This window comes from candidate division KSB1 bacterium (genome assembly GCA_034506255.1).
Lineage (GTDB): Bacteria > Zhuqueibacterota > Zhuqueibacteria > Zhuqueibacterales > Zhuqueibacteraceae > Coneutiohabitans > Coneutiohabitans thermophilus.
Map to the genome: position 1 here is coordinate 115,344 of JAPDPX010000002.1, position 57,671 is coordinate 173,014.

Sequence of the window (57,671 nt, forward strand, 5' to 3'; positions counted from 1 at the left end):
ACTACGGTCGCCTGCTGCAGAATTACCGCGGGGTGTTGCGTTCGTTTCAGAGCAGCGATCCGCAACGCCTGGAGGAGGTCGAACGCCGGCTGCTGGAGCCGATGCGCCGCTTTGAAGCGGAACTGGCGGGCCGGCTGGCGACGCTGCAACTGCGCGAGCGCCTGCTCACCATTCGCGATGAGCGCGTGCCGCCGCAATACCGCCGGATGGTGGAAGAGTATTTTCGCAAGCTCGCCAAAGGCGGGCAGTGAGTGCCGTCACACGCAGCTTCACGAAGCTGGTCTACAAACCGCAACTCTGCCGTCAGACTGATCATGTTCGATTTCCTGTTCAAATACAGCCCCGTGGTTTATGAACAGGGCCGCTGGCTGCTGCGCGGGCAGCCTTCACTCTTGGCGCTGCTGTTGGGGGTTGCGCTCCTGCTGGTCCTGGTGTGGCTGGCCTACCGTCGCACCACTGCACCCTTGTTGCCGCGCTGGCGCGCCGGCCTGATGCTTTTGCGCCTCGCCGCGCTCGCGCTGCTGGCGTTTTGCCTGCTGGAGCCGGCACTCTCGGTGACCACGGTGGTTTCGCAAAAGAGCAGCGTTTTGCTGTTGCTCGACAATTCGCAAAGCATGGCGATCGCGGACGGCAGTGGCGGCCGGCGTCGTATCGATCAAATCGCCGCCTGGCTGGGCGAGGCCTCGCAGGCGAACAGCATGCGTGCGCGCCTGCAGCAAAATTTTCGCCTGGAGGTGCGGCAGTTCAGCAGCGCGGTGGCCCCGCTGCCGGACGCCGGGCAACTGCAGGCCGGCGGCGCCAGCACCAACCTGGCGCATGCGCTGGAATATGCCGGCCGCCAGGCACAACTGGGCACGCTCTCGGGCGTGGTGCTGGTCAGTGATGGTGCGGCTTCGGCGGGTGCGGATCCGCTGTCAGCCGCCCGGGCGCTGGTTGCCGCAAAAGTGCCGCTCTTCACTGTTGGCGTGGGCACCAAAATCAGCAAGGATGTGCAAATTGCCAAAGTTGACGCGGCGCGCTTGGTGCTGGAAAATGCCATGGTGGAAGTCAACACCCTGATCCAGGCGCGGGGATATGCCGGCCGGCAGGTGGAGGTGGAATTGCGCGAAGGCGATACAGTCATCAAGCGCCAGCCGCTGGTGCTGCAGGAACGCAGCACGCGTGCCACGCTGCAATTCGCACCCCCCCAGCCGGGTTTCGCACATTACCGCGTCAGCCTGCCGCAATTGCCCGGCGAGCTGGTGACGGCCAACAATCACAAGAGCTTTTTGCTCGACAGCCGAAACCGCCTCGGCCGCGTGCTCTATGTCGAAGAACTGCATCCCTGGGAATACAAATTCATCGCCCGCGCCGTGGCAGGTGACCCCGCGCTGCAATTGACCTCGCTGCTGAAAACCGGCACGGACAAATTTCTGCGGCTGGGACTGCGGCACGGCGGCGAGCTGGCCGGCGGTTTTCCCAAAAGCCGCAGCGAGCTGTTCGGCTATCAGGCGGTGGTGCTGGGCAGCATGCCGGCCTCCTTTTTTTCCACCGAACAACTGCAACTGCTGACCGCCTTTGTTGCCGAGCGCGGCGGGGGTTTTTTGATGCTCGGCGGCCGCCATGCCTTTGGCCAGGGGGAGTATCAGCGCACGCCGGTGGCAGATTTGTTGCCCGTGGAGCTGCCGCCGTTTTCTGCCGCCGATGGCCGCGCCATTGCCCCGCAACTGCATGAAGAATTCCGTTTCACGCCCACCGCGGAATATCTCACCAGGCCGCTGCTGCAGTTGGATGCCGATCCGGTGAAGAACGCCCAGATGTGGGAGAAGCTGCCATTGTTGCAGGGCTACAATCCTCTCGGCCCGGCCAAACCGGGCGCCACGGTGCTGGCGGTGCATCCGCTGCACCGTCCCGAATCGCCGCGCATCCTGCTCGCCACCCAGCGCTATGGCCGGGGCCGCACCGCCGTGCTCGCCACCAGCAGCACCTGGCGCTGGCAAATGCACCTGGATCATCGCGATCAAACCCACGAACGTTTCTGGCGCCAGCTTCTTCACTGGCTCAGCCTGCAGTCCCCTGATCCGGTGACTGTGGAGTTGGATCGCGAAAGTTTTTCCCCGGGGGAAGATTTGACCCTGCACATCGAAGTGCGCGACAGCGCGTATGTGCCGGTTGCAGAAGCCGGGGTGTCCGTGAAAATCACCGCGCCCGACGGCGAGGTGGTGACGCTGAACGCCAGCCCCGATCTCTCCGCCGGCGGCGCCCGATATGCCGCCCGCTATCAAACCACACGGGAGGGCCTGCACACGGTCGAGGTCTTCGCCTACCACCACGCCGGACAATTTCTCGGCAGGGCCGAGACCGCGTTTTTGGTCGAGCCGTCACAGGCCGAGCTGGCCAACGCGGATTTGCAAACCGCCCTGCTGCAGCGTCTGGCAGAAATCACCGGCGGACGCTATTTTCACATCGACCAGTCACAAGACCTGCCCGACGCCATCACGGTGGCGCGCAGTTCTTTTGCGAAACTGACGGAGCACGACATTTGGGATGCCCCCATCTTTTTCCTGCTGCTTGTCGCCCTGCTTGCCAGCGAGTGGTTCCTGCGCCGCAGCCGGGGTTTGTCGTGAATCTGACAACGCCACCCTCCCGCGGCCGCCACGGCAGCCTTGTTTGCGGGCGCGGGCTCGCGCTGCTGGCAATGGCGCTGCTGGCGCTGGCCAGTGCCACAACCGCCGTCGCGGAAACGCGCGTGGTCATCATTGCCGGCAAGGGCGGCAGCGAGAAACACACCGAGCGATTCAGCCGCCTGGCGCTGCAGTTGCATGACGCCTTGATCACACAACATGGCTTTGCCCCGCGGCAAATCATCCTCTTCGCGGAACCCGAGGTGCGCCTGCCCGCCACCACGCAACCCTGTCGCGCGCAGGAGATTGAAAAAGCCCTTGCCGATCTGTCCGCGACTCTGCAACGGGATGATTTGCTGGCCGTCGTGCTCTTCGGCCACGGCAGTGATGACGGCACCTTCGCGAAATTCAACCTCGCCGGCCCGGATTTGCGTGATCTTGATTTCGACCGCTTGCTCAGCCGCCTGCCGTGCCAGCGGCAGATTGTGGTGAATACCACCGCGAGCAGCGCCGGCTTTCTGGCCAAACTCAGCCGCAACGACCGCATTCTGATCACCGCCACCCGCAGCGCCGAGGAAAAATACCTCACCGTTTTCCCGGAATTTTTCGTCGCCGCCTTCGTCACCCCCGCGGAAGCCGATCTTGACAAAGATCAAAAGCTTTCTTTATTGGAAGCATTCGACTATGCCCGTGACCGGGTGGTGCGTTTCTATGAGGAAACCAACCGCCTGCGTCCCGAGCATGCGCTGCTGGATGACAATGGCGATGGCGTGGGCAGTGAAATGCCGGGTTTGCATGCCGGCGCCGCCATGTCGATGCCCGATGGACAACTGGCGACACAGACATTCCTGCTGCCGGAAACTCTCACCCCTGGACCGCGGCTGATCACCGAAGCTGCGGCCGGCGGCCCGCTGGCGCTTGCCAAACAAAAATTGCTCGCGGAGATTGCCGCGCTCAAAGCCCGCAAGGAAACACTGCCCGCGGCGGAGTATGAGCGCCAAATCGAAGCGCTGTTCATTCAGCTCGCGAAGCTGAATCGCGAAATTCGGGCGGGGAAGTGACGCCTGCACAACCCGATGAGACCGCTGGCAGCGGGGATGATCTGCGAATCACTCCCGGCGGGGGGAGTATTCTGCTGAAAATAATGCCCCCGGTTACGGGTGGGCACGCAGCGCAGCCCAAGGGTCTGCGCCACATTTCCTGAAAATGCCGCGAAGATCTTGGGGGAACACTGATTTTTCCGAATCGTCACCGCATGAACGATCTGTGTAAATCAATATCAATCTCCGTCCGATAAACTTGTTGGCGCCATGATCCGGAAAAAACACCAGGCGCGAAAATTTTGTCGTGCAGGTTTCCTGCCTGCCTGGTTTGCCGCGTGAAAGTTTGCATTACGGATTCCATTCAAGGACTCGACGGACTCATGAAACCAAAACTTTGTTACCGACTCCACCGCGCGGCCCGCACGGTTTTTTTATGCCTGTTCGTGGCATCGGGCGGGACGCTTGCCCAACACGTGCGTCTGCCGTTTCTCCCTTTGCAGCCTTATGAGGGCAACCCCATACTGCGGCCGCTCGGCACGACCTGGGAGGCCGCAGCGGCCACGAATCCCGCCGCGGTGGTGAAAGACACCACCATCTATCTCTTCTACCAAGCCAAAGACCGCAGCGGGGCCGGCCGCTGGCATGGCACCTCGCGCATCGGCCTGGCCACCAGCGTGAACGGCCTGCAGTTCACGCGGGAATCGCAGCCGGTGATGGTGCCGACCCACGACTATGAAACCCCCGGTGGCTGTGAAAATCCGCATCTGGTGGAGATCGAGGGGGTTTACTATCTCACCTATGATGCCTTCGACAGTGTGACCAGAAGACTGGCGCTGGCTTCTTCGCGCGATTTGCGGCACTGGATCAAACACGGCCTGGTTTTCCCGGAGGAAAAGGAGAGCAGCCACGGCGTGATCGCACCGCAAAAGAGCAATGGTCGCTATTTCATGTATTTCAGCGATGGCAAAAACCTGCGCCTCGCCTATTCGGAAAACCTGCTGGTGTGGCAGGCCGAGGCCACGCCGGTGATGCAGCCGCGGCCCGGCAAATTCGATGAACTTGCCGTCGCGCCGGCGTTTTCACCGGTGCTCATCGGGTCCGAGATGGTGTTGTTTTACAACGGGCTTGATCCGGCGCGGCGTTCGCAACCCGGCCAGGCGGTGTTTGCACTGGCCAATCCGGGGCAAGTCCTGCTGCGCAGCGAACGGCCGTATCTGAGCCCATTGCCATGGCATGCCGATGAGTCGGCGGTCAGGCTTTCCGCGCTGGTGCGGCTGAAGGAGGAATATTTTCTTTACTTCGGAATCAATGAAGAAACGGTGGGCGTGGCGGTGAGCCAGGAGCTGGCGGCGGCCATTCGTGCACAGAAATAGTTCGACGATCTCGGGTCAAAAGAAGCCGCTTCTGAGGCTGATGGTTTTTCAACTCATCCACACCATGAAGCTTCTTTCTCTCTTTCTTTTCAAGAGATGAGGTGGGGCGGGTCTGTGGGCTTTCACAAAACTCAAGGTTTCGACATCAGACAAAAAATCCTCCCACGAAAACGAAGTCCCGTTAGTGGGTCAGGCGCCGCGTGAAGCCCTCGCAAGACGGCAGGCACGCGCTTCACCACCAGCGCCGCAAGCCCGCCAGCAGCCGGCGCCACGGACTTGCGGCGGTCTCCTCGGAATGCCGGTCAAATACGGTTTCAATTTCAACCACCAGGGCCGCGGCCTTTTTCTGCTCGAGCCGGATATTTTCCTGGCCGGCGGCCTCCACCAGGAGATAATCGCACGCCTCGCTGTCCGCCCCGCGAAAGCAGCCCGCCAAATCGCGCACCGGATCCACCACCAGCGCGACATGATAGTCCTGGCCATAAAACAACCGCTGGTTGGCGCGATCGGTCTCCGACATGAACACGCCGAAATTGGGATGGGAATGATACCAGCCGATTTTGCGCGTCGTGCCGCGGCTGTCCTTCCAAATCCGGTCAACCTCCTCATTCAAGCGGTGAAACTCGCGGATGGAAACTTCGACGCTGGCCAGGCTGGCGTGGGTGTCCTGTGCCGGCACCGCCTCCTGCAGATGGATCCACAAGAGTTGCCGGGCCGGATCAACATAGGCATTGCCCAGCAGCAAACCGAAGCACTCCCGGGTGGGATCACGCCGGGCATGCTGCCTCACCTTTTCGAAGGTATGCTGCTCGATGTAAACCTGCGGGCTGCTGCCTGCCGCCGGTTGCGGCCATTCGGCGGGAATGCTGCGCGGCTGTGGCTGGTAGGAGCGGCGTTCCTTGACGCGGAAGTGGCCGGGCGAGTGCTGTGCACGACGCAGCCAGAAACGCAGCCGCCGGCGCAGATGGCGAAGCAGATGCCGCTTCATGGCGTCACTTCCGTTGCCGCCGGCCGCGGCTGGCAGCCGTGAGCGGTGCGAGCTCCCGGCGCTGCCTGGGTGACCGGGAAGATGGTGCGGGAGAGGACGGGGTGCGGTTGGAACTGCAGGCAACGAAGGTCGCGAAGCATGGGATGATCAAAACTTGCTGGAAGCCGGTTTCGCGTGAAAGAGTTTGGTCTCCGCCAGATCCGGCAGACTGCTGTGATCCACCGGCACGGCCTGACGGTTTTGTTGGAACCACTCCAGCGCCTCGCGATTGGCGGGGCTGCGGGGATCGATCAGCTCCGGCCGGAACTGAATGTATTTCGCCAGCCGCAAACAAAACGCCGCCAGCCCCTCCTCCGGCGAGTATTGCCCGATGCAAACGTTGCCGTTTTTGAAAACGTGCGGATGAAACAGCACCGGCCGCGAGACGAATTTCGCCAGCGGCGGCTTGTCGGGATATTCCGCCAGCAGCTTGATCACCACGGTGTGTCCCTTCTGCGTGGTTGCCGGGCCGATCATGCCGACCAGATCGAATTCGACGACATAGCGCTCCGGCGGCCAGCGATGGTCGCCCTCCTGCCAGCGAATAAGCGAGCCGCGCAGGGTTTGCATGGTGTAGTAGTCGTTTTGCAGCCGCACCAGCCGGGAAATCATGATCGTGCCTCCGCAGTCAAAATCGGTTTGGGAGAGGCGCCGTGCCGCCACGCTGCACCACGGCGATGCGAATCCGGTCACCGGCCTGCACGCCCAAATCGGCCAGGGTCTGCCCCTCCCCCAGCTCTCCTTTGCCCTTGATGGTCAGGCCGTATTCTTCGTTTTCATTTGACAGCGGCGGAATGAATTCGACCTGAATCAAATTTTCAACCAGCTCCTCGCGCGTCATGTCGGCGGAGACCTCGACGTCCATTTCCGAGTCGTCACTCACGTTGATGAAGGTGAGATTGATGGTTTCGGCCATTCCTTAGCTCCTGAGCATCTGCTGAATCATGAAAGTCGTCTCGCAAGATCGGGCAACGCTTCGTGAAGGTCATCGGCAAGCTCGAAATAGTGCCAGCCGCCCCGGCAGTCCTGCACGTCATAAACATGCAGGCTGGGAAAGCCCAATTGTTCGAGGGGGAGGTCTTGCAGAGGGGGTTGGTCGCCGGTGGCATCTGCTTCCAACACCTCCAGGCTGTCGCCCAAGTAGTGCAAGTGCAGCCCCTCGCGGTCGCCCGGCCTGCGGCACCAGTGGCACTGCAGCTCCTCGTTGTGCAGGCGGTACAGCGGCCGGCGGATGGGACTGTACCGGCCGCAGCGCAGGCACTCAACGCCCGCCACAAAGCTGCCGGGAAATTTGACCGTGGCCCCCTCCAGGCCGGCAGCCTGCAGGCGTGCCAGCAGGCCACGCAGTGTACAGGTGCGGCGGCTGCCGGCGAGCGTGGCAATGTCCGGCAGGGGCCGCAGCGCTTCACACTCGCAATGCGGCCTGCGGAAGACCGTGGTGGTGTCGAAATAAGGCCGGCTGCCACTGCCGTCGTACTGCAGGCGCACGCCGTTGAGTGGCAGGCGCTGGTGCAGCCACTTGAGCGCCAGCTCGCATTGCAACGCGGCAATCAGCGCCGAGCTCACCTGCACCGTGGCGAGCCGGCCCTGGGCATGGCTGCGGCGCAGCGTCTGAAAGCAGGAATCGTAGCGCGCCCGGGCTGCGGCGCGCTCGCGCCTGGTGGTGGCGCAACTGAAGCAGGAGGGGAAGGGCGGTTGAAACACGTAAACGCTGCCCGCCAGCTCGCGGATGCCGCCGTCGATCAAAGGCCGGCCGGTAAGCAGGCAGGCCCGGTTCACTGCCAGCCGTGCTTCGAGGTTGTCCAGGCAGCCGAGCACCACATCGACACGGCGATAGAGCCCCAGCCCGACTTCCCACACCAGGTCGGCGTCGAGCGCTTCGAGGCAGGCGGAAGGTTCGACGTTGAGCGCGTTGCCGCGTTGCGCCGCCACCACTGCCTTGCGCCTGCCGAGATCCTCCCGGCGAAACAAGGCGGTGCGGCTGAGATTGGAGATTTCAATGGTGTCGCAATCGACCACCACCATGTAGCCGATTCCCACCAGCGCCAGGTTTTTGATGACTTCATTGCCGAGCGCGCCGGCGCCCACAATCATCACCCGCGCCTGGCGCAACTTGTCCTGGCTCCACCAACTGATTCTCTCCTGGCGGTCGGTGACACTCTCCACCGGACGCGCACTGGTTCTCACATGAAAGGCCATGCCGCTTCGCGTCTTTGTTTGCAAGGGCGTGAATCAGGCGACGTGATGGGCGCGATTGGAGTGGCAGCGAAAACAGCGTTGCGTGCCGCTGCGATGGTGCCAGCAATTGGCATGATAAAGCTGGCCACACCGCCGGTTGCTGCACCGCACCCAGCCCGGCAGGACGATCCGTTTCTGCCGGGCTTCATTGTGCGCCAGTCGCTGCGGGGCGAAGAGGCGCAAGACGGCAGCGGACCAGCGCAGCATATGCAACCGCAAGAGTTGTGCCCAATAGCGCTCACCATGCGAATAGGGATCCTCGGTGATCAAGTGGCGGCAGTAGGAGCAAATCTTCTGGTCACGCAGTCGCTGCACACGCGCCGGCAGTTTGGGAATGCTTTCCTTTGCGCGCAGCGGGCCGGTCACCCGCACGGCGGTGCGGCTCGGCCGCGCAATTGGCCTGAAAATACGCCTCTCCTGCACGATGCTTCCATAAGGCCGGCGCGGCAAACCGCCCGCCGGCGGATTGTTCAACCCTGTCATGCCCGCCAGACATTTCATGACCTCGAATACTACGCACCATGTTTGCCAGTTGCAGAGGGCCTCCTGCCGGCGGGTGCAGATTCCAGCTTCTGCACCCGTCATGGCATGAGGGTACATCCCCGGCACATTTTTCCTTCGACTCGATTTCATCGCTGCCCAGGGAAGGGCCGGCAAAGAAGCCTCTGTGATATGAACACTGTCCGCTTTGCCTTGCAGCAGACTTCTCCTGTGCGATTGACCATCTACAATGCGCTTGGCAACGAAGTGCGATTGGTTCTTTCCGGCTACCTGCCGCCGGGTGAGCATCTGGCGCAGTGGGACGGTACCGACAATCATGGTCGGGCTGCGGATCAGGGTGTCTATTTCTACCGTCTCGACGGCCCGGATTTTCACGCCGTGCGCAAGCTCATCCACAAGTGACCGCCGGCGCCTCCGCTCATTCTTCCTGCTTGTCCCTACCCGGCTGCTTGCCGGTGCCCACCCTGCCATTCCGCACGCAGTCTGTGGCGTGCGCGTTTCGGGAAAGGAACCATGGCGCAACGCCTTGCCATCACGGTTTGGGGATTTGTGCAGTCATGTACCGTTCGCTTCAGCTTTTGCGGGAGCACCCCTTCCTGGCGGTGCCGGATCCGCGTTATTTTTATGCCGCCAGCTCGCATCGTCTGGCGTTGCAGCGACTGCTCGATACGATCGAGCTCCGGCGGCGCCTGCTGGTGCTCACCGGCGATGCCGGCGCCGGCAAGACTCTGTTGATTCATGCCCTGCGCCGCCGGCTGCCGGCCGGCCTCGCCACCGTGCTGCTGCTGCAAACCCGCTTCGGAGAGAAGAAGCTGTTCCGCCGCATCGCCACAGCCTGTGGGCTGCCGGCACTGCCGCATGCCACACCGGCCGACGAGCTGCGGCAGTTGCATGATTTTCTGCGCAGCCCGCGCTCCGGCCTCACCGTCACCGCCATGCCCGCCGCCGCGCTCGTCATTATTGACGAGGCACATCATCTGCCGCAACCCACCCTTCATGACCTCGCCGGACTGATCGAGCTGGCCAAAAGACACAACAAACCGTTGCAATTCATCCTGGCCGGCGCACCGACTTTGCTCCAGGCTTTTCCCTGGGTGGCGGCCCGGCCGGATCACGCCACCCTGGCTTGCAGCTCGCACCTGCTCAGCCTCAGCCATGCGGAAACCACGGCTTATATTGCCCACCGCCTGCGCATCGCGGGTTATTATGACGGCGAGCAGCTCTTCACCATCGCCGCTCTGCGCACGATTCATGAGCACAGTGAAGGCAATCCGCGGCGCATCAATGCGCTCTGCCGCCGGGCGCTGGACCTGGCCTGCCGCGAGGGTTTAACCAGCATCACGCGCGAGTTGGTGCAGGAGGCTGCGTGTATGGAAAAGCAGGAGGGAAGATTCGAGGAAAGCGAAATTGGCTGGGCGCAACAGCGTTTCGGGAGAGGGCAGCCGGGGGCAGCGTCAACGCTGACGGCTGACCTTTGTGCGCCGGCGGCAGGCGGGCATACAGCGGAATACCACAGCCGCCAGGCAGGCGGCAGGAAGGCCCAAGCTTGGGGACAGGCGCTGCCGGCAATGAACGAGCAAGCGGCGATCCCGGCTGCGCCTGTAAGACCACTACCGGAGGTGATGCGCGGCTGGCGGGTTTGGCAGGCACTGGCAACCGTCGGGCAACACGGGCAACAGCAGGCCTTGCGCAAATGGTTGGCGCCTCAACGGCACCAGTCCCGACAACTGGCACTGCTGCTGGCAGCGGCTTTGAATCTGCTCATGCTTGTTTTGATTCTGCAGCGCTTGCTCTAACGCTGCTCATCCCACCAAAGCCATGCCTGTTTGTGCGCAGGCAATGCCCAACAATGCGCCTGCCAAAACATCCGTCGGATAATGCACGCCGTTGTACACCCGCGAGAAAGCGATGACCCCCGCCCACAGACAACTCACCATGGCACCCGCGGGATAGTAAGCCGAGATCAACGTCGCCATCAGGCCGGCGCCCGCCGTGTGTCCGGAGGGGAAACTGAAGCGATCCGGTGGCGCAATCAGATGCTGCAGCCCGGGGATTTGCTCAAACGGTCGGGGGCGTTTCACTTTGCGTTTCACCAGCAGGTAGAGCGGCACCTGCAGCGCAAACGCCAGCAGACCGGCGGGCAGAAAACGGCGCGCCATTTCATGATCTGTCACGCCCACCACCAATCCGAGAATGGCATAGAACTGGCCGTCACCGCTGCGCGACGCCACATACATCAGGCGGTCGACGGCTCTTTTGCCGTTCCACGCAACGACTCTGCGACACAGCCATGCCTCCCGCTGGCTGAGATTTTGAACGAAAGCTTGCAGCATGATGGCCTCCTTGTTTGCAACAGTCACCGCGGGTCCGGTTGGCAATTCCCGCGGCAGTGCGATGCTGCGGCATGGTTTTTTACCGCTTTAAAATAGGGCGGCAAGGTCAAGCAGGTATGAAGTGAACGTTGTCAGTGTTTGAATCTTGCCGCCCGGCGGGCACACCCCGGGGAATGGCGGTCATTTTGCCATTGCACTTTGGTTTTGAATTTGGCATCATAGCCAACCCCGCGACGCACGAGGAGCTGGACCGCGGGAGGAAGTTGCCCCAAGCCTATCTCACCAGCCAGGGAGGCTCTGCTCATGCGCGTGAAGAATCCGTTGCGCACGCTGGCGCGCACGCTGCTGTTCAATGCGCCGATTCAGGCGCAGTTGATCGTGACCCGGCGCTGCAATTTGAGCTGCGGCTATTGCACCGAATACGACAAGTATTCCCCGCCCATCCCTTTTGAGACGCTCAAAGCCCGGATTGACGCGCTGCACCGCCTGAAGGTCATCAACATCACGCTGTTGGGCGGCGAGCCGCTGCTGCATCCCCAAATCGCGGAGCTCGTGGCCCATGCCAACCACGAAGCGCAGGTTTCGATCACCACCAACGGTTTTCTGCTCACCGACAAAATCATTGCGGCACTGAACGATGCGGGACTGAGCAACATGCAGGTGAGCATCGATGCGCTCATGCCCGACACGAACCGCTATATCCAAAAATCGATGAAATCCATCCTGCCCAAGCTCGAGCGTCTGCGCCGGCTGGCCAGGTTCGACGTGCACGTCAATCTTGTGCTGTGCGAAAATTCCAAAGACCACTTCCGGGAAACGCTGGCCGGGCTGCGGCGCCTGGGTTTCTTTGTCACCGTCAATCCCATTCACGATCACCGGGGCACCATTGCCACCGGCGGGGAAGAGTATGTCGCGCTCTGGGAGTATCATTATCAACACAGCAATCCCTGCTCCTTCATCGAATATGATTATGGCAAACGCCTGCTGCGGGGCGAGCAGCCGGACTGGCACTGCCGTGCCGGTGCGCGCTCGCTCTATGTCGATGAGTTCGGCAACGTGCAGTTTTGCCATGCCCAGCGCGGCCGCCTGAACAAACCCATTCTGGATTACACCCGCAGCGACCTGGCGGCACATTACCACACTCCCAAAGGCTGCGAAAAAGGCTGCGCGATCCTGTGTGTTTACCGCGATTCCTATTTGGACAACGCGCCGTTCGGCATGATCAAAGCGACCTACCGTCTGCTGCGCCGCGGGGGTGTCTCGCGGCCCAAGAGGGGCGAGGCCCGGCTGCTGCCGGAACCGGAGGCGAGTCCCGCCCCCACCGGTGCGCTGGCCACCGTGGGTGATTGAGTCGGCGGACTTGCCGCCCGCGGCGCGTTCGCGCGGCGTTGCCGCTCTCTGGGTGGCACGTCGTCTGATCGATGTTGTTGTTGCCGTCGTCCTGCGCCGGCACGCTTTGCTGTGTTTGCCTGTCTGGTTGTGACGGTTTTTTGCCGAGCTTCCCGCCCCGGCGCCGGAAACGATGCCATGCATCCTCATTTGCTGGAGAGTAAAGACACGCATGCTGAATGTTCTCCGCGTGGTGACTTGGTTGTCCGTTTTTTTCCTCGCGCTGCCGCTTGTCCGGGCACATTCCGGGGCCAGCCGCGAGAGTTTGATCCAACGCAGCCTGGAGCAGTTGCATTGCGAGCAGTTTGACAGCGCACTGGCCATTTGTGCGGAGTTGCGCCGTTCCTGGCCGGATCATCCGGCCGGCTTTCTGCTCGCCGCCGGCGTTTATCAGACGATGATGCGCGACTATCGCGTGCGCCTGTTTGAAGCGCGTTTTGACAGCCTGCTCCAAAATGCAGTCGCGCTGGCCGAGCAGCAGGTGCGGGCCGAGGCCAGCGCCGAGCATTTTTTCCTGCTCGGCACCGGCCGCGGCTATCGCGGTCTGCACCGCTTTCGCTGCGGGGAATGGGCCGCCGGCTTTCGCGATGCGGTGCTGGCGCTCAACGCCATGGAGCGTGCCCTGCAGCGAGATGCGGCGCTGGTGGATCCCCATTTGGCATTGGGCGTGTACGAGTATTGGAAAAGCGCCAACCTCAATTTTGCCGGCGGCTTGTTTGCCGGCAAACGTGAGCAGGCCATTGCCGCGCTCGAAAGCGTGCGCCAGCGCGGCCGCTACGTTGCGATCGAGGCCGCCTATTCCCTGCAAACCATTTACATTCACGAAAAAAATTATCTCAAGGCGCTGGAGATCAACGACTGGTTGATCATGCGCTTTCCGCTCAACATCAGCGCGCTCTATCATCGCGGCCTGCTGCTCGACAAACTCGATCGTGTGGAAGATGCCCTGGCGGTGTGGGAGAAAGTCATCGCCCGCATTCGCGCTTTCCGGCAGGCCAGTGATGGTTACCTCGCTGAGTGTCACTGGCATCGTGCCCGGCTCTATGAACGTCTGCCCGCTCCGGCCCCAGCGCCTTCGGCCAAACAACTCGTCATTTCCGCCCTGCAGCAGGCACGCATGCACGCCCGGCAGCGGGTTGCCGAAAAAGAACTGGAGGGCCCGCTCACCAGTTTCCGCGAGATCAACAAAGCCATCGATGAAATGGTGAAAAAGTATGACTCCCAAGGCGGGGACTTCCGCAACTGAGCTTCGCCGACAGCGGACAAACACACGTGAAGCCCGTGCACGGCCTGTACACGGGCTTCACAGTTTTGGGGCCATCAGTTTCCACCCGGCATTATCTCTTCTCTCTCCAACCGGTTCAAGTTGCAGCGCTTCGGTTGATCGCGCCGCGGCAGAGCAGCGGGCGGCATGCGGCTTGCATGAGGGCATGATGAACCTTCATGAAAGGAGGAAATCATCATGCCATTCCGATCAATGAAATCGCTGGTGATCGCCGTCGCAGTGACGATCGCCGCGCTGGCGCTTGCGACCTTCGCGCTCTCTCAAACCACTGAGCCGGCCAGCATTCGCTGCAGCGTCTGCCAATTCGAAAACACCTGGACCTACAAATTCTGCGTGAACTGCGGCAGTTCGCTCGCGGCCGCCAAACAAGCCAAACTCCAGGAGTTGCAGCGCGAGCAGGAACTCGTGCGGCAGGCAGCGCGCCGCCAGTTCGTGGAAGATTCGCTCGCGCAGGCGCGCGCGGCAGAGAGCCTTCGCGTGGAACAGCAGCGGCAAGCCGCCGCGCGCCCGGTTGCACCTGCGTCACCCGAAACCTCCGCCTCTCTCATCCCCTCACCCGCGTCGGTGGCGTCGGCCAAGTCTGACCGGCCCAAACCGCAGCGTTGGTATCAAACCCTGCTCACGACGCCGGCCGTGCTGCCGCGTTTGTTCAATGTGCCCACTGCGGAAGTGCTCAACTCCCTCGACATTTATTTTAACGGCGGCGGCGCCTTCGGCATCGAGAAGGAGCGTAATTTTCTCGGCCATGCTGGTTTGGGGCTGGGCGACATCGCCGAGGTCGAGTTTGCGACGCAGGCGGTGATCAACTCCCTGCAGCAAGGTTCATCGAGCGTGTCGACTTCAGCGTTCAAAATGCTGGTGCTGCGCGAGCAGGACCGTCTCCCTGCGATTGCCGTCTCGCTGCGCGGCACCACGAGCTGGCACCATTTTCAAGGCCAGGACGCCAGTGTCTCCTTTGAAACCCGCCTGACCAAGCTCTATCTCGTAGCCACCAAACATCGCGGCAAGGTGATGGCGCATTTCGGCGTGGGCTTGACGGACGTGCGCGTGCGCAGCCCGCAGGGCTGGCGCTTCCGCGAGGCCGGCCGGGAGATGCAACGCAATCTCATCGCGCCGTTTGGCGGGCTGACGATTCAAGCGAATCCCAAGGCGCAGGTCATGCTGGAAGTCGAAGGGCTGCCTTCTTATGATTTCACTGCCGGCGAGGTGCACGACGGCAGTGCGATCAAGAACATCTGGGCGGGCGTTGTCGGCGTGCGATTTTACTTCACCAACTGGCTGGCGGCGGATACCGGCGTGCGCTATCGCAGCGACTTCGACGGCATCGCCGACGCCAACATTCAGGCGAATGTCAACATGCTGTTCCCGCTCGGCCGGTTGCGCAGCAAGCAATAAGCGCCGGCAATCGTGATTTCGTTGCATACCATAACGCATCTGCCATTGAGGTGATCTACCATGAAACGTTTCTTCTCTTTTCTTTTCGCCCTGCTGATGATCTTGGCAGCGACGTGGGCAGCGCCGGCGAGCTACGCCCGGCAAGTGCAAGTGGAAGCGGGCACTCATTGCCCGTTCTGCGGCGTTTCGAATCAGCCCACGGCCAGATTTTGTAGTGCCTGCAGTTCGAGCCTGCCCCAGGCCGGCGCGCCGGTCGCAACGGCTGCAAGTGAACCGCCAACGGAACAGGCGCTGGCCGCGCTTGCACCGGCCAGCGCCGAATCTGACCGCGAGGCCGAAGCGCTGAATTTTTACAAAGCCGGCTTTAATTTTCTCGACCAAGGCGCCTACGGGCCGGCAGCTACTTCCTTCCGGCGCGTCGTCGCCTTGTATCCGGCTTCACCGCATGCGCGCGAAAGCGAGCTGCTTGCCCGCGCCTGTGATGAGTTGGTGATGGCCAGGTTCAAATCTCCGCAGCCGGCCGCGAAGTCCGGCGGCTCAGCCGCAGCGGCCTTTGGCGGCGCCTTCATCGGCGGCGCGCTCGGCACGCTGGGCGGCGTCATGCTGCTGTTCTTGATGGCCGGTGGCAGTTGAAACGCCTTTTCGCAGAGCACGCAAATGGCGAGGCAATGTGCATCCGCCATTGGCACAGAAGCACGTCAATGAGGATGCAATGTGCATCCGCCGATGGCGCAGAGCACGCAGGTGAGGACTTGAAATGGAATTGCGGGTGGGGCAGAAACATGCAAGTGAAGATTCATAGGCGTTCCTCTGCGATCTCTGCCGCCGGAGACAAACTCATTGCCGTCCGGAATCCCAGCCGGTTTATCGCAGCATTCCGACAGCGGCTAGGCCGTTGTATATGAACCCCCGGCGTTTTCACGGTGCTCGAAGTCTCTGAAACCTTGGCCGAGCCACGGGCGGAACATTTGCGGACGGACTTTGATTCACCCAACTCGGGTAAACCGCAACCCCAAGGAAATCGTCAACGGATTGAAGCAACCAAGCGGATAAAAATGTCTGCTGGGTTGCTGAAATCCGTGGGAAAGATCTCCTGCCTTTAAGGCAGCGAGTTTACTTTACAAAAGTCAACCTCCCCCTTTCCAACGTGATTCACGACAACCGCGCCGGCTGTTTCATCCCGCGGCCGACTTTCATGTTGTGCTTGACTCCGGCGCGTGCCATCATATCACGCAGCCGGAATTGGCACTCCTCTCACGGTTTCATGCCGTGGAGTTGTCGTGAAATTGGCAGCGTGCCAGGTTGAATGAAAACACTGAGAATTCAGCAAAGGTGACAAAATGAAACGACAGTTTTTGCGAGTGAGCAGCGCCATGCTTCTGCTTGCGGCAGCAGTGAGTGCGCAGAAGAGCGGCTGGACGCCGCAGCCGCTGCATCCAGTGCTCGGCGAGGTGATCGACGCGAACGAAAACAGCCGCTATCGGATCTTTGGCGAGATTGCCGGCTTCACCGCAGCGCGCTATTATCACCACAGCATCGATTGGCAACAGCTTCACCTGCTGCGCAATCACGACGGCCGTGGCCAACACCTTGTGCTTCGCCTCACGGTTGCTGAGATCAACCAGATTCGCAACGGCCTGGCGCAGCGGGTCCAGGCACTGGCCGCCGGTGACACCATTCCTGCCCGGCCGCTGTATGCCATCGCCGAGTCGCGCTGGCCCGCGCCTGCCGAGTTGACCAAAATCACTCTGCGCGACGGCACGGTGATCAACTGCCGGCTGCTGGCAGCGCAGAACGATACCCTGCTGGTGCAAACGCCCGGTGGGCTGCACATCGCCGTTCCCGATTTGCAGATCGTGAGTCTCGGCAGTCTGGCAGGTGTGATGCGCGATGCCGAGTTTCAGCGCAGTGATCCCAATCACGCGCGGCTCTTGCTGGCGCCCACCGGCCGCGGCCTGCCGGCGGGGCAGGGCTATTTTGCGGACTATTATCTCTTCTTTCCAACGCTGGCCTATGGTGTGACGGATTTTCTCTCCGTCAGCGGCGGCATCTCGATCTTGCCCGGCGCGAGCTCGCAGCTAGGCTATGCGGGCTTCAAGCTCACTTGGCCGGCCTCTTCACAGGTGGAACTGGCTGCCGGGCTGACACATCTCATGATGCCGGAGGATGTGCGAGACGCCACGCTGGCCTACAGCGTGGCCACCTTCGGCAGTTCGCGCAGCGCTGTCACATTGGGCGCCGGCTTGCCCTTCACCCGGGATGAGATTGCCGAGCCGGTGTTGCTGCTGGGCGCCGAAACCCAGCTTTCCAACAGCATGAAGCTGCTGACGGAGAACTGGATTTTCACCGGCACGGATGAGCCGCGGGTGCTGTTTTCCGGCGGCGTGCGTTTCTTTGGAGAAAGGCTGGCCGTGGATTTGGCGTTGTTCAGTTCGGAAGAATTTTTTGAAGAGGACATCGGATTCCCCTTCGTGCCGTGGGTGGATTTTTCGGTGTTCTTCGGGAAGTGAGGAGGAAGACAGCGTTATTCCAAAAACTCAGCCAGGCTTTGCACCACCTCGCGCAGATCGGGCGGCACTTCCTCTTCTGCAAGCGCCGCGACGATGTCACGGTCGTTCAGGCGCAGCCCGTATTGGCTCTGAATGTGTTCGCGCAAACGCGGCAGCACAATCTCTTTTGCGTCACACCACTCATATCGAACCACGCCCTGCCACGTCTGCTGCAGGAAGGCCTCCGCCTGCTCGAGCACAGTTGCGGGCTGCCAGCCCAGCTTTTGATCACGAGCATGTTTGCCGATCATATTGACCAGACGTCTTCTCACGGCATCGCGCGAGGCTTCCACGGCCTCTTCCACGAGCCGCAACAGCTCTTCTTCCGCCGGCGGCTCTTTAAAAAGAGGAAGATCCGGATAAAGATTTTGTTGGGCGGATGCCCTCACTGCCCGCGCAATGGCAGTGGGAACAATGAGGTAATTCTCGATTTCCATACGCTGCCAAATTTTCCAACGCTGCTGGGGAGCAAAGGGGGGCCGCTGTATTTCCTCAGTTCCTCCTGTCGTTGCTCATCGGGCATATAATCCCGATCCGCAATGACAAAAGCCTTCACCTGCAAATCGCGCTCATGATGAAAGGCCTGTTTCAGGGTGTTCAGCATGATTCGGACGGACTCGCCGCTCGGCCGTTTATGTTGATGAAGAAAGATAAGCCGGCGATGCAGACGGGCATAATCATCGCCGTTGAGCAGGCGGCGCAGAAAAAGTTGCAGCGGTTTCTCATCCGATTTGTTTTCCAACACCACGACTTTTTGACAGGAGTCGATCAACAACAATTCGAGATTGGCCAGGCCGCCGAGGGACTGAACAGCGTTCAAAACTTCGATGTGCACATTGAGCCGTTGCGGTCCCCTCTCACTGAAAGTGATAATCTGGCAAGGATCGGCAGCCGCGATCAGTTCCACCGAATGGGTGGCAGCAATGATTTGAATCCCTTTCCGCGTCAGACCGGCCAGCACGGCGTAAAGATCGGCAATGAGCCGGCTGAACAAATGCGCATCCGGCTCGTCGAGCAGGACGGTGCTCACCGGCTCGATGAGGATGCCGGAGAGTATCTGCAGAAATTGATGGGAACCGCTGCCGCCGGAAATGATGTCCAGTTCCCCCCTGCGCTGCCGGTGGTCACCTTCCGTCGCCAGCCCGGTTTCCTGGTAAGTCGCATGAATGTAGCGATCAACTTCTTCATCTAATTGGGGATGGCGCAGCTCGATTTGCGGGAAAATCGATTCCAACAGAAGAACGAATTGCTGCCAGCGTGTCTCCTCCTCCTTTGAGATCGAGCAGGACATTACGGATAATTGTGCCGTGCTGGCCGAGGGCACGCAATTCGCGCCGTACGGCGATGGTCCGGCGTTCTTCACGCGGAATGAAACCGCTGTATCCCGGAATGAGTGTGATATTCAGGCCACCGGAATCAGGCAAAGGAGGAACTTTTGATTTGTTTTGCACGCTGAAGCGATTGAAGCGCAAAGTTACTTCGAACTCGTATTCCCCCCCGCCCGCCAGCCCGCCGATGACACGGATCGGAATCGGACTATTGCCTTTTTGTACCTTGCGGTCTTTCCACAAATCCCTGGGTTCTGCGGCGGGGATAATGACGAATTCATCGGTGCCGAATGTCCGGTTCTGAAACGTCAACCCGCCATTTTTCTTTTCCAGGCAGGCCTGATAACAAAAGTTGAAAACGGCACATGCTTGCAACGCGGTGGATTTGCCGCTGTTGTTTGGACCAACCAGCAAGTTGAAACCCCGCAGCTCCAAGTCGAGCACTTCGAACTGCTTGAAGTTTTCGATGTGAAGCCGCTTGAGTCATTTGGTAGTGGCAGGCATCTCTTCGTCTCTCACGGGGGGGTGTAAAACGGTATTTAAATGCCGAAAAGTATGCTATCGCGCTCCAAATTACAAGACAGAATTCCGATTCCACAGAATTTTCTCCCTCCCCCTGAACCCCGCCAGCGGCCCGATGGTTTTGCGCATCAGGATTTCCGCATGGCCCGCCACCACGTAGTCCTTCAGCTCGCCGATCACTTCATACCCCAGCCGGCGGTAGAGCTTCTGCGCGCCGGTGTTGAACGACGACACGCACAGGAAGACGTTGGGTGCCTCCTGGAAAATCCGCTTTTCAGCGAAGCGGATCAGCTCGCTGCCAATCCCGCGGCCGCGCCAGGCCGGCATGACGCACACGGTTTGAAGGTAGCCGCGGAACGCGCCCTGCATGTTGATGATGATGCATCCCGCCGGCTCCTCCTGCGCCACCGCAACATAAACTTCCTTGCCGGCCTCGCTCAACAGGGCGGCGCACTCTTCATAGCCGCGCCCCAAAGTCAACCACGGCTCGGAAGTCGACATGGCATGGGCGCAGGCATGAATTTCTGCGGCGCCCGACAGAGGACGGATGGTGATCATTGGCGAGGTCCCGCGTATTCATGTTCGAAACGATGACAGGCTTCGCGCAGGTTGTCTTCGGCATTCAGGCCCAGGCCGCGGCCGAAGGCCACCAGGCGGAACAGCAGATCGCCATAAAGCTCCGGCAGGGGCCGATGGTCGCTTGGCAGGCCGTCTTTTGCGCCCGCGGCGGCCGCGCGAAAAGTTTGCCAGGTGGCTTCAACCTCGTCAACACTCGCGGCGGCCGCACCGGCCTTTTGCTGCAACCGGGCGGCACGCTGCAGCGCCGGCAGGGCGTGCGGCACGCCGGCAAGCGCGTTTTTTTTGCCCTCCTGCTGTTTTATTTGCTCCCACAGGTGTGTCAGCTCGGCAGCAGAATCCACCCTGGCGTCGCCGAAAACATGCGGATGCCGCCGAATCATTTTGGCGCTGATCGCTGCGATCACCGCGCCGATGTCGAAGCGGCCCGCCTCGGCGGCAATTTGTGCGTGATAGACCACCTGCAGCAACAGATCGCCCAGCTCATGGCACAGCTCTTCATCATCGCCGGCGTCGAGAGCGTGGAGAACTTCATACGTCTCCTCGAGCAGATACCGCCGCAAGGAAGCGTGGGTCTGTGCACGATCCCACGGACAGCCCTGCGGGCCGCGCAAGCGTGCCATGATCTCGACCAATTCCGTGAATTTTTCACTGCCGTGCATGTTTTCTCCGCTTTGTGGTTTTTGGGGTGCCGGCTGCCCTCACGTGCTTTAAATCCTCCGCGGACATGATTTCGCGTTCGCCGACTGGCGGCGGAGGTGCCATGGCCGCGCAGGTTTTGTCGTGCAGGCATCCTGCCGGCATTGGTTTGTTTGCAGTCAAGACGCCGGCGTTCTGCTCAGCGCGGCCGGCTGACCACCATACAGCAGGAGATAAGCAGATTCGAGGAGATTGTAAAGACCCGAATTTTGCACCCAGATTGATCCCCTCCGCGAGAAAAGCCGATTTGATCGCGACGCCCTGTTCATGGCAAGACAGAGATTGAACCCTCGATGTCAAGATCCCCCCAAAATCCTCCCACGAGAGTACAGCGCGGTCATAACCGCAACCAAATCTGTTAACTGCGAAGCCGCAAAACGCGCGAAGGATTTCCTTGCGTTCTGCATGCTTGTGCGTGCAATCATGCGTTGCGATTATTCCTCATTCCCGGTATGCCTTCTTTCATTGGTTTGGCGTTCCAGTTCAGTAAAAAACCAGGGCGGCAGTCGCGTAATTTCAGGCAGGTCGGTAGTTGGGCCTCGTGAGTTGGTGGCAGTTTTTGATACAACTTTCGAGGAGCCTGTCAATGCGGTCGCCGGCCTCAATCTGCCGGTTGTCATATAGGATCGGTGGCGATACTTCGCAATCCACTTGCAAACCGTGCTCGCACAGTTTTTAAGCAGAACACTGTTGGCCGGCTGACCCCCCACACGTGAAGCCAGCCATGCCACTCTCTTTGCGTTCTCGTTGCTCGTGGGGTTCAAAAAATCTTCGCGATTGTGATAAGTTTGCCGGGATAATAAACTCCCACGGGAAAAGCCATTTCTCGGGAGTTCATTTTCGCGGAAGAGAAAACATGATGCCTTCACCAAACTGGCGAATTTTGCAGCCAGGGCTGCTCCATATGCCGAATTCAGGAAAGACATGTTGCGCGCTGCCCGCCGCGACTGCCGCGCAAGCGGGCAAACATCGGGAGCTTGTCCTTGACTTTCAAATGAAAAATCGGTAAATAGCGGCCACAAAAATCAATCCTGATGAGAGCGCATGCCCGATTTGCACTTCCCCCCGCCCGGTGATTGGCTGATCTTCGCCCTCTTTCTGCTTGGGTTGTCCGGTTTGATCGGCTTCGCCAATTGGATGCAGCGGGTGCATGCGGTATCGGCGGAACGCACGCGCAAGTTGGTGCATGTGCTCAGCGGGGTTGCCGTTCTCCTTTCTCCTTTCCTCTTTGCAACGCCCGTGCTGTTGCTGGTGCTGGCGGCGTTGTTCGTGTTGCTGAATGCCCTGGCGCTGCGAACCGGCCGCTTTGCGGGTATTCACGCCACCGGCCGCAAAACCTACGGCACCGTTTTTTATCCTCTCTCTTTTTTTCTGCTGACTCTGCTGTTTTGGCAGCGCGAGATGACGGCCTTGTGGGTGGGGATGAGCCTGCTCGGCATCGCGGATTTTTGTGCGGCGCTCGCCGGCGGGGCGGCGGTTCAACCGATTGTGCTGCCGCTTCGGAGCGACCGCAAGACCTTGCAGGGATCGCTGACGATGTGGCTCAGCTCCCTGCTGTTGGTGTGGGCCGGGTTCGAATGGATCGCGCCGCTGCTTGGCCCCACGCCGGAGCCAATGCGCTCCCTGCTCGCTGCCGTGGGTATCAGTCTGCTGGCCACGGCCGCGGAGGCCCTGTCCTGGCGCGGTTCGGATAACCTTACTGTGCCCGTGTTGGGCGCGGTGATGGCTTATTTTTATCTGCATGCGTCCCAGGCTGCCATCACGCAGTTTTTCACCGGTGAGATTTTGGCGCTGGCGGTGGCCGCCGTCTCCTATCGTGTGCGCTTTTTGGATCTGAGCGGCGCGCTCGCAACGTTCATGCTCGGTGCGGTGGTGTTCGGCCTGGGAGGGTGGGTTTTCAGTGTGCCGCTGCTGGCGTTTTTCGTGTTGTCGAGCCTGCTCTCGCGTTTCGGCGCCCGGCGCAAGCGCGCGGCCAGCCGTGCTTTTCAAAAAGGCCATCGCCGCGATTTCGGCCAGGTGGTGGCCAACGGCGGCGTGCCCGGCCTGGTGGTGATTCTTTGGTATATTGATCCGCAGCCGCTGTGGTACGCGCTGTTTCTGGGCGCAGTCGCGGCAGTCACGGCGGATACCTGGGCCACTGAGATCGGCCTGCTCTCGCGCCGGCCGCCGCGCTTGATCACCACGCTGCAAACCGTGACCGCCGGCACTTCGGGCGCCATTTCCGGCTTGGGGCTGTTCGGTGCCGGCCTCGGCGCCTTCATCATTGCCCTGCTCGGCGCCGCGTTGCAGTTCGGCGGACCCGGGCAGCGGTTTGGAGTCACCGGGATTGCTTTCATCACGCTGGCGGGCGTGCTGGCGCATCTTTTCGACAGCTTGCTGGGCGCAACGATACAAGCGCAGCGCATCTGCCCCACCTGCCGCCGAATCAGCGAGAAGAAGGGTGAATGCTGCGGCAGCGAACGCCAGCCGCATTCGGGATGGCATTGGGTGGATAATGACGTGGTCAACGGCATCTGTGCGGTGAGCGGCGTGCTGGCGGTGTTGCTGGCCCTGCCGGTGTTGCAGTAACTGCAAAGCGGACGGTGCGCTTTCCGCGACGAAGATGATTTTTTTGTCGTTTTTTCTTGCCGCCGGGCCGCCCCCTTCGCCGGTTCACCTCCCAAGCATCACGCGAACGACGTGGAATTGGCAGAGTGCGAGTGCGCGGAATTCACCGTCGCGGCCGTGTGGCAATGCTGCCCTGCCGCGTCAGAACGGAATGCTGTTGCTGAATGAGTGTTGGTCCGCAATCGCAAACTCGGGGGAAACGGCTCACGCCGCAGCCTGGCCGTTGTCTCAAAAAACGGCCCAGCCGGGGTTGGAACGTTCGCGGACGGACACGAAGTCAAACCCCTTCGAATGTGGTGAGTGAACATGACCTCCCGCTTTTCCACCAAAGCTTCCGGCCACCGCCTCAAACTGTGGCGCAAAGCCTTCTGGCTCATCTGTGCGGTTTTGCTTTACCTGGCTTACACGTATTTCGGCGGCAGCTCCGGACTGATTCAACTTTGGCGGCTGAAACAGCGCCACAGCGACCTGCAGCAGGACATCACCATGCTGCAGGCCACCCAGGACAGCCTCAAGCAGGTGATTCACCGGTTGCAACACGACACCACCTATATCGAAAAAGTCGCGCGTGAGCGTTTTCAGATGGGCAGACCGGGAGAGACCATTTACACCATCGTGAAACAGCCGGCGGCCGGGGAGGACAAGAAGCAGCCATGACCGCCTCGTTGCTGTCCTCGCCCGAGCACAAGTTTGCCGCCCGCGTGCGTGGGTATTTTCTCGCCGGCCTGCTGGTGCTGGTGCCGATCAGTCTGACGGTTTACATCATTTTCGAGCTGTTCAAGGCGATCGACGGCATTCTCAAGGATGAAATCTTCGTCATTTTGCGCCGCACCTTCGGCGTGACGGTCACCTTCCCCGGGGTGGGGGCGATTACGCTGCTGCTGTTGATTTTGGGGACCGGCATGGCGGCGCGCAGTTACTTCGGCAACAAGCTGGTGGAATTCGGCAATCGTGCCGTTACCCGCATTCCCATCATCCGCCGCATCTACGGCACGGTGCAGCAGCTCAGCCAGGCGCTCTTCGGCGAGCAGCACCAGTCCTTCAAGAAGACCGTGCTGGTGCCCTATCCCGGGCCCAATACCTGGCGGCTGGGCTTCTACATTCGCGAGATTCGCGGGGAAATTCAGGAGGCGCTGCAGCGCGAGATTGTGTGCGTGTTCATTCCCAACCCTCCCAACCCCACCGGCGGCTTCCTGATGTTTTATCCCAAAAGCGATGTCATCGAGCTGGAGATGCCGGTGGAGGATGCCATCCACATGTTGATCTCCTACGGCACAGTGGCACCCAAGGCGCGGGCCCCCAAGCACATGATGCTGACGCGCGATCATCTGCAATCCCTCACGCCCAAGCCGGACTGAGTTGGCACCTATCCGCCACATGCGGCGAAAGCGATCGTCTCGCGGCCGTTTCTTCCGGCAGCCGGCTCAGGCAGCCGGGAGGCGCGGCACAGCAGCCGGGTTTTGCGGGCAAGCAACTGGAATTGGCAGGCGATGATTGTGATTCGCCCCTTCAAAAGTCTCTGTCCAGCAATGAACCCGGAGTCCGCGTGCCCGGCCCCGCCGCCTGTGCCAGCCGGATGGCAGCGTCATCGGCGGGCGATGAAATGCCGGCGCGGCACTCTGTTGCAACGGGCACGCAACAATGTCCTTCTCCGCATGGCGCTGCTGGCTGGCGGCCTGTTGTTGGGCAGCCGCGGGTATGGCCAGGATTGGCCGGACGCGGCGACGCCCACACAACCGGATTCCGCCGGCACACAATTTCCACGGCTGGCGCCCACCACGACGCGGCCATTCACCACGCTGACGCAGTTCGGGCACGATATCGAAATCTACACCTGGCAGGCGCAGCTCAACTTTCAGAAGACGCTGGCCTCGCGCTGGCAGCTCACGCTTTTTGAACATTTCAATTCCACGCTGCAACAGCAGGGGCGCGGAGACATTTGGAAGGATGATCAATTCGCCGGCGTGCGGCTGTCGCGGCTGCTGTTGCCGGTCTGGCGGCTGGAGGTTGAAACCGACTCGCGCGTCTTCCGCGATGATTTCACCAATCGCGCCGCCACCTCCCGCAACAATGACTTCAGCCTGCACCGCCTGACCGTGCGCCACGAGGTGACGCTGGCGCAACGCCTGCGTCTGACGCCCGGGGTGGGCTACCGCTGGGAGGATTTGCTCAACCGCCGCGAATACGGCCCGCATGTCGAAGCCCGCATCTCGCTGGCCCCGGTTGCCTGGGACGAGTATGTGCATCAATTCGAAGCCGGCGGCCAGCGCGCCGACACGCCCGACCGCCGCAACGAGGATGGGCATCTCACCTACAGCGTGTCGCGCCAGTTCGAGGGCCAGGCCGCCGATTCCCTGTTCGTGCGCTTCAGCCATTTGCGGCGTGAAAATTATTTCGCCGACACCACGCTGCAGGTTGACGGCCTGGACCGCAACCGCCGCAGCCTGGAGAATCGCCTGCAGTACCGCTTTGCCAGCGGTCTGCTGCAGTTGCGCACGGAATTGAGCGAAACCGAGCTCACCGGCACGCGGCGCAGGGTGACGCCGGTGACACTGGCCGGCCGCCTCAGCGGCCGCTTTCACGAGCGCAATTTCGAGTCTTCGCATCAGGGCTTGCTGTTGTGGCAGGGTGACGGCTTTGCCAGCGAGCTCACCTTTGCCTATGCCTCGCGCAACCGCACCTTCGCGATCCCGGATTCACTGCGGGCCAGCCCGTTTCTGCGGCGCTTTCCGCGCCAGGGCTTCGATGCCGAGGATTGGGATCTCGCGCTCGGCCACCGGCTGCTGTGGCGGCTCAGCCGCCGCGACTCGCTGCGCTGGTCTGGGCGCGCCACCCGCACCGCGCACAACACCGCCAATCTCGAAAATCCCGATGACTATGACCGCGTGCAGGTGCAGGCGAATGTGCTGTATGAGCGCCGTTTGCATGCCGGCCTGCGCCTGCGCTGGGAGCTGCGCAGTTATCTCGAACATCAGGTTTATCTCAAGCGCAATCTCTCGGCGGACAACCGCTGGATTCGCATTCTGCAACTGCTGCCGCAACTCGTGATCACGCCGGGGGAGGGCATGACCCTGCACCAGGGCTTTGGCGTGCGCGCCACCTACATCGACTACGACTTTCCGGAGACCGTGGCGCGGCGCCGCAGCCTGGTGTTTCGGGACTTCGTCATCACGGATTCGCTCACCGCCCGCCTCACGCGCGCCACCCAGCTCGGGTTGCAATACAAATTCACCCTGGAAGAACGCGGCATGCTGGACTGGGAGCGCTGGCTGCAAACGCCGCAAACGAGCTTGCATCGGCACTTTGCCTTGCTTACTTTCCGGCACGAGCTGGCGCCGGGCTTTGTCTTCACGCCGAGCGCGAGTTACTACCGAGAAGACGCCTGGACGTTCCGGCGGCGCCGCCCGGGCAGCGGCTATCAACAACAATTCAGCCATGCCCAGGTTATCGTCACGCCGGGCGTGGTGATCAGTTACTGGCGGCCGCCACACACGCTCCTGTTGCTCACCGCCCGCCGGCAGATCAGCCGGCGTCTGCGCGCCAGCCAGCCGCCGGCGCCGGATCAGCACATCGACACGTTCAACCTGACGCTGCAATGGGCCTTGTGAGGCGCAACGCCGGCACAACGTGAGACCGATTCCTCTGCCAAACCCGCGGGCCAGGGATGGCCGTTCGCCATCGCCAGGGAAGGTGCCTGTTTCACGGCGGCCTCGGCGCCGCCTGCGCAACCATGGGATGACGAGAAAGCGACGTTCCCGGGAAACAGTGCAACACAGCCGTTTGCCTTGAACCTCAATCTGGATCACAAACATGGCGCACGCAAAAAGCACCACCTACAACCTGGTGGCCACCAGTGACCAACCGGATTTGATTCATGAGATCGAACGGCTTGCCGACAAGGCCTCGCGGCTCGCCGGTTTTTCCGAGGAGGAGCGTGACAGCCTGGCGATTGCGGTGACGGAGATCGGCAACAATGCCATCAATCATGGCAACAAACGCGATCCCCGCAAGCGGGTGTTCGTCGACATCACCGCGCGCGTTGGTGAAGTGCGGGTGGTGATCCGGGACGAAGGGCCGGGCTTCAATCCCGATCTCCTGAGCAATCCGCTGGACCCCGAGAACCTGCTGCGCGAAAGCGGCCGCGGCGTGTTTATCGTGCGTTCGCTGATGGATGAGGTTTATTTCGATTTCTCACGCGGCGGCACCGAGACCACCCTGATCAAACGCCGCAAAACATGACACCCGGTTGGATAGGCGCGCATGACTCTCTCCTTTTTCGCCCAGCTCATCTATCTGATGTGCGGCGCGGTCTTGTTCCTGCTGGGCTTTCTCATTTTTCGCGAAGACAGCACGCGGCGGCTCAACCGGATCACCGCCATCATGTTGTTTCTCGCCGGCCTGGGCCCGATCCTGGGCGCCTTCGGTTTGCTGCTGCAGCAAGCCGGCTCGCCCGCCGAGGTGGATTTCACTTTTCTTCAGCGCCTGTACATTCTCTGGGAATTCTTCTTCCCCCAGCTCGTCCTGTTCAGCCTGGTGTTTCCGCTCGCACATCCGGTGCTCACTTCCCATCCGCGCCTGCCGGTGTGGTTGTTCGTGCCGCATGCCTTTCATCTGCTGCTGTCGTTTGCGCTGCCCGATCCCTCCCGGCTGCCGGCCCTGCGCCAACTGCTGGGGTTGACGCCGGGCTGGCCGGCGTTGCTGCAGCCGCTCGAGATGCTGCTGGAGGGCATGCTCAGCCTGCTGGCGTGTGCCGCAGCGCATCACGAAACGCATTTCGCCGCGCTCAACATTCTCTATGTGCTGGCCGCCGTCGCCTTCATGCAGCATAGCTACCAGCGCCTGAAAAATCCGCGCGTGCGCGCGCAAACCCGCTGGGTGATGTGGGGCATCCTTGCCAGTCTGGCGCTCTATGCCATCGCCTTCCTGCTGCCCAAGATCTTTCCCTTCCGCGTGGCACCCGAACTGGCCTATGTGCTGGCGATTGCCTGCCTGCTCATCGGCGCCGGGGCCCTGGCCTGGGCCATCATTCGCTATCAATTTCTCGATGTCCGTTTCCTCATTCGCCGCAGCTTCGTCTATTCCGCCACCTCCGGCCTGCTGGTCGGCGCCTATTTGCTGATTTACAACAAAGCCCGCAGCGCGGTGAATTCGGTGCTGGGGCTGAATCTGCCGCTCGTCGAAGTCATTTTCCTGCTGATCGCGATCATCGCTTTTCAACCGCTGCTCAGTCTGATCGAGAGCCTGGTGGAACGCTGGCTGTTCAGCGCCACCCCCGATTATCAGCATTTCCTGCAGCGCCTCAGCCGCGATTTGCTGAGCGTGATGAATCCCGGACAGTTGCAGGAGAAAATCACGCACGCGCTGCGCCAGGCGCTGGGCGCGGAGAGTGTCCACCTTCTTCTGGAGGATGAACAGCAGCAGGCCTTCACCACCATCATTGCCACCAACGGCCGGTCGGAGGAAACGCACAGCGAGGTCAGCCCCACCGAAGTGCGTTTCCACAGAGAGGGCCAGTTCGTGCCGCTGCTGGCGCGCATGGAATCGCCGGTTTATGCCGACGACCTGCAGCCGCAGATCAGCGACGCGCACGAAAAAGAGGCACTCACCCGGCTGCGCTCCCGGCTGCTGCTGCCGCTCGTGCGGCATGGCGAACTGGTGGGCATCCTCTCGGTGGGCGCCAAGCCCTCGCGGCAGCCGTTTTCGTATGAAGACATGACGCTGCTCACCCTGCTCTCCAACCAGGCCACCATTGCCATTGAGAACGCCCGTCTCTATCAGGAGAAATTGCAAAAGCAGCGCCTCGATGAAGAGCTGAATGTGGCGCGCGAGATTCAGCGCCTGCTGCTGCCGCGCCAGATGCCGGCCTCCCCGCACTTCGACCTTGCCGCCATCAACCTGCCCTCGCTCGAGGTCGGCGGCGACTTGTATGATTTCGTCACGCTGCCCGGCGACGCCATCGGCGTGGCGATCGGCGATGTCGCGGGCAAGGGCGTGCCCGGTGCGATTTTGATGGCGAACTTGCTGGCGGTCTTTCGCGCCACCGCCGGCCGCAGTCTGCATCCCCGCGAAGTGGTGGCAAACTTGAATGCCCAGATCACGCGCACCACCACCCCCGAGAAATATGCCACGTTCTGCTATGCTGTGCTTTTGCCGGCGGAGAACCGCCTCGCCTACACCAATGCCGGGCACAATTACCCGGTGCTGATGCGGCGCGACGGCCTGCTGGTGGAACTCTGCCACTCGGATTTGATCGTGGGGGTGTGCGAAGAGGCCGGTTATCATGAGCACCGGATGACACTGGCGGCCGGCGATGCCCTGGTCTTCTACACCGATGGCGTCACCGAAGCGGTGAATCAAGGCCTGCAGGAATTCGGCAAGGAACGCCTGTTCGAGGTGATCAAGGCCGGCCGCCAGGATTCCGCCGAGGGTCTGCGCAACCGCATCTATGAAGCGGTATTGCAATTCACCGGCGATATGCCGCAATCCGACGACCTGACCCTGGTGGTGGTGCGGGTGAAATGAGGGCGTAACCGCCTGTTCAGAGGATCTGAATTTTGCATGCTGGCATGCTGCTTTCTGGAAGAAATAAGGTGTTCACAAAGCTCCGTCAGTTATTCCGTCCGAAGTCATGCAAGACCTTTCTCGAATGTGGCGAAGCCCTGATTGCGAAATTCGCCCGTTTGCCGAAGGCGTCACGGCTTCTCTCCCACGAAAATGGACTCCCACGAAACGGCTGTTTCCGCGGGATTTCTGCTTTCGATGGCAGATTGTTCGTGTTTGATCCTGAGACTGAGGGTTGAATTTCTGTTGCGCTGCCTGAATTCTGCATGCTGGCCTGCTGTTGTCCGGAAGAAGTGGCGTGTGTGCAGTGCACCCCCGCCGGAGTTGACCGCACGTTTGTCTGTAAAATTTTTTATGCCCACCCCGGGGTGGGTGGGCGTCGCAATCAAATCGGCGTTTCCCGCTGATGGGATAAAGCCAGGCGCAAAATTCAGGTGGTGACATTGGACATCTTGTCTGCATGCCGGCTGACAACTGCGCGCCGGCGTTCTCGAGGAATGTTTGGCCGTTCAAGGAAAGCCGCTGCCCGGCCGGCTTTCGCGAATGATCAAATTTTTGCCTGGCAAATTTGTTTGAGAAACAAACCCAAAATTCGCATCGCTTGCGGATGCCCGGGGGCGCTCCTGCAAACGATGCTGCCAACGTCATTGCCCGAGCATGAGATCCAAAACCACAATGCGTCGTGATTATGCCGCCAAATTTGCCAGCTTTGCCGGCAAAACGCTTTATGAAAAACTGCCGCCACACCAGCAGGAATTTCTGCGGCGCCTGGCGTTTGCGCTGCGCTTCACCTTTCAGGAATTCCGCCAGGTGGTGGCCGCCTGTCGTGATCTCAGCCTGTGGGGTGAAGGGGATTTGGAATCCTGGTGGCGGCAGCGCGCGGCTGCCTCCGCCGGAAATGACAGACGGCACAAGCAGCGGTTGCTGGCGGAACTGCAGGTCGAGCTGAACGCGCTGCGGCGGGCGCCCAAGACCTACCCGCTCGTTCCCCTGACCCGGCCCAAGCAGCGCGAGAAAAACCTGATCACGGTGAGGGATTCCGACAAGAACATCTTTGGCATGTGCCCGGTGGCCTCGGAAAAAACCGTGTGCTGCAACCTGCGCACGATCGATGTGGTGGAGAATTGTATTTTTGGGTGCTCCTATTGTTCGATTCAAACCTTCTACAGTGCCGAGATCGTGTTCGACGCGCGCTTTGCCGAGAAACTCGCGGCGCTTGAACTGCAGCCGGACCGCTTTTATCACATCGGCACCGGCCAGTCGTCTGACTCGCTGGCGTGGGGCAATCGCCATGGCATTCTCGATGCCTTGTGCCGCTTTGCCGCGGCTCATCCCAATATTTTGCTGGAGCTGAAAACCAAGTCCGACAATGTCCGTTACTTTCTTGAACGGGAAGTGCCGGCCAACGTGGTCATCAGTTGGTCGCTGAACACGCCAATCATCATTGCCAACGAGGAACATTTCACGGCGAGTCTGGAAAAACGGCTGGCCGCCGCGCGCCAGGTGGCTGACCGCGGCCTGGGTGTGGCGTTTCATTTTCATCCGATGGTGTATTACGACAAGTGGCAGGAGGATTATCCGGCGGTCGCGGCAGAGCTGCAGCAGCGTTTTGATCCCTCGGAGGTGCGCTTCCTCTCCTTCGGCTCGGTGACACTGATCAAACCGGTGCTGCACAAGATTCGGGAGCTGGGCTACGCCACCAAAATTTCACAAATGGAAATGGTGCCCGACCCGCACGGCAAGCTCACCTATCCCGATGAAATCAAAGTGATGATGTTTCGCAGAATGTATGAGGCCTTTGCGCCCTGGCATGGCGTGGTGTTTTTTTATCTGTGCATGGAAAAAGCGGAGATTTGGCGGCAGACTTTCGGCTATGTTTATCCGGACAACGAGACGTTCGAGGCGGAATTTGGGCGGCGCACACGACGGTGACAACCCGCCCTGGCCGGGCGTGCCTGACGTTCCGGCATGAACCACAGTCCTTTCATTGTCATTCACGGAGAACGACGAATGCCCCCGCGCGAGCTGTTGATCGAATACTGCGAAGACGAGTTCACCGATTATCTGGTGTATCAAAAGCTGGCGCAGCGGGAGAACCAAACGGAGCGCCGCCAACTGCTGCTGGCGTTGTCGCGGCAGGAGCAGGAACATTATGAATTTTGGCGGGACGTTCTCGACGGCCATGTGCCGCGTCCGCGCCGTCTGGTGCTGCATTTCATCGTGGCGCTGCGTTACCTTTTCGGGCTGACCTTTGCCATCAAGTTTCTCGAGCGTCATGAAAAGCAAGTGATTGAAGAATACCGCCGCGTGCGCCCCCTGTTCGAAGGGCAGGCTGGCGCCCGCTTGGAACGAATGATCGCCGACGAAGAGCAGCATGAAAACTTTTTCATCGGGCAGATCAACGAAAGCGTGGTGAAATATCTGGGGTTCATCGTGCTCGGTTTGGCCGATGCCATCATCGAGATCACCGGCGTGCATGCCGGTTTCCTCGGGGTCACCAGCTCCACCACCATGGCCGGGGTTGCCGGTTTGATCGTGGGCTTTGCCGCCGCGATTTCAATGGCCACGGCCGCTTATCTGCAGGCCAAGCAGGGGTCGGAGCGCAATCCGCTGGTCTCCGCGCTGCTCACCGGCTTTTCCTATCTGCTGGCAGTGGTCTTTTTGGCGCTGCCCTACTTTCTCACCGCGCGCATGCTGCTTGCGTTTCTCGTCTCCCTGGGGATGGCCATGCTGCTCACCGCCTATTTCACCTTTTATTCGGCCGTCTTGTTCGACCGTCACTTCGGCCGCGAGTTTGTCGAAAGCACGCTGCTGACGTTTGGCACGGCGATCGCCACCTACTTTTTTGGCGAATTTCTTGGCCGGGTTTTCGGCCTGCCACATTATGCTTCCTGAGACTGCGGCGGGAAGCTATCCGAAGGCGGATCAATGGCCGTTTCGGCGGTGTTTTCGGGGGGCAGGCCGCCGGAACCGCCACGTTTTGCGCAGGGCGAATAGACGGCCGGCGTGCGTCAAAACAGGACTTGATCAAGCGGCCATCGCGTGATTTTTCGGCAACGGAGCCGGCACGGCGTCTGCTCCGGGAGGGACGCAAAAATGAAATCCCGTTGTCTGTCATGTCCCCCTGGCCGCATGCAGTGACTGCGACGACTCGCGACTTCGGGCCGGCGCGGCCGCACGCGGGCGGCGATTGCATGCGCGCTTTGCCGTGCCACCCGCGGAATCGCAGCTTGCTTTTCTCCCATTCTCTCTTAAATTTCAAATTGCAAAAAACAGGAAACCGGAGCATCAGGCAACAGTGTTTGTGATCCCATGAAAGCCTCTGTTCGCGTACGATTCGCCCCGAGCCCCACGGGGCATTTGCATATCGGCAATGCCCGCACCGCAATTTTGAACTGGCTCTATGCCCGGCACAGCGGCGGCAGTTTCATTCTGCGCATCGAAGACACCGATGCCGAACGTTCCACCCGCGAATCGGAAAACTCCATCTATGAAGACCTGCGCTGGCTCGGCCTGGACTGGGACGAGGGCCCGGAGACTGGCGGCGCGTTCGGGCCCTACCGGCAATCGGAGCGGCTGGCGCTTTATCAAGAGTATGCCGGCCAGCTCCTCGCCGCACAAAAGGCCTACTACTGTTTTTGCCGCGAAGAGGAACTCGAAGCCGAACGCGAGGCCATCAAAAGCGAGGGCGGCCAGTATCGCTACAGCGGTAAGTGCCGCCTGCTGACGCCGGCGCAACAGCAGGCGTTGCGCGAGCGCGGCATGGTCCCGGCCATCCGCTTTCACGTGCCGGCGCGGGCGTTTTCCTTCGTGGATTTGGCGCGCGGCGAACTGCATTTTCCCGCCAATGCCTTCGGCGATTTTGTCATCGTGCGCTCCGGCGGCCTGCCGACCTACAATTTCGCCTGCGTGGTCGATGATCACCTCATGCAAATCTCGCATGTCATTCGTGGCGATGATCACGTCATCAACACCCCCAAGCAGATGGCGCTCTACGAAGCCTTTGGCTGGAGTGCGCCGCAGTTCTGTCACATCCCCATGATTCTCGGGGAGGATCGCAGCCGCCTCTCCAAGCGGCACGGCGCCACCTCGCTCGATCAGTTCGCCGCCAAGGGCTACCTGCCCCAGGCGCTGATCAACTTTCTCAGCCTGCTGAGCTGGTCTTCACCCTCCGGCGAGGAAATTCTTTCGATTGAGCAGTTGGTGCGGGAATTCGATTTCAGCCGTCTCAACAAATCTCCGGCGGTATTCGACACCGTGAAGCTGAACTGGATGAACGGTGTTTATCTGCGCAGACTCACGCCGGAGCAGTTGCTCCAGGCCAGTATTCCGTTTCTGCAAAAGGCCGGCTTCAAACTGCCCGCCAGCGAGGTGCTGCAGCGCATGCTGGCGTTGATTCAGGAGAGTCTGGAATATCTCGCGCAGGTGGTGGAAAAGCTGGAATTCTTTTTTGTCGAGCGCGTGCGCATCACCGAAGGCCAGGCGATTGCCCTGACGCAGACCGAAGCCTCGGAGAAGGTTTACTGGTCTTTCCTGCGCCAGCTCGAGCTGCAGGAAACCCTCACCGCCGAAGCGTTTCGCAAGATGATGAAAGTGGTCAACAAAGAGACCGGCGTGATGGGCAAGGATTTGTGGATGCCGATCCGCGTGGCGCTCACCGGCAACCTGCACGGCCCGGACCTGGCGACCATCGTCGAGATTCTCGGCAAACAGGAAGTGCGCCGGCGCATTCTGCAGTTGGTGGAGTGAAGCGGCTGATCCGGCGCAAGGCTGCAGCCTGTGCGGCGGAACACCCGGGCAAAGCCGCGGTGTTGACGTGCCAAAAAACGCGACAAGTAACTGGGACCCGTGACCGGAACGGCTCTGCAATCCCTCTTTCCTCATCCGCCGGTGTTGCTCGGCATGGTGCATCTCCCCGGCCTGCCGGGCAGCCCGCATGCCGTGGCTTTCGATGAAGCGATCGCGGCGGCGCTGCAGGATGCGAAGACGCTGCAGAATTGCGGCTTCTCCGGCATTCTCTGCGAAAACCTCGGCGATTTCCCCTATTACCCCGATCAAGTGCCGACTGAAACGGTGGCCGCGATGGCGATCATCGCGGATCGCATCAAGGCGTGCTGCAGCCTGCCGGTGGGGGTGAATGTGCTGCGCAATGACGCGCTCGCAGCCCTGGCAATTGCCACGGCTGCGCGGTTGCAGTTCATTCGAGTCAATGTGCTGGCCGGGACCGCAGTGACCGATCAGGGCGTGCTCACCGGCAAGGCGCATTTGTTGATGCGTGAGCGCCGGCGACTGGGCGCGCCGCACGTCCAAATCTATGCGGACATTCGCGTCAAGCATGCCGCACCGCTGGTGGCGCGCGAGCTGGCGCAGGAAGTCGAAGAGTTCTACGACCGCGCGGGTTGTGAGGCGCTGATTGTTTCCGGCACCGGCAGCGGCAAGGAAGTGGACATTGAATTTCTGCGGGCGGTCAGACAGGCGGCCGGCCAGCGACCGGTGTTGATCGGCAGCGGCCTGCATGCCGGCAACGCGGTTGCGCTGCTTCGCTTTGCTGACGGCGCGATCGTGGGCAGCTCGATCAAAGTGGGCGGGCAGATTCATCAACGCATCGATCCTCAGCGCGCGGCGGCTTTGGTGCAGGCCTGCCATCGGGCAGTCCCATAAACTGGCTCCCTGTTGATTTGTGTGAATGCAGCATGGCAGGACTCAGACTGCGGGCTCTGCACGAGCGTGCGTGATGAGCCAACCGCCTGCATGCCGAGTCATGTTTTCTCTCACGAAATGGTTCGCCGTGATTTTCAGGGGTGTGTGGTTTCGTGGTAGGTTTGCGGTGCTGCCGCGTTCCATGTGCAAGGCACACCCCGCCGGCCGTGTTGATCAAATGACTTCCGTCCCGCCACGATGAATTATCCCCACCGTTCGGCATAGAACGCGGGTATTCCATTTTCCCCCGACCGGCGCACGAATCGCCCGGTCGTTGATGATCCCTCCCACAAAGCTCGCAGGAAACCCTGATCATCGGTGCCGGCCTCGATGCATTTCGCCCGCAATTCACGCGCGCCTCGCAAGGCCATCCCAGGCTTCGCAAAACAGCATATCACCTGGTTCGAGCCGGGCGCTTCCGGATAGCGTGAGCGCGGCCGTGGTGCTTGGCTTTATCTCAACGCCCAAGGCACGCCAGGGCTGACTTGTGTGGTGGTGCCGGATAAAAAGTTTCGCGACGGTTTTGCTGTTGGCGAGTGACGCCTCAATCGCCGCACCATGCGAGAGGGATTTGTCGCTTGGGATGGGGGCGATGCCGCGCAGAAGGGCACTGCAGGGGAGAGAGAAAATTGTTCAAAAAGATTTTTGATTTTCGATCGGGGAGGGTTGCTTGAACAACGTGTGCCGTTTGTTCGCGAGAGTTGCCAGGATCGTGTGTAACGTGAACTCTTCTTCATTGGTCATGAGATCGGCGAACTCGCTCAACTGGCGCGCGCTTGCCCGCAACGCCTCGGTAACATTCGCACGATTCGTCATCAAAATATCGAGCATCATCGTCGTGTTGCTGGCGGCCAGCCGCGAGGTGTCCTGAAAGCCGCTTGCCGCCAAAGTGAAGAGCAAATCCTCGTCGCGTGCCTGTTCGTTGGCAACCCGCATCAAAGCGGCCGCCAGGAGATAGGGCAAATGACTGGTGGTCGCCAGAATTCGATCATGCCGTTCCGCCTCCACAATGAGCGGACGTGCCCCGGTGCGTTGCACCAGCCTTTGCGCATGCGCGAGCGTCGCGGCCGAAGTGCGCGCCAGGGGTGACAAGGCGAAGACCGCGTTTTGAAATAATTTTGCATCCGCCGAAGCAAACCCCGCTGTTTCTTTGCCGCACAGGGGATGCCCGCCAATAACCTGAAGATGCGCCGGCAGTCCGTTCATTGCTTGCACGATGTCGCGTTTCGTTGAGCCCAGGTCCATCACCAGCGCGCCGGCCCGCGCCAGTGCGCCCACACGCGGTAACAGTTCGATGATGGTTCGCACCGGCGTGGCCAGAATGATGACATCGGCTTGCGTGACCGCGCCCAAATCCGGCACGGCCTCGAGGCCGCGCGCGCGGGCATGCGCACACGTCTTTGGATTGTGATCCACCGCCAGGATCCTTTGACCGACCTGGCGTTCACGCAACGCCAACGCCAGCGAACCGCCCATCAACCCGATGCCAACGATGGCGATGACCTGCTGCTCAAACGCATCTTCCGTCATTCCTCTACCCCTGTTACACACTGCGTTCAACCGCCTGCGCCACGCGCCGCACCTGCTCCAGCAGGCGCGCAAAATTTTCCGGCTTGAGCGATTGCGCCCCGTCGCTCAAAGCCCGTGCGGGATCGTGATGCACTTCGACCAGCAAACCATCCGCGCCCGCCGCAATCGCGGCGCGCGCAATGGGCGTCACCAACTCCCAGTGGCCGGTGCCGTGACTGGGATCGGCGATGACCGGCAAATGCGTGAGTGATTTGAGCACCGGGAGCGCATTGACATCAAACGTGTTGCGCGTGGCAGTTTCAAAGGTGCGAATGCCGCGTTCGCACAGGAGCACGCGTGTGTTGCCGTGCGACAGAATATACTCCGCCGCCATCAACAACTCCTCAATGGTGGACATCAAACCGCGTTTGAGCAGGACCGGTTTTTGAATTTCGCCCACGGCGTGCAGGAGGGCATAATTTTGCATATTGCGCGCACCGATTTGCAAAATATCGGCGTACTGCGCCACGAGCGTCACCTCTGGCGGCGACATCACCTCCGTGATGATGGGGAGATGAAATGCCTCGCGCGCTTCCTGCAGGAGTTCCAGCCCCTTGAGTCCCAGACCTTGAAAGGCGTAGGGTGAAGTGCGCGGTTTGAAAGCGCCCCCGCGCAAAATGTGTGCGCCCGCCTGCTTCACCGCCGCCGCCGTCTCCAGCAATTGCTCACGCGACTCGACGGAACAAGGGCCCGCCATCACAATGATTTGCCTGTCCCCGATGGCCAGGCCATTGATCTTGACAATGGAATCGTCCGGGTGAAAATCGCGCGAAGCGAGTTTGAACGGATGCAGGATGCGCACGGCGCGTTCCACTCCCTCCAGCAACTCAAAAGATTCCGGCTCAATCGGACGCTCATCGCCAATGACACCGATGATGGTGCGCTCTTCGCCCTGCGAGAGGTGGGCCCGGTAGCCCAGTGTTGCGATGTGGCGTACCACGCGTTGGATTTGTTCGTGCGTCGCATGATGCTTCATGACAATTACCATAAATGGTTTTTCCTCCTTTACCCGGCGGGATATGAACCCAGTACTTTGAGAAAGGAACTTTTGCTCAACAAGTTCACGAGGGCGTCGCGGCATGGGGGATCGCTCCAATGTCCTTCAAAGTCGAGATAAAAGACGTAATGCCAGGGCACCCGGCGATCGGGGCGCGATTCGATTTTGGTGAGACTGATGCCGCGGGAAGCAAACTCCCCCAAACAATTGTAGAGCGCGCCCGGGAGGTGACGGGTGGCAAAGACGATGGAAGTTTTCGATTTCTCGGCGCGCGGCGGTTCATCCGGTGCGATGACGAAAAAGCGCGTGAGGTTGTGGGATAAATCCTGGACGTTGCGCGCAAGAACCTCCAGGCCGTACAACCGTGCCGCGGTCTCGCTCGCAATCACCGCTGCCTCTTTGTGCGGGGTCCGGGCCAATTGTTTCGCCGCGCCCGCGGTATCGTAGGCGACAACCGCTTCCCAATGATGTTCGGCAATAAAACGTTCACATTGAGCAAGGGCCTGGGGGTGTGAATGCACCCGTCGAATATCCGCGAGAGTGGTCCCGTTGTTTGCCAAAAGTGCGTGCCGCACGCGAAAGATGACTTCGCGCGCAATTTTGAGATCATGATCCAGCAAGAGATCATAAGACTGGGTGATCGCGCCCGCCGTCGAATTCTCGATCGGCAACATTCCGAGCTCGGCCACGCCGGTCTCCACCGCCTGAAAAATTTCATTGAAAGAGGTGCACGCCCGTGTGGGCGTCTCCGGCCCAAAGGTTTCAAAGATGGCTTCCTGGGAATACGCACCGTTCTCACCCTGAAAAGCAATCATCGTGTTTGTTCCTCGACCCAATCGGAGCGCAAATGTTTTGCCTCGCGCAGGTAAATGTGTCGCAGATCGCTGATCGTCCGCTCCGTTTCGCAGTGCATCATCACCCGAATGCAGCGCGGCACATCTTGCGCGATCCGCGGAGCCTGTGTGTCAAGCAAAGCCACGCAGGTCCACCCCAGCTCACGTGCGGCGCGTGCCGGGAAAGCTGCGTCCAAATCCGGCGTCATGGTGAACCAAACGCTGACAATGTCCGCGACCGTGAGTTGATTGGCTTGAACGATGGCAAGCAGAAGTTCGCGGGTGGCATCCAGGATGGCTTCGCAGGTATTGGCGTTGGCAGTAGTCGCACCACGAATGGCACGAATGGGCATGGCACTCCTTCTGAACACAATAATTCAGTCTGTTTTCATTTCAGGGTGGGCTTGTTCCCCGTCAGACAAGCCGCGTTCTTGCACGTGGGAAAACCGGCAGCGCGCAAATCGGTCACGGGAATCCTTCCTGAGCAGGAACGAAAAAACGGTTCTGCAGTGACCGCTGTTGGTAAATGCATGGTGATGAGGCCAGAAGGCATTTGATCAGATCGCCCGGGAACGTATGCTTTGCATTTTGGAATTCGTGCTGCAGTAAGACCCCCAAAAAATTTGAGCAAGCCATTTTGGGTGAAAAACACTGCCTCTTCCGGACAGGAGATGAACGTTCTCAAAAGGAAATTTTTTTATAAAAAAATGGGAGAAAAGCATGATTCATCTATCAAAGGGTTACCTCAAAAAGCGTTCTCTTGCAATGCCTGTGGTCTGAGTCCGTCACTCGTAACCCATAAAAAAACCGAAAAAGCTTCCATGTTTTCAGCTTGTAATGCATAAAAATAGTAATATTCGTTTATAAATTCAATCACTTTGCATTTGTTAAGAGATTTCTCATAGTTAAATCAAGCAATGTGGCTTTAGACCATTTTGATCTCTGGACAAATAATCACCTTTTAAAAACATCTCCATAAGGCGGAAAAATTTTCCACCTGCTATTGTGAGTGAGATTGACTGGGTTCCTCTGTCTGCTTTTTTGTGCCAGCATGTTAGAAACGGACGATAACTTATAAAAATAACGGTATCGCGATATTTTTCTTGTAGAATGTCAATTTTTTAGCATTATAATTTTCATCATTATGGCTTTGAAAGCAAAAATTAAAATTACACCTTGTGATCAGCAAGCTCTAACCGTCATTTTGATTGGTCTGATTTTGCCTGAAAAACCTTTAAAAAAATTGAAGCCTTATAGAATTTGTCAATTTGTCATACAAGCTGCCAACAATCCTCTTGACATTTAAGATGAGAATTATAAATTGGAGCCAACTTTTAGCACTCATATGAAATGAGTGCTAACAAGTTCGACGAGAAAGTACCGTTCTATTCGGACCTTTTACCTTTCAAGGAGGCAAAGTTATGAATATTAAACCACTGGCTGATCGCGTGGTGATCAAGCCAATTGAGCAGGAAGAGAAGAAAGTCGGCGGTATCATCATTCCCGACACGGCGAAAGAGAAGCCAATGCAAGGAGAGGTAGTGGCTGTTGGACCGGGTAAAATCTCGGATTCGGGCCAGAAGATGGCGATGGAAGTGAAGAAGGGCGACAAGGTTCTGTATGGGAAATACTCCGGCACGGAAGTGACGGTGGATGGTACGGACTATCTGATCATGCGTGAAAGCGACATCCTGGCCATTTTGTAATTTGCTGCAGGAAACTTACGAACTTTGAGATCAAGGAGAACTCGGACTATGGCAAAGATCATCACATACAGCATGGATGCGCGTGCAGCGCTCAAGCGTGGCGTGGACGCGCTCGCCAATGCGGTGAAAGTCACCCTGGGCCCCAAGGGTCGCAACGTTGTCATCGACAAGAAATTCGGCTCACCGACCGTCACCAAAGACGGCGTCACTGTGGCCAAGGAAATCGAGCTGGAAGACCCCATGGAGAACATGGGCGCCCAAATGGTGAAGGAAGTTGCCTCCAAGACCAGTGACAACGCCGGTGATGGCACCACCACCGCCACCGTGCTGGCGCAGGCGATTTTCTCGGAAGGCTTGAAGAACGTCACTGCCGGCGCCAGTCCGATGCACCTGAAGCGCGGCATCGAACAGGCTGTGAAAACGGTGATCGAGGAAGTGAAGAAGATCAGCAAGCCCGTGCCGGGCAAAACCGAAATTGCGCAGGTCGGTGCCATTTCCGCAAACAATGACAAATCCATCGGCGATTTGATCGCGGATGCGATGGAGAAGGTCGGCAAAGACGGCGTGATTACGGTGGAGGAAGCCAAATCCACCGAAACCGAGCTGAAGGTGGTGGAGGGCATGCAGTTCGACCGCGGCTACATCTCCCCGTATTTCGTCACCGATCCCGAGAACATGGAGGCGGTGCTCGAAGATGCGATGATCTTGATCCACGACAAGAAGATCAGCGCGATGAAAGACCTGCTGCCGATTCTGGAGAAGACGGCGCAAATGGGCCGGCCGCTGTTGATCATCGCGGAAGAGGTGGAAGGTGAGGCGCTGGCGACCCTGGTGGTGAACAAGCTGCGCGGCACGCTCAAAGTCGCGGCGGTGAAGGCGCCGGGCTTCGGCGATCGCCGCAAGGCCATGTTGGAAGACATCGCGGTGTTGACTGGCGGCCGGGTGATTTCCGAGGAAGCCGGCTTCAAGCTGGAGAACACCACGCTCTCCGATCTCGGTCGCGCCAAGAAGGTCACCATCGACAAGGACAACACCACCATCGTAGAGGGTGCCGGCAAGACCGAAGATATCAAGGGTCGGATCAACCAGATCAAGAAGCAGATTGAAGTCACCACTTCCGATTATGACAGGGAGAAGCTGCAGGAGCGCCTGGCCAAGCTCGCGGGTGGCGTCGCGGTGTTGCGTGTCGGTGCGGCTACCGAAGTCGAAATGAAGGAGAAGAAGGCGCGCGTGGAGGATGCGCTGCACGCCACCCGCGCGGCAGTCGAGGAAGGCATCGTGCCGGGCGGTGGTGTGGCCCTGGTGCGGGCGATCCCCGCGCTCGAGAAGCTCAAACTCGACAACGCGGATGAGCAAACCGGCGTCAACATCGTCAAGCGTGCCATCGAAGAGCCGATCCGCCAGATCGCTGAAAACGCCGGCTGGGAAGGTTCGATCGTGGTGCAACGCGTGAAGGAGAGCAAGGACGTCAATTTCGGCTTCGATGCTGACAGCGAGCAGTTCACTGATTTGTTCAAGGCGGGTGTGATTGACCCCACCAAAGTGGTGCGCACCGCCCTGGAGAACGCCGCTTCTGTCGCCGGCTTGTTGTTGATGACCGAAGCCACAGTCGTCGAGAAGCCCGAAAAGGAGAAAACCCCGCCGGTGCCTGCGGGTGGCATGGGCGGCGGCATGTATTGATCCCCTGCAGCCCTGCGCCTGCCGGTCAATACCACCCGAAAACAAAAGCCGGTCTCTCTCACGAGAGCCGGCTTTTTTGTTGCAGAGGCAGACCCCGGCATAAAAACACTGCATCATTGTTCCGCCACGGCCGGGTCGTGGCTTTTAAGCGCCCTGCTGTGAAGTTCAAGGCCGGACATGAGCCGTTGCAAATCTCAGAGGGGAAACTGGCATCCCCAGCAGCAGGCCCAGCGCCGTTGTCGGTTCTCCCGCGAGCAGCAGTCACTCCGCACGCACGCCCTTCTTCCCCCGCATGATCGAGTCAATCCTGAAAATCTTGCCCAACATGGCCTTCAAGTCAGCAGCGCCAGCGCGCGCGTCACGATGTTTTCCACGGTGAAACCGTAGGCTTTCATGACCGCCGCCACCGGCGCCGAAGCACCATAGCGGTGGTCAATGGTGACCGTGCTGCCGTGCGGTCCGATATATTTGTGCCAACCGAGGCTGATGCCGCTTTCAACTGCCAGGCGTGCCGTCGCCTCCGGCGGCAGCACCTCCTCACGATAGCTTTGCGGCTGCGCTTCGAACAGCTCCCATGAGGGCATGCTGATCACCCGCACTGCCAGGCCGCGTTCATTCAGTTGTTGCGCCGCCTGCCAGGTGGGCCAGACTTCGCTGCCCGAAGCGATCAGGATAATTCGCGGCGTGCCGATTTTCGACTCCCACAAAATATAGGCTCCGCGCTGCAGGCCGGCGGCGGCGGAGCAGCGCGAACGGTCGAGCGTGGGCACGTCCTGGCGGGTGAGGGCGAGGGCGACCGGTCCTTCGCGGTGCCGAATCGCGAAGCGCCAGGCCTCGGCGGTTTCATTGGCATCACACGGCCGCAGGAAGATCAGTTTCGGAATGGCGCGCAACGCGGCAAAATGCTCGATGGGTTGATGCGTGGGACCGTCTTCGCCCAGGCCGATGCTGTCATGTGTGAAGACATAGATTACCGGCAGCTCGCTGAGGGCCGCCAGACGAATGGCGGGGCGCATGTAGTCGGAGAATACCAGAAATGTGCCGGCATACGGCCGCAGACCCCCGTGCAGGGCAATGCCGTTACAGATGCTGCCCATGGCATGCTCGCGCACGCCAAAGCGCAGATTGCGGCCGGTGCGATGCTCGGGGCCAAAATCTTTTTCCTGAGTGATCAGAGTTTTGGTGCTGGGCGCGAGGTCCGCCGAGCCGCCCAGCAATTCCGGCAGGCGGGCGGCAATGGCATTCAGCACTTTGCCGCTCGCCACCCGTGTGGCCATGCCTTTGGCGTCCGCCGGAAAAATTGGAATGTCCTGGTCCCAGCCGGCAGGCAACTCGCCGGCCATCACGCGCTTGAAGCGCGCCGCCAACTCGGGAAAGGCCTGTTCATACGCCGCAAATTTCTGCCGCCACGCCTCTTCCGCCTCCCGGCCGCGGGCCAAAGCTTTGCGAAAGTGCTGCACCGCGGCCTCGGGCAAATGAAAGGCCTCATTCTCCGGCCAGCCATAAGCACGCTTGGTGAGCACCACTTCCTCCCTGCCCAGCGGTTCCCCGTGCACGGCGGCAGTGTCCTGTTTGTTGGGACTGCCATAGCCGATGTGGGTGCGTACGATGATCAGCGAGGGCTGGTCGGTGTGTGCGCGCGCCCCTGCCAGGGCTTTTTCAAGCGCAGTCAGGTCATTGCCATCCGTCACGGTCTGCACGTGCCAGCCATAGGCGGCAAAACGCAGGGCACGATCTTCCGTGAAAGTGAGGTCGGTGCTGCCCTCGATCGAGATGCGGTTGTCATCGTAGAGATAGATCAGTTTGCCCAGGCGCAGGTGGCCTGCCAGGGACGCCGCCTCCGCAGCCACGCCTTCCATCAGGTCGCCGTCGCTGACAAGGGCATAGGTGTAGTGATTCACGATTTCGAAGCCGGGACGATTGAACACGGCGGCAAGATGGGCTTCGGCAATCGCCATGCCCACGCCATTACCAAAGCCCTGGCCCAGTGGCCCAGTGGTAGTTTCAACGCCGGGCGTAAGACCGTGCTCAGGATGGCCGGGCGTTTTGCTGCCGAGCTGCCGGAAATTTTGCAGGTCGCTGAGCGACACGTCATAGCCGGTGAGATGCAGCAGGCTGTAGAGCAGCATCGAGCCGTGGCCCGCCGAGAGGACAAAGCGGTCACGATCAGGCCAGTGAGGATTGGCGGGGTTGTGCTTGAGGAAACGATCCCACAGCACATAGGCCATGGTGGCAGCGCCCATGGGCAGTCCGGGATGGCCGCTGTTGGCCTTCTGAATCGCGTCAATCGCGAGGGTGCGAATGGTATTGATACAGAGCAGATCGAGCGGGGAAGGATCAGCCATTTCGGTGTCTTTCTCTTTTGGGAAGTGGAGGCGCGGATGCAAATTCTCAAAAAATTGGCGGGAAAATACAAAGCCGCGCTGCCAGATGCAAGCAAAGCCTCTTCGCCACAGCGTCGCGCTCGCCGGGCGGGCTCTGCGCGGGCTTGCCGCCTCGCTTGTCCTGCCGTCACGTCCAACAAATGAAAGGGGGGAGCAAGTGGAGCAGGAAAAGGGTACAGCCAAAGCAGGCCTGTTGCGCGCCGCGCGGCACAAGCGGGCGCCGAAGGCACGGGCTTGGGCACCGGCTGTAACCTGGCGACGGACGAACGCCCCACCGAATCAATTCTGCCGCCAAGAGCAGTCCATTGCGACTGCAACTCATGCAGGAAGTGCGGGACCGGTTTCTGCCCTGCCGTTCCAACACTCACTGACTGCTGCATCGGGGCGCCGCGCTCCGGGATTACTGCCGAGGCGTCAAGTTTTCCCTCCCATGAAAATGGACTCCCACGCAATGGCTTTTTCCCTGGGAGTTCTGCTTTCGTGGTAGGATTTGGGGGGGTGATCTTGACATCGAGGGTTGACTCTCTGCCGTGCTATGAAGGGGTGCAAATTTGATCGCGGCTCTTGTGGTGCGATAAACAATGTGTAAACTCACTATTGCTTTACGATGAAGCAGGCAAACGCCCGAAAAAATTCTTGACTCTCGCAGAGAAACCCCTATCTTTTTGCCGGTATGGAAGCGAGGTGTAGTTTTATGAGAAGAGTGTCAGGGTTCATTTTGCTGGTGTTGACTTGCAGCGCGGCGGCGGTGCTTGCCGGATCTGTGGTGTCGGAATTTCGCGGCGAGCCGGCGCGCAACAAAGTCACGCTGAAATGGACCTCGGAAGCCGAGATCAATCTGAAGGGCTTCGAAATTGAACGCGGGTTGGACGACAAGACCTTTGAGCGCATCGCCGTGGTGGAAGCCAAAGGCAGCGCGACCACTAAGACTGATTATGTCTACGAAGACAACACCGTGTTCAAATCGAGTTTGCGTGTTTACTACTATCGTTTGAAAATCGTCGATCGCGACGGCAGCTTCACCTATTCCAACACCATCAGTGTCAATCCCACCATCTCCAGCGCGCGTGCGACCTGGGGCAGCATCAAGGCGATGTTCCGCTGAGAGAGCTTGCGATCTTCGCAGTGCAAGTCCCGGTGAGAAAGCAGTCATTCAAAAAACCGCCGGGGCAGTGGATTTCGCAGGTCGCTCGGCATTTGCCAGTTTCACAAAAGGCCATGTTCTCATGGCCTTTGTTGTTTGAAGTAGTTCCCACCTCCCTCCCACCGGCAAGATTTCCCCAAGACGATCCTTCGTGTGTTGCGTGCCATTCTGTTGCTTTGTGGTATGAACTTTGTCTGTTTCCTTCCCGCAGCGCTTCGCGACGGCGTGCCACTGGTTGCTTTTGTTGCAGCAGTTGCACCAGGCTGGCGAACCAGCAGTCGTGTGACACGCAAGCATTCAAAAAACAGCACGCCGTCCCAAGGCCGGCCGACCATCATCACCTTGTCATGAGAAGCAAGCAAAAGACGCCTTGTACCAAATTGAAGCAGGCGTCTCCCAACTCGTAATCTTGACCCGTTCCGCCGCACGGCACCTTGAATATCTGCAACAGGAGCGGAAGCATGAAGTGTAAGCTCATCCCGCCAGCCGCAGGATGGCTGGCTTGCTGGAGTTTGATTCTTTTTCTTTCCCCGCCCGCGAACGCGCAAGACCGGCCACACCCCGCATTCCAACTGCGAGCCCTGCAAGCCGCAGCCGGCCAGCCCTCGGTGTATGAATTGTCCTTCACCGCTGCCAGTGCTCTCGCTCCCACTGCTGAGTTCATACTGGAGTTCCCCGCGAGCTTCGATCTCCGCAAGGCCAAAATTGCCGGCTGTGAACAATTGCCGGGCGGGTTCACGGTGACGGCGGCAGCACAGAAGCTGCGCCTCCGGCGCACCGGCCGCGGACCAGCGGTTGCCGCCGGCACCGCGATTACACTGCGGGTGAGCGCGATCGTCAATCCTGACGATCTGTCTGCTGTTCATTTGGTTCGTCTGCAAATACGGCCACAGGCTTCTGCGGCGGTCGTCGATCTGGCGCCACAAGCCATTGCCTTCGAACGCGCGCCGGAAAGGGTCAACTGATCCCTATCACTGCCATGGATTCTGAACAACCTGATTCGTGATGGCGATGTCTCTTTCAACCTTGCACTGCTTCCAGCCATTGTTCCCCTTTGTCTGCCGGCCGCGTGTTGCCGTGCGATTCTTGCGCCGCCTCCCCGTCATCAGTACCATCGCGATTGTGCTGCTGCATGTTACAGAGGTTGTGGGTGGCACGATCTCCAACATTACAGTGACACTCGATGATGCCGCCGCCGGCAACCGCGCCACCTGCACCGTGACCTTCACCCCGCAAAGCGGCTTGCCTGCCGACGGTAAAATCGTGATTACTTTTCCGGCCGGCTTCAGTCTTGCGGGTGTCAGTGTGGCCAGTGGCACCGCCGGCATGAACGGCGGTTTTCTCACGCCCGTCAAAGCCGGCCAGGTGCTGACACTGACCCGTGATGGCTCCGGTGATCCCACTCCGATGGGGGTGGCGACCGGGGTGGTTTTCTCGTTGCTGACCAATCACACCACGGCGGGCAGCTACAGCCTGACGATTGAAACACAAAACAGCGCGGACTTTCGCCTCGACGGCCCGGCCTCCTCGCCGCCGTTTGCGGTCACCGCCGGACCGTTGCAGCGTTTCGAAGTCTCCCCGCCGGCTTCCGCGCCGCAGGCCGGCGATAATTTCACCTTGACCGTAACCGCCAGGGATGGTTTCAACAACAACACCAGTTTCACCGGCACGGTCACGCTGACGGACAATACTGGCACGCTTACGCCCACGACGCTGGAGTTCAGCAATCAATCCCAGCAGTCGACCAGCGTGGCGCGCATTACCAAGGCCCAGGCCGGCATCATCATTCGTGCGACGGGCGGCGGCAAAAGCGGCGAGTCTGCACCCTTCACGGTCAATCCCGGCAGCGCCACTCAAATTGTGGTAGCACCACTGGCCGCCACCCAGACGGCAGGGGTGGCGTTTTTGCTCACCGCCACGGCACAGGACCAGTTCTCCAACACCGTCACCGGTTTCAACGGAACAGCCGAGATCACACCCAGCACGGGAACGCTCTCGCCGACGACGGGCACCTTCGTGAACGGTGTACTGAATCAAAGCCTCGCCTTCCAAGCGGTGGGCACAGGCAATGCCAGCATCACCGTGCAGAGCGGCACACTTTCCGGGGTTTCCAATGCCGTGCAGGTGCTGGCCGGCGATGCCGCCGGTGCCATCACGCTGACGGCGGACCCGCCGAAGCTGCCGGCCAATGGGTTGAAGACCACCACGATTCAATCGACGGTGATCACGGATGCCTTTGGCAATCCCGTGGGAGCGGGCAGGCTGTTTACCGTCTCGGTGAGCGACCCCAATCTAGGCGAGATCGTCGGCAGTGATGCGGATCCTGCTTCCCCTTCGTTTCAGGTGGCCACCACCGCCGCCAGTACACTCTCGTTCGCATTCCGTGCGAAGACCACCGGCGGGACGGCGACGATTTATGTCGCCGGCGGCGCCAATGGCGCGGCCAGTGGCAGTGTGGCGGTCAGCGTCAATCAGCTTCGCATTCTGAGTGTGACCTCGGATCGTGACACGATTTCGACCGATCAGGAGAATTTGGCGGTGAAGATGGTGGTGCAGAACCTGGGCCGTGATCCGGTGCAACTGATCTCTGCCAGCTTGTTGTTTGGCGGCCAGACCCAGGGTTTCCAGGTGCAGTTGAAAACGCCGCTGCCCGCCATCATTCCCGGCAATCTGCAAACCGTGACGCTGGAATTCTCGGTCAAGGCCAAGGATCGCACCGGCATCATCACGCTCGACGGTTCGGTGGTGGGCACGGTGGTGGATGTGGGTGACATTCGCGATGACAACGCGGATCCACCGCTGGATCAGTGGGTGGCGCAAAAGGCGCCGGAGCTGAGTTTCATCAGCGGCTCCCTCAGCCCGCTGACCGTCACGCGCGGCAATGCCTATCAATTCAGTGTGACCGTGCGCAACACTGGCGATGCCGCCGTCAATTTGATTCCCAACGAAACGAAGTTTGAATTCGGCGGGCTTTATCTCGCACTGCTGGATGCCAACCAAACCACGCGCATTCCGGGCAACAGCTTCACCAAGCTCACCTTCCAGCGCCAGACCGTGGCCAATCAGCTTCTGGGCAACTACACGCCCACGCTCACCATTCGCGGCACCCAAAATGGCTCGCTCTTCTCGCCGGCCCCGCTGCGCACCGATAATCTGCTGGTGCAGGACGCGGCGGAATTGGAAATCGTGAGCGTGGTGCCCAGCCAAAACACCGTGACCCAGGGCATGGGAAAGGACTGGACCATCACCATGGCTCTGCGCAACAACGGCAGTGCCGACATGGGTTTGGACAACACAACTTTTGAAATTCAGGTCAACGGCGTCACGGCAAGCGATTATGACGTGGTGCGACCGACGGCCTTTCGCAATTCCGGGGACAACATCCTGCGCAAGGACAGCACGGATTATCTCGAATTTAAAATTCGCCGCACCGGCAGTGCGCGCGGCATCGCGCTGGTGTTTGCCACCGTCACCACCCGCATCGGCGACACCCGCTTCGAAGCCAGCACCAACGGCACGCAGGGCAGCTTTGTGGTGCAGTCCCCGGCGAAATTGCGCATCGCGTTGCAGCCCTCGCAGACCACGGTGACGCAACGCCAGACACAGGATTGGCGCGTGACCATGACGGTCGAGAATTCCGGCGAAAGCGACGTGCACGTGTTGTTCAAGGGTGCTCCTCCGAGCATCAGTTTTGCACGGCCGAATGGTTTTGCAATTGTTCCGCCCGCCAGTCTGGAAGGCGCGCCGGGCGACAGCACGGTGAAGGGTGGCACCACCCGCCGCCTGGATTTCATCATCGCCACCACCGGCACCGCCTCCGGCGGCAATCAGATCAGTGGCGTGCTCACGGCGCGTGAAGTGAACAGTGACAGCATCATCATCGACGATACCCGGGATGCCGGCGGCACCTCCGTCACCATGCAGACGCCGGCGGTGGCGGCGATCGATTCCACCGTGCTCGCCGGGGTGTTCCACGGCAACCGTCTGAACACCGGCCAGCCGTTTCAGGTGCGGGTGGTCCTGCGCGCCACGCCCGCCAATGAAGAGGCATTGGACAGCGTACGGGTGAAGTTGGTCAGCGACGGCGCCTCGAGTATTGCGACGGATACCATCACTCTCAAGAACCCCAATCGCGTGGCGGTGTTTGAAGTGGTGGCCGGGCCGACGGCAACCGCCCGCGAGCAGTTGACCGCCACGATCACCGCGGCCTTTGCCGCCAATACCAAGTCGCAGGCGACGATCAATCCTGCCGTGGATGATACCGCGCTGATTGCCATCGACCGGCCGGCGGCATTGCGGCTGCTGGGAGTCAGCACCTCGCTGCGCAACAAGAAAATTGCCGCCAATTCCACCGAGTCCTGGCGCGTCTCTGTTGCGCTGGCCGCGGACGCCAACGCGGCCGACGTCCAGCTCGACCCGCCGCAACCCCTGAGCCTCACCATCAACAATGAAGTCAAAACTGATTACGTGGTCGAGACGCCCACGGCCTTGAAGAGTGGCGGGTTGTTGTTGCGCAGCGGCCAAGTGGATACGCTCGAGTATCGCATCAGCCGCGTGGGTCGGGATGGCGGCGATTTGGCCATTCGCGCGAGCGTGAGCGGCCGGGATGTGAACGACCGGCGGCAACTGACGGTGACCGGCAGCGACACGGTGCAGGTCATCTCGTTGACCCGCGTGCGCATCGCCAAAACCATCATCAGCAGCCAGCCGGACGGCGGGGTGGGGGCCGTCAATACCAATCAGAGTTTTTCCCTCAATGTGGACGTCAACAACATCGGTTTCGAAAGGCTGGACAGCGTCTGGGTGACCCTCAGGGCCTTGCGGCAGGCCACGCCGCGGCAGCAACAGCTTCGCCTCGGCCCGATTGACAATGGCAGCACCGGCACCGCCGTGTTCGTGGTTACGGCACCCGCCACCCCCACGCCCGACGGCGAGCTGGAGTCGTTCGAAGCCACCATTGATTCCGCCTTCACGCCGACGACGCGGGCGCGCATCGCTGCCGCTTTTGATTCGACGGCGGCAGTGCGCGTGCACACCCCGGCGAATCTGCAACTGCTTGCCAGTTTGCCCGCCGTGCCCAACCGGCAATTGACCGTCGGCCAGACTTTCACCCTGCGCGCCGTGGTCAGCAATCTCGGCCAGGCCCCTTTCGATGACAGCGGCCGGCTGCAGATCGTGCCGCCGCTGCCGGCCGGCTACGCGATTCTGGACAACGCGCCGCGGCCCTTCCGCGACGGTGTGCCGGTGGAATGGCAAATCACCGCGCCGAATTTCGCCTCGGCGCAGGACACTTTGCTGGTGGAGATCGTCGCTCTGCCGCGCGACCTCAATGACGGCACCCTGGCGGATGCCGCCACGCGCACCGTCATGGTCATTGTGGATGTCAATGCCTCGACACTGGCACTCACGTCGCTGGCGATCAGCGAACCCGCCGGCGCGCGCGATCGCATTGTTTCCACCGAGCAGGAATTCACCGTGACCGCGAAAGTGGCGGCCAGCCCCAACCTGAGTGAGGTGAATGGCGAAATCACCCTGCCCACGGGCTACAGCTTCCTGGCGAACGAACCGAGTCGCAAAACGGTGAATGGTGATTCGGTGGGCTGGCGTCTGAAGGCGCCGGTGGGCAGCCACAGCACGCCGCGTGAGATCACCGTGCGACTCACGGCGAAAAACTCCAAAGGGGAGGTCGAAGCACCGGTGGCGGGCACGCTGACCGTGCAGGCCGAGCCGCGCGCCCTGCTCGAGCTCACGCCGGAAATTTATTCGCCGGCGAGCGCCCGCTCCGGCAAGGTTGCGGTTGGGCAAAGTTTCATTTTGCGCGCCACCCTGCGCAACCTGGGCGCGCCCACCTCCTCTCTCGCCAGGGTGACATTGCAGGTGGGTGAAACCGGGCTGCAGTTGCAACAGCCGGCCGAGCAGGAACTGGTGATCGATGAAGAGACACGCGTGGGTTACGTGGAATGGCAGGCCACCGCGCCTGCGCTGCCGACTGCGAGCCGGGAATTGACGTTCACTGTCACACACGTGCCGGTCGACCTCAATGCCGGCGAGCAGGCACCCATGCGCAACAACGGCATTGCAAATTTGTCGATCGAGACGCTGGATCGCGGCACGATCGCACTCACTGCTTTTCGCATCTTCGCGCCTGCCGGTGCGCAAGACCGCAGCTTGAGCACCGAGCAGCGCTTCACGCTCGCGGCCAGGGCGGAGTGGGTGCGCGCCACCAACATCACGGCACGGTTGCTGTTGCCGGAGGGTGGCGGCTTCGTGCCGGAGGATCAACTCGTCAAGCTCGTGAGTGGTGCGCCCGGCCAGGAATTTTACTGGGATCTCACCGCCCCCGCCAGCACATTGGACAGCGCGATGTTCAAGATCATTCTCACCGCCAACGATGAAAGCGATCAATCTGTCACTCTCGGCCCGGAAATCGACTCTTTGAAGATTCGAGTGGTGAAGCGCGCCAATCTGCTGTTCAGCACCAAAATCACCAGCCCGGAAACCGCCACCGACGGCGTGGTAAGCGTGGGGCAATCGTTTCAGGTTGCCGCGCTGCTCGAAAATTTGGGAGAGGCGGAGATAACCGGGGTGGACAGTGTGGAGATTCGTTTGCCGGCAAATTATCAGCTCGATCCTGCCATCGACACTTCTTTCGTGAAACGAACCAGCCTGGTCCAAGGCATGCGCGTGGCGACCTGGCAAATCCTGGCGCCCCTCGAACCGGCCGGCACGCAGGACATTGCCATCACCCTGCTCGATCCGCCCGACGATGCCAACACTGGTGCGGATGCGCAAGTGGTGGATCAAGATCTGCGGCAGCGCATCAACATTGCCACGGAAGCACGCAAGCTGATTGTCACCAGCGTCCCCTTGACACGCCGGCCGCCGGTGGCGCGCGGCGAAACCAACGTGCCGGTGATGCAGCTCCGTCTGAGTGATCCCGGTGCCAGCCAGAACAGCAGCGACATACTGCTGACCGGTCTGCGTTTTTACGTTCGCAACCGCCAGGGCAGGCATATGGCACCGGGCCTGTTGTTCAAGGCCTTGCGCCTCATTGATGAAGATCTCCCCGGCAAACTTTATGGTGAAATTCAACTGACGCCGGCGGATCAAAGCAATCCGGTGCAATTACCCCTGCTGGTGGATTCGGTTGCCGTCGGCTTTGACCGGACGCCGCGCCTGACATTGCGCGCCGATCTCGTGGCGGCCGATACTGCCGACGCCTTTCTTTTCGCTTTCGATGAGAGCACGGATTTGAATGCCATCGACCGGGACTCACGGCTGCCGGTGCAGGTGGTCGACGACAACAATCGCAGCGGCGCCGCCTTTCAGATCAATTCCGCGCTGTCGGTGTTGTTCGATCCCGATGCCGGCACTTTTTACAACTATCCCAATCCCTTCCGGCCGCCGGAAACCAACGATCACAGTCAGGGCACGCACTTCATTTACAATCTCACGCAGGATTCGGAGGTGGAGATCAAAATTTTCACCCTGTTGGGAGAGCTGGTGTGGGAGCGCAAGTTCGGCGCGAACACACCGCAAGGCCGGCGCGGTGCGCACGTCGATGATGTCTTTTGGAATGGTTTCAACGACCGTGGACGCAAGGTGTTGAATGGCGTTTATTTGGCGGTAATCAAAACCCACGCCGGCACGGCGCGCACCAAAGTCGTGGTGATTAAATAAAGTCGCTCCAAGGCCTGCATTTTGGGCGCACGGCAGCGATTTACCCCTCGATGTGAATACTACAACGTTAAGTTCTGAAATCCGCTCCGCAACCCCAAACTGTCATTCCGAAGGAATGTTCATGCCGCTGGTGGGACACCCATCACGATGAAAATGTAGCGCAGACATCTTGTCTGCAGGCAGGCATGAAAGAGCAATCGTGTTGCCCGCGGTCGGGCTGCCGGCATGATTCTCCATGGGCCCGTTGCCGTGAGAGGTTTTTCCCTGCCACCTTTCAGGCCGCGCCGCCCTCCTGCTGCCCTGCGCGCGTCTGCCCGCTGCCGCGTTTTCTGATTTGATCGCCGAGAAAAATGACCACTGCCAACGCCAGCCCGGCATAAATGGGTTCGAGATCCAGCCAGTATCTGCCTTCCTTTTCCGTGGCCAGCCATATGCTCGTGAGGCCGGCGCTCAGCACCATCGTACTGAGCGCGGCCGGCGCCGACATTTTCCACTTCGCAGAAAAACTCGCGGCCAGTGGCGGCAACAGCGCCGGTGTGATGATCGTGCCGAGACGGTACCAAATCGCCACCACCGATTGCGCCCACAGCGCAATTGCCACTGCCGCCAGGAAAACGATCACCATGCTTTGTTGGGTGAGGCGCGTCGCCTGCGCCGCACTGGTTTGCCGACCGAGCTTTCCGAAAATATCCCTGCCCAATGAGATCGCGGAGAGAAAGGCAAAGCTGTCGATGGTGGACATGATGGTGGCGAGCAGGGCGACAAAGAAAATGCCGCGGGCCACTGCCGGCAACAAATGCAGGGCAAGTTCAGGATAGGAGGCCGCGGGATTGGCAAGATCAGGCAGCAAGGCGCGGGCATACAAGCCGGTTGCGGTGGTCATGAAATCGAACAGCAACCAGCAGCCAATAGCAATGAAAATGCCGCGGCGGGCCACGGCTTCGCTGCGCGCGGCAAAGCAACGCTGGTAGAAACTGGGATCCACCAGCGTGCTCATCGCGATGAAATACCACACCAGAATATACTGCGGCCGGTTGCCACCATGCCAGGTGAGATGGGTGGGAGGCAGATGCTGCGCGAGGAATTCCCAAGCACCATACCGGGTGATTGCAAACGCCAGAATCAGAATGAAGCCGGCGTACATCAAAATGAATTGCAGGATCTCGGTGCGCACCACTGCCGGCAGGCCACCGCGCATGCAATAGACGATCGAAAAAAATGTGCCCACCACGACCCCGAGCCACAGCGGCCAGCCGAAGATCATTTCGCACAACACGCCGAGCATCAACACGTAAGGCGCGGGCGTGGCCAGCAGGGCGACGAAAAGCGCACCCAGCAGACCGGTGGTGCGGCCGTAGCTCGCCTCCAATTGCTCGGGAATAGTGAGCACCGGTGCGCGGCGCGCGCGGCCCGCCAGAAACACGGCAAAGAGAAAGGCGTGCAAATAATAGGGCACGCCCAACACCAGCCAGTTCGACAAACCGTGCTGATAGGAAAACTCGCCGACGCCAAGTATGCCGCCGTACCAGGTGGCGACCAGCGTGGCCACGAAGGCCGGCAGCGAGAGCTTCCTGCCGGCGATAACATATTCCTCCAATGTGCTCGTGCTTTGCCGGGAGCGCAGGAATCCCAGCAGCAACAGCGCAAGCAGATAAAGCAGGAGAATGATGTAATCAGGAAGGGTCAGTTGGCCGGCAGCCATGCCACTCCTCTCTCTCTCTCTCTCTCTCTGCGGACCGGTGCTGAGGGCAGGCACCCGAGGTCCGTCCCACGACACCGCCCGGACAGTTTGCGATCAACGCTCCCGGCGATTATTGCTCCGGTACGCCTGCGAGTGAACCGCCCGGGCGATCTTGTCATTGCGGGACAGACACCCGCCCGCGGGAACAAGGCAACACCTCCTGCCGCCGCAGCCACTGATTCAGGAGCGCCGCACGCGATAGCAGAAGAGATTGCCCTGCTCCACCGCCACGGAGAATGTGCCCGCCAGTGCTTCGTTGCTCAAACCGTCGCGCACCGCCCACTCCAGCGCTTCGTGGTTGAGCGGATATTTCAAGCCGGTGGTGGTGATGCCTGCGGCGCGCCGGAAAGCGATCAGCGAGATTTGCTGGCCGGGAAAACTGGGAAACACCGCTGCCGCCGGGCCGGGTGTGATGAAACTGCCGATGCCAAAATCATCGTGCGTTTCGAGGGTGAGACGGCTGCAGAATTTTTCCGCGATGTTGAGATTGACCAGTTGATGATCGTAACGCAGTCCGGTGATGCCCACCAGCAGCGCGCCACGAAAGTCGCGCTCCAGCGCGAAGGTGAGCGCCTTCTCCAAATCCGTGGCGTCCTGGCTGGGATAGTGAATGAAGGTGGCGGCGGCGCAGACGGCGCGCGTCGCGGGCGTCACGGAATCGAGATCGCCCACCACGTAATCCGGCAGAAGGCCGCGTTGCAGGGCGCGATTGGCGCCCCCATCCGCGCAGATGACGGCCTGCGCACGCTGTCGGCATTCCAGCAGAATGGCCCGCTTCGGCAGCACGCTGTTGAGGATGATCAAGGCAGTGGGTTGCAGCATGGCATCTCCCGGACCTCACCCGAACCGGCGGCGCGGCCTCAGCGGTTCAATTCACCTTTCAAGTTTACGAACACCTGACGGCCGGCAGCCGGAAAAAATTCCTCCCCTTCACCGTGTGCGATATAAAGCCGGTCGAACAGATTTTGCACATGCAGTTGCAGCAAGACGGCCGAGCCCGCGGTGCCGAAAGGCAGACGCCAGCCGGCACTCGCATGCACCACGGTGTAGGCCGGCACGGTGTTCGCTTCGTTTTTGAAGTTGTCGGTGTATTGCTTGCCGACATGTTGCAGGGCCAGTGATGCCTGCCAGCCTGCCTGCGCGAAACGCAAGCGGGCATTGGCCAGAACGTTGGGAAAGCCGGCGATGGGATTGCCGTCCAGCACGCGGGCGGTGCCGTCGCTGTCATACACGACATGCCGTCGCAGTTCATTGCTGCTGAGCATGAGATTGCCGCTGCACTGCCAATGGGAGGTCAGGGGCAGGCTGGCAGCCAGCTCGAGGCCGGCGTGCAGCGTGCGTTCGGCATTGCCGGTCACCGGCTGGCCGAAGCGATCGAGACGGCCGCTCTTGATGATTTCATCCCGGAAATCCATGTAGAAAAAATTGGCAGCGGCATGTGCCTCGCCGCGGTGGAAGCCCAGGCCCAGCTCGAGATCGGTCAAACGTTCCGGTTTGACCAGCGGCCTGCCGAAGTCGTATTGGCCTGTGGCGGTGATTTCGAATTGCGGGCGCACCGCCCCCCAACTGTCGGGGGTGCTGGCCTCGGCCGCGTCATAGAGATTTTTCAAGCGGGGCGCCCGGCTGGTGCGCGAGAGGCTGGCAAAGAGATTGAGATGGGAGGTGAGGTTGTAATTCACCCCGGCGCGGGGATTGAGAAAGTGATAAGGCATGGTGAAGGAAGTGCCGATAAATTGCTCGTCATAGAGGCGGTAACGTGAGTAGGCATACTGCAGGTCGAACGTCACATTCAGTTTGGGATGAGCGAGCCAGTTGGCATGGAGATAGGGCGAGAGCACGTCCTGCGCGCCGCGATACTCGTAGTAACGCCGCCGGCCGATGTAATCGCGGCCGCGGTACTCTCCTGCGGTGGCGGCCGGCAGCCCGCTGTCGCCCTTCTGAATGCGGCCCCAGTGCAGCGACCGGTGCCGCCGCCATTCCGCACCCACCGTCACCGCGCCGCGGGGGTGTTGCCAGGTGAGCTGCGGCAACCAGCCGGTTTGGAAATTGTCGACGTAGGCGCGAATCAGCAGGCTGTCAACGTAAGTTTCCTCGGGATCGCCTGGCACCGGGAAGCCGTAAGCCGGGGTGAGGCGATAATACGAAAGCGGTGCCCAGGAGCCGTCGTAATCGAAGAAGCCATAGCCGCGAATTGCAAACCAGGTGTTG

Annotated in this window: 46 protein-coding genes (2 of these 46 cut by a window edge); 27 read left to right on the forward strand and 19 right to left on the reverse strand. The window is 60.3% G+C overall.

Translation table 11 applies throughout. From position 1 onward, the window contains the following. The 4 genes from ONB52_04090 to ONB52_04105 all read left to right on the forward strand — a co-directional run. Positions 1–251: the 3' end of a hypothetical protein gene (locus ONB52_04090; GenBank protein ID MDZ7415325.1), read on the forward strand. Its footprint begins 3,088 nt before the window's first position; the window shows 251 of its 3,339 coding nt (coding positions 3,089–3,339); its start codon lies beyond the left edge, outside the window; it ends in the stop codon at positions 249–251. A gap of 63 nt (positions 252–314) precedes the next feature. Beyond that, positions 315–2,606: a glutamine amidotransferase gene (locus tag ONB52_04095; protein ID MDZ7415326.1), complete on the forward strand. Its 2,292-nt coding sequence runs from the start codon at positions 315–317 to the stop codon at positions 2,604–2,606. After that, entirely contained in the window at positions 2,603–3,664 is a 1,062-nt protein-coding gene (locus ONB52_04100) for a hypothetical protein (protein ID MDZ7415327.1), read from the forward strand. The genes ONB52_04095 and ONB52_04100 overlap by 4 nt, the downstream gene beginning before the upstream one ends. A 362-nt stretch (positions 3,665–4,026) precedes the next feature. Further along, positions 4,027–5,019 (forward strand): glycosidase, encoded by a 993-nt coding sequence (locus ONB52_04105; GenBank protein ID MDZ7415328.1) that lies wholly within the window; start codon positions 4,027–4,029, stop codon positions 5,017–5,019. Between the two features lie 232 nt (positions 5,020–5,251). On the opposite strand, the gene ONB52_04110 is transcribed toward ONB52_04105, so the two are convergent. The 5 genes from ONB52_04110 to ONB52_04130 form a co-directional block, all read right to left on the reverse strand. Beyond that, complete coding sequence (locus ONB52_04110; GenBank protein MDZ7415329.1) at positions 5,252–6,007, reverse strand: Mov34/MPN/PAD-1 family protein; 756 nt, start codon at positions 6,005–6,007, stop codon at positions 5,252–5,254. A 147-nt stretch (positions 6,008–6,154) separates the two neighbouring features. Next, positions 6,155–6,658 (reverse strand): ubiquitin-conjugating enzyme E2, encoded by a 504-nt coding sequence (locus ONB52_04115; protein MDZ7415330.1) that lies wholly within the window; start codon positions 6,656–6,658, stop codon positions 6,155–6,157. A 16-nt stretch (positions 6,659–6,674) separates the two neighbouring features. Then, positions 6,675–6,962: an EsaB/YukD family protein gene (locus tag ONB52_04120; protein ID MDZ7415331.1), complete on the reverse strand. Its 288-nt coding sequence runs from the start codon at positions 6,960–6,962 to the stop codon at positions 6,675–6,677. A gap of 26 nt (positions 6,963–6,988) precedes the next feature. Further along, a complete protein-coding gene (locus ONB52_04125; GenBank protein ID MDZ7415332.1) occupies positions 6,989–8,233 on the reverse strand; it encodes a ThiF family adenylyltransferase in 1,245 nt (414 codons plus the stop codon). Positions 8,234–8,278: 45 nt separating this feature from the next. Next, the gene (locus ONB52_04130; GenBank protein MDZ7415333.1) at positions 8,279–8,785 is read right to left on the reverse strand and encodes a hypothetical protein; all 507 of its coding nucleotides are present in this window, start codon (positions 8,783–8,785) and stop codon (positions 8,279–8,281) included. 171 nt (positions 8,786–8,956) lie between these two features. Between ONB52_04130 and ONB52_04135 the strand changes: the two genes are divergently transcribed. Next, the gene (locus ONB52_04135; protein ID MDZ7415334.1) at positions 8,957–9,187 is read left to right on the forward strand and encodes a hypothetical protein; all 231 of its coding nucleotides are present in this window, start codon (positions 8,957–8,959) and stop codon (positions 9,185–9,187) included. Between the two features lie 155 nt (positions 9,188–9,342). Continuing rightward, on the forward strand, positions 9,343–10,581 hold the full coding sequence (locus tag ONB52_04140; protein MDZ7415335.1) for an AAA family ATPase: 1,239 nt from the start codon (positions 9,343–9,345) through the stop codon (positions 10,579–10,581). A 6-nt stretch (positions 10,582–10,587) separates the two neighbouring features. Here ONB52_04140 and ONB52_04145 read toward each other — a convergent pair whose 3' ends face one another. Beyond that, positions 10,588–11,118, reverse strand: a complete 531-nt coding sequence (locus ONB52_04145) for a phosphatase PAP2 family protein (protein MDZ7415336.1) — start codon at positions 11,116–11,118, stop codon at positions 10,588–10,590. Positions 11,119–11,421: 303 nt separating this feature from the next. Here ONB52_04145 and ONB52_04150 point away from each other — a divergent pair, with 303 nt between their 5' ends. The 5 genes from ONB52_04150 (at position 11,422) to ONB52_04170 (ending at position 17,697) form a co-directional block, all read left to right on the forward strand. After that, complete coding sequence (locus ONB52_04150; GenBank protein ID MDZ7415337.1) at positions 11,422–12,468, forward strand: radical SAM protein; 1,047 nt, start codon at positions 11,422–11,424, stop codon at positions 12,466–12,468. A 211-nt stretch (positions 12,469–12,679) separates the two neighbouring features. After that, on the forward strand, positions 12,680–13,753 hold the full coding sequence (locus tag ONB52_04155) for a hypothetical protein (GenBank protein ID MDZ7415338.1): 1,074 nt from the start codon (positions 12,680–12,682) through the stop codon (positions 13,751–13,753). A gap of 216 nt (positions 13,754–13,969) precedes the next feature. Further along, the gene (locus ONB52_04160; protein MDZ7415339.1) at positions 13,970–15,187 is read left to right on the forward strand and encodes a hypothetical protein; all 1,218 of its coding nucleotides are present in this window, start codon (positions 13,970–13,972) and stop codon (positions 15,185–15,187) included. Positions 15,188–15,247: 60 nt separating this feature from the next. Further along, positions 15,248–15,820: a hypothetical protein gene (locus ONB52_04165; protein ID MDZ7415340.1), complete on the forward strand. Its 573-nt coding sequence runs from the start codon at positions 15,248–15,250 to the stop codon at positions 15,818–15,820. Positions 15,821–16,527: 707 nt separating this feature from the next. Continuing rightward, positions 16,528–17,697: a hypothetical protein gene (locus ONB52_04170; GenBank protein MDZ7415341.1), complete on the forward strand. Its 1,170-nt coding sequence runs from the start codon at positions 16,528–16,530 to the stop codon at positions 17,695–17,697. Between the two features lie 14 nt (positions 17,698–17,711). On the opposite strand, the gene ONB52_04175 is transcribed toward ONB52_04170, so the two are convergent. Further along, positions 17,712–18,173, reverse strand: a complete 462-nt coding sequence (locus ONB52_04175) for a hypothetical protein (GenBank protein ID MDZ7415342.1) — start codon at positions 18,171–18,173, stop codon at positions 17,712–17,714. A 134-nt stretch (positions 18,174–18,307) separates the two neighbouring features. Between ONB52_04175 and ONB52_04180 the strand changes: the two genes are divergently transcribed. After that, positions 18,308–18,928 (forward strand): hypothetical protein, encoded by a 621-nt coding sequence (locus ONB52_04180; protein MDZ7415343.1) that lies wholly within the window; start codon positions 18,308–18,310, stop codon positions 18,926–18,928. On the opposite strand, the gene ONB52_04185 is transcribed toward ONB52_04180, so the two are convergent. The 4 genes from ONB52_04185 to ONB52_04200 all read right to left on the reverse strand — a co-directional run bounded on the left by ONB52_04185 (position 18,921) and on the right by ONB52_04200 (position 21,883). After that, positions 18,921–19,532, reverse strand: coding sequence for an ATP-binding protein (locus ONB52_04185; protein ID MDZ7415344.1), 612 nt, complete (start codon positions 19,530–19,532; stop codon positions 18,921–18,923). The two genes, ONB52_04180 and ONB52_04185, sit on opposite strands and share 8 nt — an antisense overlap. Before the next feature lie 105 nt (positions 19,533–19,637). Continuing rightward, on the reverse strand, positions 19,638–20,144 hold the full coding sequence (locus ONB52_04190) for a GNAT family N-acetyltransferase (GenBank protein MDZ7415345.1): 507 nt from the start codon (positions 20,142–20,144) through the stop codon (positions 19,638–19,640). Continuing rightward, a complete protein-coding gene (gene mazG / locus ONB52_04195; protein MDZ7415346.1) occupies positions 20,141–20,824 on the reverse strand; it encodes a nucleoside triphosphate pyrophosphohydrolase in 684 nt (227 codons plus the stop codon). Before mazG ends, ONB52_04190 begins: the two co-directional genes overlap by 4 nt. 471 nt (positions 20,825–21,295) lie before the next feature. Continuing rightward, positions 21,296–21,883 carry a hypothetical protein gene (locus ONB52_04200; GenBank protein ID MDZ7415347.1) on the reverse strand — a complete coding sequence of 196 codons (588 nt, stop codon included), beginning with the start codon at positions 21,881–21,883 and terminating at the stop codon, positions 21,296–21,298. Between the two features lie 22 nt (positions 21,884–21,905). Here ONB52_04200 and ONB52_04205 point away from each other — a divergent pair, with 22 nt between their 5' ends. The 10 genes from ONB52_04205 (at position 21,906) to ONB52_04250 (ending at position 35,690) form a co-directional block, all read left to right on the forward strand. Continuing rightward, positions 21,906–23,429: a DUF92 domain-containing protein gene (locus ONB52_04205; protein MDZ7415348.1), complete on the forward strand. Its 1,524-nt coding sequence runs from the start codon at positions 21,906–21,908 to the stop codon at positions 23,427–23,429. A 345-nt stretch (positions 23,430–23,774) separates the two neighbouring features. Then, complete coding sequence (locus tag ONB52_04210; protein ID MDZ7415349.1) at positions 23,775–24,125, forward strand: septum formation initiator family protein; 351 nt, start codon at positions 23,775–23,777, stop codon at positions 24,123–24,125. Then, positions 24,122–24,826 carry a DUF502 domain-containing protein gene (locus ONB52_04215; protein MDZ7415350.1) on the forward strand — a complete coding sequence of 235 codons (705 nt, stop codon included), beginning with the start codon at positions 24,122–24,124 and terminating at the stop codon, positions 24,824–24,826. Before ONB52_04210 ends, ONB52_04215 begins: the two co-directional genes overlap by 4 nt. A gap of 240 nt (positions 24,827–25,066) precedes the next feature. Beyond that, entirely contained in the window at positions 25,067–27,076 is a 2,010-nt protein-coding gene (locus ONB52_04220; GenBank protein ID MDZ7415351.1) for a hypothetical protein, read from the forward strand. A 202-nt stretch (positions 27,077–27,278) separates the two neighbouring features. Next, positions 27,279–27,707 carry an ATP-binding protein gene (locus ONB52_04225; protein MDZ7415352.1) on the forward strand — a complete coding sequence of 143 codons (429 nt, stop codon included), beginning with the start codon at positions 27,279–27,281 and terminating at the stop codon, positions 27,705–27,707. Positions 27,708–27,728: 21 nt separating this feature from the next. Continuing rightward, positions 27,729–29,990: a SpoIIE family protein phosphatase gene (locus tag ONB52_04230; protein ID MDZ7415353.1), complete on the forward strand. Its 2,262-nt coding sequence runs from the start codon at positions 27,729–27,731 to the stop codon at positions 29,988–29,990. Between the two features lie 696 nt (positions 29,991–30,686). Further along, on the forward strand, positions 30,687–31,961 hold the full coding sequence (locus ONB52_04235; protein MDZ7415354.1) for a DNA photolyase: 1,275 nt from the start codon (positions 30,687–30,689) through the stop codon (positions 31,959–31,961). A gap of 78 nt (positions 31,962–32,039) precedes the next feature. Then, complete coding sequence (locus ONB52_04240) at positions 32,040–32,924, forward strand: VIT1/CCC1 family protein (protein ID MDZ7415355.1); 885 nt, start codon at positions 32,040–32,042, stop codon at positions 32,922–32,924. Between the two features lie 417 nt (positions 32,925–33,341). After that, positions 33,342–34,778: a glutamate--tRNA ligase gene (gltX, locus tag ONB52_04245; GenBank protein MDZ7415356.1), complete on the forward strand. Its 1,437-nt coding sequence runs from the start codon at positions 33,342–33,344 to the stop codon at positions 34,776–34,778. 99 nt (positions 34,779–34,877) lie between these two features. Then, positions 34,878–35,690, forward strand: coding sequence for a BtpA/SgcQ family protein (locus tag ONB52_04250; protein ID MDZ7415357.1), 813 nt, complete (start codon positions 34,878–34,880; stop codon positions 35,688–35,690). A gap of 672 nt (positions 35,691–36,362) precedes the next feature. Here ONB52_04250 and ONB52_04255 read toward each other — a convergent pair. From ONB52_04255 to aroH, 4 genes are read right to left on the reverse strand one after another with little or no spacing between them, the layout of a single operon-like run. Further along, positions 36,363–37,259, reverse strand: coding sequence for a prephenate dehydrogenase (locus ONB52_04255; protein ID MDZ7415358.1), 897 nt, complete (start codon positions 37,257–37,259; stop codon positions 36,363–36,365). A gap of 13 nt (positions 37,260–37,272) precedes the next feature. Then, on the reverse strand, positions 37,273–38,286 hold the full coding sequence (aroF, locus tag ONB52_04260; protein MDZ7415359.1) for a 3-deoxy-7-phosphoheptulonate synthase: 1,014 nt from the start codon (positions 38,284–38,286) through the stop codon (positions 37,273–37,275). Between the two features lie 17 nt (positions 38,287–38,303). Next, a complete protein-coding gene (pheA, locus tag ONB52_04265) occupies positions 38,304–39,110 on the reverse strand; it encodes a prephenate dehydratase (protein MDZ7415360.1) in 807 nt (268 codons plus the stop codon). Further along, the gene (gene aroH / locus ONB52_04270; protein MDZ7415361.1) at positions 39,107–39,481 is read right to left on the reverse strand and encodes a chorismate mutase; all 375 of its coding nucleotides are present in this window, start codon (positions 39,479–39,481) and stop codon (positions 39,107–39,109) included. Before aroH ends, pheA begins: the two co-directional genes overlap by 4 nt. A 1,068-nt stretch (positions 39,482–40,549) precedes the next feature. On the opposite strand from aroH, the gene groES reads away from it, so the two are divergent. Both groES and groL read left to right on the forward strand, forming a co-directional pair. Then, entirely contained in the window at positions 40,550–40,834 is a 285-nt protein-coding gene (gene groES, locus ONB52_04275; GenBank protein ID MDZ7415362.1) for a co-chaperone GroES, read from the forward strand. 48 nt (positions 40,835–40,882) lie between these two features. Beyond that, on the forward strand, positions 40,883–42,514 hold the full coding sequence (gene groL / locus ONB52_04280) for a chaperonin GroEL (protein MDZ7415363.1): 1,632 nt from the start codon (positions 40,883–40,885) through the stop codon (positions 42,512–42,514). Positions 42,515–42,846: 332 nt separating this feature from the next. Here groL and tkt read toward each other — a convergent pair whose 3' ends face one another. Further along, positions 42,847–44,859, reverse strand: a complete 2,013-nt coding sequence (tkt, locus tag ONB52_04285; protein MDZ7415364.1) for a transketolase — start codon at positions 44,857–44,859, stop codon at positions 42,847–42,849. A gap of 733 nt (positions 44,860–45,592) precedes the next feature. Between tkt and ONB52_04290 the strand changes: the two genes are divergently transcribed. From ONB52_04290 to ONB52_04300, 3 genes are all read left to right on the forward strand, one after another. Next, on the forward strand, positions 45,593–46,003 hold the full coding sequence (locus ONB52_04290; GenBank protein ID MDZ7415365.1) for a hypothetical protein: 411 nt from the start codon (positions 45,593–45,595) through the stop codon (positions 46,001–46,003). 500 nt (positions 46,004–46,503) lie between these two features. Beyond that, positions 46,504–47,007: a hypothetical protein gene (locus tag ONB52_04295; protein MDZ7415366.1), complete on the forward strand. Its 504-nt coding sequence runs from the start codon at positions 46,504–46,506 to the stop codon at positions 47,005–47,007. Between the two features lie 112 nt (positions 47,008–47,119). Continuing rightward, positions 47,120–53,722 carry a hypothetical protein gene (locus tag ONB52_04300; GenBank protein MDZ7415367.1) on the forward strand — a complete coding sequence of 2,201 codons (6,603 nt, stop codon included), beginning with the start codon at positions 47,120–47,122 and terminating at the stop codon, positions 53,720–53,722. Between the two features lie 274 nt (positions 53,723–53,996). On the opposite strand, the gene ONB52_04305 is transcribed toward ONB52_04300, so the two are convergent. The 3 genes from ONB52_04305 to ONB52_04315 all read right to left on the reverse strand — a co-directional run. Further along, complete coding sequence (locus ONB52_04305; GenBank protein ID MDZ7415368.1) at positions 53,997–55,424, reverse strand: sodium:solute symporter family protein; 1,428 nt, start codon at positions 55,422–55,424, stop codon at positions 53,997–53,999. Between the two features lie 219 nt (positions 55,425–55,643). Next, on the reverse strand, positions 55,644–56,285 hold the full coding sequence (locus tag ONB52_04310) for a thiamine diphosphokinase (protein ID MDZ7415369.1): 642 nt from the start codon (positions 56,283–56,285) through the stop codon (positions 55,644–55,646). Positions 56,286–56,323: 38 nt separating this feature from the next. After that, a protein-coding gene (locus tag ONB52_04315) for a TonB-dependent receptor (GenBank protein ID MDZ7415370.1) crosses the window boundary here: on the reverse strand, positions 56,324–57,671 show its 3' portion. 1,115 nt of this gene lie beyond the right edge of the window; only the last 1,348 of its 2,463 coding nucleotides appear in the window; the start codon falls outside the window, past its right edge — the gene reads right to left on this strand; its stop codon occupies positions 56,324–56,326.

Excerpts from the sequence above, each read along its gene's own strand:
- ONB52_04190 (MDZ7415345.1), bottom strand. The coding sequence starts at position 20,144 with ATGATCACCATCCGTCCTCTGTCGGGCGCCGCAGAAATTCATGCCTGC.
- pheA (MDZ7415360.1), bottom strand. The coding sequence starts at position 39,110 with ATGATTGCTTTTCAGGGTGAGAACGGTGCGTATTCCCAGGAAGCCATC.
- ONB52_04165 (MDZ7415340.1), top strand. The coding sequence starts at position 15,248 with ATGAAACGTTTCTTCTCTTTTCTTTTCGCCCTGCTGATGATCTTGGCA.
- ONB52_04095 (MDZ7415326.1), top strand. The coding sequence starts at position 315 with ATGTTCGATTTCCTGTTCAAATACAGCCCCGTGGTTTATGAACAGGGC.
- ONB52_04310 (MDZ7415369.1), bottom strand. The coding sequence starts at position 56,285 with ATGCTGCAACCCACTGCCTTGATCATCCTCAACAGCGTGCTGCCGAAG.
- ONB52_04215 (MDZ7415350.1), top strand. The coding sequence starts at position 24,122 with ATGACCGCCTCGTTGCTGTCCTCGCCCGAGCACAAGTTTGCCGCCCGC.
- aroH (MDZ7415361.1), bottom strand. The coding sequence starts at position 39,481 with ATGCCCATTCGTGCCATTCGTGGTGCGACTACTGCCAACGCCAATACC.
- ONB52_04120 (MDZ7415331.1), bottom strand. The coding sequence starts at position 6,962 with ATGGCCGAAACCATCAATCTCACCTTCATCAACGTGAGTGACGACTCG.
- ONB52_04290 (MDZ7415365.1), top strand. The coding sequence starts at position 45,593 with ATGAGAAGAGTGTCAGGGTTCATTTTGCTGGTGTTGACTTGCAGCGCG.
- ONB52_04240 (MDZ7415355.1), top strand. The coding sequence starts at position 32,040 with ATGCCCCCGCGCGAGCTGTTGATCGAATACTGCGAAGACGAGTTCACC.
- gltX (MDZ7415356.1), top strand. The coding sequence starts at position 33,342 with ATGAAAGCCTCTGTTCGCGTACGATTCGCCCCGAGCCCCACGGGGCAT.
- ONB52_04140 (MDZ7415335.1), top strand. The coding sequence starts at position 9,343 with ATGTACCGTTCGCTTCAGCTTTTGCGGGAGCACCCCTTCCTGGCGGTG.
- mazG (MDZ7415346.1), bottom strand. The coding sequence starts at position 20,824 with ATGCACGGCAGTGAAAAATTCACGGAATTGGTCGAGATCATGGCACGC.
- ONB52_04105 (MDZ7415328.1), top strand. The coding sequence starts at position 4,027 with ATGAAACCAAAACTTTGTTACCGACTCCACCGCGCGGCCCGCACGGTT.
- ONB52_04295 (MDZ7415366.1), top strand. The coding sequence starts at position 46,504 with ATGAAGTGTAAGCTCATCCCGCCAGCCGCAGGATGGCTGGCTTGCTGG.
- ONB52_04170 (MDZ7415341.1), top strand. The coding sequence starts at position 16,528 with ATGAAACGACAGTTTTTGCGAGTGAGCAGCGCCATGCTTCTGCTTGCG.
- ONB52_04305 (MDZ7415368.1), bottom strand. The coding sequence starts at position 55,424 with ATGGCTGCCGGCCAACTGACCCTTCCTGATTACATCATTCTCCTGCTT.
- ONB52_04115 (MDZ7415330.1), bottom strand. The coding sequence starts at position 6,658 with ATGATTTCCCGGCTGGTGCGGCTGCAAAACGACTACTACACCATGCAA.
- ONB52_04255 (MDZ7415358.1), bottom strand. The coding sequence starts at position 37,259 with ATGACGGAAGATGCGTTTGAGCAGCAGGTCATCGCCATCGTTGGCATC.
- ONB52_04110 (MDZ7415329.1), bottom strand. The coding sequence starts at position 6,007 with ATGAAGCGGCATCTGCTTCGCCATCTGCGCCGGCGGCTGCGTTTCTGG.
- ONB52_04150 (MDZ7415337.1), top strand. The coding sequence starts at position 11,422 with ATGCGCGTGAAGAATCCGTTGCGCACGCTGGCGCGCACGCTGCTGTTC.
- ONB52_04220 (MDZ7415351.1), top strand. The coding sequence starts at position 25,067 with ATGAAATGCCGGCGCGGCACTCTGTTGCAACGGGCACGCAACAATGTC.
- ONB52_04180 (MDZ7415343.1), top strand. The coding sequence starts at position 18,308 with ATGATGAAAGGCCTGTTTCAGGGTGTTCAGCATGATTCGGACGGACTC.
- groES (MDZ7415362.1), top strand. The coding sequence starts at position 40,550 with ATGAATATTAAACCACTGGCTGATCGCGTGGTGATCAAGCCAATTGAG.
- ONB52_04175 (MDZ7415342.1), bottom strand. The coding sequence starts at position 18,173 with ATGGAAATCGAGAATTACCTCATTGTTCCCACTGCCATTGCGCGGGCA.
- ONB52_04235 (MDZ7415354.1), top strand. The coding sequence starts at position 30,687 with ATGAGATCCAAAACCACAATGCGTCGTGATTATGCCGCCAAATTTGCC.
- ONB52_04230 (MDZ7415353.1), top strand. The coding sequence starts at position 27,729 with ATGACTCTCTCCTTTTTCGCCCAGCTCATCTATCTGATGTGCGGCGCG.
- groL (MDZ7415363.1), top strand. The coding sequence starts at position 40,883 with ATGGCAAAGATCATCACATACAGCATGGATGCGCGTGCAGCGCTCAAG.
- ONB52_04155 (MDZ7415338.1), top strand. The coding sequence starts at position 12,680 with ATGCTGAATGTTCTCCGCGTGGTGACTTGGTTGTCCGTTTTTTTCCTC.
- ONB52_04130 (MDZ7415333.1), bottom strand. The coding sequence starts at position 8,785 with ATGAAATGTCTGGCGGGCATGACAGGGTTGAACAATCCGCCGGCGGGC.
- aroF (MDZ7415359.1), bottom strand. The coding sequence starts at position 38,286 with ATGGTAATTGTCATGAAGCATCATGCGACGCACGAACAAATCCAACGC.
- ONB52_04135 (MDZ7415334.1), top strand. The coding sequence starts at position 8,957 with ATGAACACTGTCCGCTTTGCCTTGCAGCAGACTTCTCCTGTGCGATTG.
- ONB52_04225 (MDZ7415352.1), top strand. The coding sequence starts at position 27,279 with ATGGCGCACGCAAAAAGCACCACCTACAACCTGGTGGCCACCAGTGAC.
- tkt (MDZ7415364.1), bottom strand. The coding sequence starts at position 44,859 with ATGGCTGATCCTTCCCCGCTCGATCTGCTCTGTATCAATACCATTCGC.
- ONB52_04210 (MDZ7415349.1), top strand. The coding sequence starts at position 23,775 with ATGACCTCCCGCTTTTCCACCAAAGCTTCCGGCCACCGCCTCAAACTG.
- ONB52_04145 (MDZ7415336.1), bottom strand. The coding sequence starts at position 11,118 with ATGCTGCAAGCTTTCGTTCAAAATCTCAGCCAGCGGGAGGCATGGCTG.
- ONB52_04205 (MDZ7415348.1), top strand. The coding sequence starts at position 21,906 with ATGCCCGATTTGCACTTCCCCCCGCCCGGTGATTGGCTGATCTTCGCC.
- ONB52_04160 (MDZ7415339.1), top strand. The coding sequence starts at position 13,970 with ATGCCATTCCGATCAATGAAATCGCTGGTGATCGCCGTCGCAGTGACG.